Origin of the sequence: Streptomyces sp. NPDC002044 (assembly GCF_040296725.1) — a bacterium.
GTDB classification, from domain to species: domain Bacteria; phylum Actinomycetota; class Actinomycetes; order Streptomycetales; family Streptomycetaceae; genus Streptomyces; species Streptomyces antarcticus.
In genome coordinates this window covers 1-55,834 of record NZ_JBEOXU010000028.1, presented here as the reverse complement: position 1 = coordinate 55,834, position 55,834 = coordinate 1, and the positions used below count along the sequence as shown (strand labels likewise).

At 72.3% G+C, this 55,834-nt stretch carries 53 protein-coding genes, 4 tRNA genes and 3 pseudogenes (1 of these 60 cut by a window edge); 25 read left to right on the top strand and 35 right to left on the bottom strand.

All coding sequences use genetic code 11. The features are described 5' to 3' along the window. Positions 1–252 carry the 5' portion of a TOBE domain-containing protein gene (locus ABT106_RS10530; RefSeq protein WP_351275075.1) on the bottom strand. It extends 168 nt beyond the left edge of the window, so the window shows 252 of its 420 coding nt (coding positions 1–252); the start codon lies at positions 250–252; its stop codon lies beyond the left edge, outside the window. A gap of 225 nt (positions 253–477) precedes the next feature. Next, the gene (locus ABT106_RS10525) at positions 478–1,302 is read right to left on the bottom strand and encodes a VOC family protein (protein ID WP_351275073.1); all 825 of its coding nucleotides are present in this window, start codon (positions 1,300–1,302) and stop codon (positions 478–480) included. Between the two features lie 155 nt (positions 1,303–1,457). Between ABT106_RS10525 and ABT106_RS10520 the strand changes: the two genes are divergently transcribed. Together ABT106_RS10520 and ABT106_RS10515 are read left to right on the top strand one after the other, a co-directional pair. Continuing rightward, entirely contained in the window at positions 1,458–2,090 is a 633-nt protein-coding gene (locus ABT106_RS10520) for an HhH-GPD-type base excision DNA repair protein (protein WP_351275071.1), read from the top strand. A 90-nt stretch (positions 2,091–2,180) separates the two neighbouring features. Continuing rightward, a complete protein-coding gene (locus tag ABT106_RS10515; RefSeq protein WP_351275069.1) occupies positions 2,181–2,654 on the top strand; it encodes a cupin domain-containing protein in 474 nt (157 codons plus the stop codon). Here the strand turns inward: ABT106_RS10515 and opcA are convergent. Together opcA and ABT106_RS10505 are read right to left on the bottom strand one after the other, a co-directional pair. Further along, on the bottom strand, positions 2,603–3,535 hold the full coding sequence (gene opcA / locus ABT106_RS10510) for a glucose-6-phosphate dehydrogenase assembly protein OpcA (protein ID WP_351275067.1): 933 nt from the start codon (positions 3,533–3,535) through the stop codon (positions 2,603–2,605). The two genes, ABT106_RS10515 and opcA, sit on opposite strands and share 52 nt — an antisense overlap. A gap of 92 nt (positions 3,536–3,627) precedes the next feature. Continuing rightward, positions 3,628–5,244 carry a helicase HerA-like domain-containing protein gene (locus ABT106_RS10505; protein ID WP_351275065.1) on the bottom strand — a complete coding sequence of 539 codons (1,617 nt, stop codon included), beginning with the start codon at positions 5,242–5,244 and terminating at the stop codon, positions 3,628–3,630. 88 nt (positions 5,245–5,332) lie between these two features. On the opposite strand from ABT106_RS10505, the gene ABT106_RS10500 reads away from it, so the two are divergent. Beyond that, the gene (locus ABT106_RS10500) at positions 5,333–5,629 is read left to right on the top strand and encodes a type II toxin-antitoxin system VapB family antitoxin (protein ID WP_017240525.1); all 297 of its coding nucleotides are present in this window, start codon (positions 5,333–5,335) and stop codon (positions 5,627–5,629) included. Between the two features lie 199 nt (positions 5,630–5,828). Further along, positions 5,829–6,473 carry a LytR C-terminal domain-containing protein gene (locus ABT106_RS10495; RefSeq protein WP_351275087.1) on the top strand — a complete coding sequence of 215 codons (645 nt, stop codon included), beginning with the start codon at positions 5,829–5,831 and terminating at the stop codon, positions 6,471–6,473. A gap of 169 nt (positions 6,474–6,642) precedes the next feature. Here ABT106_RS10495 and upp read toward each other — a convergent pair whose 3' ends face one another. Continuing rightward, a complete protein-coding gene (gene upp / locus ABT106_RS10490) occupies positions 6,643–7,278 on the bottom strand; it encodes a uracil phosphoribosyltransferase (protein WP_031141526.1) in 636 nt (211 codons plus the stop codon). A gap of 179 nt (positions 7,279–7,457) precedes the next feature. On the opposite strand from upp, the gene ABT106_RS10485 reads away from it, so the two are divergent. The 10 genes from ABT106_RS10485 to ABT106_RS10440 all read left to right on the top strand — a co-directional run bounded on the left by ABT106_RS10485 (position 7,458) and on the right by ABT106_RS10440 (position 14,713). Beyond that, a complete protein-coding gene (locus tag ABT106_RS10485; RefSeq protein WP_351275062.1) occupies positions 7,458–8,423 on the top strand; it encodes a universal stress protein in 966 nt (321 codons plus the stop codon). 106 nt (positions 8,424–8,529) lie between these two features. Beyond that, a complete protein-coding gene (locus tag ABT106_RS10480) occupies positions 8,530–8,724 on the top strand; it encodes a hypothetical protein (protein ID WP_267721603.1) in 195 nt (64 codons plus the stop codon). 389 nt (positions 8,725–9,113) lie between these two features. Further along, the gene (locus ABT106_RS10475) at positions 9,114–9,662 is read left to right on the top strand and encodes a tRNA adenosine deaminase-associated protein (protein WP_351275060.1); all 549 of its coding nucleotides are present in this window, start codon (positions 9,114–9,116) and stop codon (positions 9,660–9,662) included. A 107-nt stretch (positions 9,663–9,769) separates the two neighbouring features. Next, positions 9,770–10,198: a tRNA adenosine(34) deaminase TadA gene (gene tadA / locus ABT106_RS10470; protein ID WP_351275085.1), complete on the top strand. Its 429-nt coding sequence runs from the start codon at positions 9,770–9,772 to the stop codon at positions 10,196–10,198. Between the two features lie 48 nt (positions 10,199–10,246). Next, a tRNA-Ser gene (locus ABT106_RS10465) sits at positions 10,247–10,333 on the top strand. Between the two features lie 268 nt (positions 10,334–10,601). Then, entirely contained in the window at positions 10,602–10,889 is a 288-nt protein-coding gene (locus ABT106_RS10460; RefSeq protein WP_351275058.1) for a hypothetical protein, read from the top strand. A gap of 393 nt (positions 10,890–11,282) precedes the next feature. Beyond that, entirely contained in the window at positions 11,283–11,444 is a 162-nt protein-coding gene (locus ABT106_RS10455; protein WP_351275056.1) for a hypothetical protein, read from the top strand. A 392-nt stretch (positions 11,445–11,836) separates the two neighbouring features. Continuing rightward, positions 11,837–12,757, top strand: a complete 921-nt coding sequence (locus tag ABT106_RS10450; protein WP_351275054.1) for an RNA polymerase sigma factor SigF — start codon at positions 11,837–11,839, stop codon at positions 12,755–12,757. 230 nt (positions 12,758–12,987) lie between these two features. Further along, a complete protein-coding gene (locus ABT106_RS10445; protein WP_351275052.1) occupies positions 12,988–13,827 on the top strand; it encodes an RNA polymerase sigma factor SigF in 840 nt (279 codons plus the stop codon). Between the two features lie 49 nt (positions 13,828–13,876). After that, entirely contained in the window at positions 13,877–14,713 is an 837-nt protein-coding gene (locus ABT106_RS10440) for a hypothetical protein (RefSeq protein ID WP_351275050.1), read from the top strand. Positions 14,714–14,822: 109 nt separating this feature from the next. Here ABT106_RS10440 and ABT106_RS10435 read toward each other — a convergent pair whose 3' ends face one another. Next, positions 14,823–15,059, bottom strand: coding sequence for a hypothetical protein (locus ABT106_RS10435; RefSeq protein WP_267721598.1), 237 nt, complete (start codon positions 15,057–15,059; stop codon positions 14,823–14,825). A 102-nt stretch (positions 15,060–15,161) separates the two neighbouring features. Here ABT106_RS10435 and ABT106_RS10430 point away from each other — a divergent pair, with 102 nt between their 5' ends. Together ABT106_RS10430 and ABT106_RS10425 are read left to right on the top strand one after the other, a co-directional pair. Beyond that, positions 15,162–15,614 carry a MarR family winged helix-turn-helix transcriptional regulator gene (locus tag ABT106_RS10430; protein ID WP_351275083.1) on the top strand — a complete coding sequence of 151 codons (453 nt, stop codon included), beginning with the start codon at positions 15,162–15,164 and terminating at the stop codon, positions 15,612–15,614. An 87-nt stretch (positions 15,615–15,701) separates the two neighbouring features. Continuing rightward, positions 15,702–17,270 (top strand): annotated as a pseudogene (locus ABT106_RS10425) (MDR family MFS transporter); the annotation flags it as partial. Between the two features lie 215 nt (positions 17,271–17,485). Here ABT106_RS10425 and ABT106_RS10420 read toward each other — a convergent pair. From ABT106_RS10420 to ABT106_RS10385, 8 genes are all read right to left on the bottom strand, one after another. After that, the gene (locus ABT106_RS10420; protein WP_351275045.1) at positions 17,486–19,786 is read right to left on the bottom strand and encodes an ArnT family glycosyltransferase; all 2,301 of its coding nucleotides are present in this window, start codon (positions 19,784–19,786) and stop codon (positions 17,486–17,488) included. Further along, positions 19,783–21,057 (bottom strand): bifunctional glycosyltransferase family 2/GtrA family protein, encoded by a 1,275-nt coding sequence (locus ABT106_RS10415; protein ID WP_351275043.1) that lies wholly within the window; start codon positions 21,055–21,057, stop codon positions 19,783–19,785. Before ABT106_RS10415 ends, ABT106_RS10420 begins: the two co-directional genes overlap by 4 nt. A 25-nt stretch (positions 21,058–21,082) precedes the next feature. Next, positions 21,083–22,552: a sensor histidine kinase gene (locus ABT106_RS10410; RefSeq protein WP_502979294.1), complete on the bottom strand. Its 1,470-nt coding sequence runs from the start codon at positions 22,550–22,552 to the stop codon at positions 21,083–21,085. A gap of 194 nt (positions 22,553–22,746) precedes the next feature. Next, positions 22,747–23,514: a response regulator transcription factor gene (locus tag ABT106_RS10405; RefSeq protein ID WP_269288374.1), complete on the bottom strand. Its 768-nt coding sequence runs from the start codon at positions 23,512–23,514 to the stop codon at positions 22,747–22,749. Between the two features lie 140 nt (positions 23,515–23,654). Next, positions 23,655–24,536: an amidohydrolase family protein gene (locus ABT106_RS10400; RefSeq protein WP_351275041.1), complete on the bottom strand. Its 882-nt coding sequence runs from the start codon at positions 24,534–24,536 to the stop codon at positions 23,655–23,657. Beyond that, complete coding sequence (locus tag ABT106_RS10395) at positions 24,520–24,858, bottom strand: antibiotic biosynthesis monooxygenase family protein (protein ID WP_351275039.1); 339 nt, start codon at positions 24,856–24,858, stop codon at positions 24,520–24,522. The genes ABT106_RS10400 and ABT106_RS10395 overlap by 17 nt, the downstream gene beginning before the upstream one ends. A gap of 136 nt (positions 24,859–24,994) precedes the next feature. Further along, a complete protein-coding gene (locus tag ABT106_RS10390; RefSeq protein ID WP_351275037.1) occupies positions 24,995–25,879 on the bottom strand; it encodes a DUF2797 domain-containing protein in 885 nt (294 codons plus the stop codon). Further along, positions 25,876–26,310: an Lrp/AsnC family transcriptional regulator gene (locus ABT106_RS10385; RefSeq protein WP_267721591.1), complete on the bottom strand. Its 435-nt coding sequence runs from the start codon at positions 26,308–26,310 to the stop codon at positions 25,876–25,878. Before ABT106_RS10385 ends, ABT106_RS10390 begins: the two co-directional genes overlap by 4 nt. Positions 26,311–26,417: 107 nt before the next feature. On the opposite strand from ABT106_RS10385, the pseudogene ABT106_RS10380 reads away from it, so the two are divergent. After that, a pseudogene (locus ABT106_RS10380) lies at positions 26,418–26,729 on the top strand (SMP-30/gluconolactonase/LRE family protein); the annotation flags it as partial. A gap of 152 nt (positions 26,730–26,881) precedes the next feature. On the opposite strand, the gene ABT106_RS10375 reads toward ABT106_RS10380, so the two are convergent. From ABT106_RS10375 to ABT106_RS10365, 3 genes are all read right to left on the bottom strand, one after another. Further along, positions 26,882–27,247, bottom strand: a complete 366-nt coding sequence (locus tag ABT106_RS10375; protein ID WP_351275034.1) for a PH domain-containing protein — start codon at positions 27,245–27,247, stop codon at positions 26,882–26,884. Between the two features lie 208 nt (positions 27,248–27,455). Next, positions 27,456–27,528, bottom strand: a tRNA-Arg gene (locus tag ABT106_RS10370). A gap of 226 nt (positions 27,529–27,754) precedes the next feature. Then, positions 27,755–27,845, bottom strand: a tRNA-Ser gene (locus ABT106_RS10365). Positions 27,846–28,033: 188 nt separating this feature from the next. Between ABT106_RS10365 and ABT106_RS10360 the strand changes: the two genes are divergently transcribed. The 3 genes from ABT106_RS10360 to ABT106_RS10350 all read left to right on the top strand — a co-directional run bounded on the left by ABT106_RS10360 (position 28,034) and on the right by ABT106_RS10350 (position 32,521). After that, a complete protein-coding gene (locus tag ABT106_RS10360) occupies positions 28,034–28,465 on the top strand; it encodes an SSI family serine proteinase inhibitor (RefSeq protein WP_351275032.1) in 432 nt (143 codons plus the stop codon). A 119-nt stretch (positions 28,466–28,584) separates the two neighbouring features. Further along, positions 28,585–31,932, top strand: a complete 3,348-nt coding sequence (locus ABT106_RS10355) for a PAS domain-containing protein (protein ID WP_351275030.1) — start codon at positions 28,585–28,587, stop codon at positions 31,930–31,932. Between the two features lie 13 nt (positions 31,933–31,945). Then, positions 31,946–32,521, top strand: a complete 576-nt coding sequence (locus tag ABT106_RS10350) for an antibiotic biosynthesis monooxygenase (protein ID WP_351275028.1) — start codon at positions 31,946–31,948, stop codon at positions 32,519–32,521. A gap of 48 nt (positions 32,522–32,569) precedes the next feature. Here ABT106_RS10350 and ABT106_RS10345 read toward each other — a convergent pair whose 3' ends face one another. The 16 genes from ABT106_RS10345 to ABT106_RS10270 all read right to left on the bottom strand — a co-directional run bounded on the left by ABT106_RS10345 (position 32,570) and on the right by ABT106_RS10270 (position 47,633). After that, the gene (locus tag ABT106_RS10345) at positions 32,570–34,219 is read right to left on the bottom strand and encodes a long-chain fatty acid--CoA ligase (RefSeq protein WP_351275026.1); all 1,650 of its coding nucleotides are present in this window, start codon (positions 34,217–34,219) and stop codon (positions 32,570–32,572) included. A gap of 215 nt (positions 34,220–34,434) precedes the next feature. Continuing rightward, on the bottom strand, positions 34,435–34,968 hold the full coding sequence (locus tag ABT106_RS10340; RefSeq protein ID WP_351275024.1) for a SigE family RNA polymerase sigma factor: 534 nt from the start codon (positions 34,966–34,968) through the stop codon (positions 34,435–34,437). A gap of 135 nt (positions 34,969–35,103) precedes the next feature. Then, complete coding sequence (locus ABT106_RS10335) at positions 35,104–36,270, bottom strand: lipid-transfer protein (RefSeq protein ID WP_351275022.1); 1,167 nt, start codon at positions 36,268–36,270, stop codon at positions 35,104–35,106. After that, positions 36,267–36,662, bottom strand: a complete 396-nt coding sequence (locus ABT106_RS10330) for a MaoC family dehydratase (RefSeq protein ID WP_351275079.1) — start codon at positions 36,660–36,662, stop codon at positions 36,267–36,269. The genes ABT106_RS10335 and ABT106_RS10330 overlap by 4 nt, the downstream gene beginning before the upstream one ends. A gap of 18 nt (positions 36,663–36,680) precedes the next feature. Further along, positions 36,681–37,706: an acyl-CoA dehydrogenase family protein gene (locus ABT106_RS10325; RefSeq protein WP_351275020.1), complete on the bottom strand. Its 1,026-nt coding sequence runs from the start codon at positions 37,704–37,706 to the stop codon at positions 36,681–36,683. Continuing rightward, positions 37,706–38,800, bottom strand: a complete 1,095-nt coding sequence (locus tag ABT106_RS10320; protein WP_351275018.1) for a bifunctional MaoC family dehydratase N-terminal/OB-fold nucleic acid binding domain-containing protein — start codon at positions 38,798–38,800, stop codon at positions 37,706–37,708. The genes ABT106_RS10325 and ABT106_RS10320 overlap by 1 nt, the downstream gene beginning before the upstream one ends. Then, positions 38,797–39,969, bottom strand: a complete 1,173-nt coding sequence (locus ABT106_RS10315) for an acyl-CoA dehydrogenase family protein (protein WP_351275016.1) — start codon at positions 39,967–39,969, stop codon at positions 38,797–38,799. Before ABT106_RS10315 ends, ABT106_RS10320 begins: the two co-directional genes overlap by 4 nt. Before the next feature lie 202 nt (positions 39,970–40,171). Then, positions 40,172–40,483 carry a hypothetical protein gene (locus tag ABT106_RS10310; protein ID WP_351275014.1) on the bottom strand — a complete coding sequence of 104 codons (312 nt, stop codon included), beginning with the start codon at positions 40,481–40,483 and terminating at the stop codon, positions 40,172–40,174. Between the two features lie 706 nt (positions 40,484–41,189). Next, on the bottom strand, positions 41,190–41,609 hold the full coding sequence (locus tag ABT106_RS10305; protein ID WP_351275012.1) for a DUF6344 domain-containing protein: 420 nt from the start codon (positions 41,607–41,609) through the stop codon (positions 41,190–41,192). 259 nt (positions 41,610–41,868) lie between these two features. After that, positions 41,869–42,024, bottom strand: a complete 156-nt coding sequence (locus tag ABT106_RS10300; RefSeq protein WP_351275010.1) for a hypothetical protein — start codon at positions 42,022–42,024, stop codon at positions 41,869–41,871. A 52-nt stretch (positions 42,025–42,076) separates the two neighbouring features. Next, a tRNA-Ser gene (locus ABT106_RS10295) sits at positions 42,077–42,166 on the bottom strand. 50 nt (positions 42,167–42,216) lie between these two features. Next, positions 42,217–43,197: a trypsin-like serine peptidase gene (locus ABT106_RS10290; protein WP_351275008.1), complete on the bottom strand. Its 981-nt coding sequence runs from the start codon at positions 43,195–43,197 to the stop codon at positions 42,217–42,219. Between the two features lie 194 nt (positions 43,198–43,391). Continuing rightward, positions 43,392–44,441, bottom strand: a complete 1,050-nt coding sequence (locus tag ABT106_RS10285) for a YeiH family protein (protein ID WP_351275006.1) — start codon at positions 44,439–44,441, stop codon at positions 43,392–43,394. Then, complete coding sequence (locus ABT106_RS10280; RefSeq protein ID WP_351275004.1) at positions 44,441–44,989, bottom strand: cysteine dioxygenase family protein; 549 nt, start codon at positions 44,987–44,989, stop codon at positions 44,441–44,443. Before ABT106_RS10280 ends, ABT106_RS10285 begins: the two co-directional genes overlap by 1 nt. 79 nt (positions 44,990–45,068) lie before the next feature. Next, the gene (locus ABT106_RS10275) at positions 45,069–45,974 is read right to left on the bottom strand and encodes a LysR family transcriptional regulator (RefSeq protein WP_351275002.1); all 906 of its coding nucleotides are present in this window, start codon (positions 45,972–45,974) and stop codon (positions 45,069–45,071) included. Between the two features lie 90 nt (positions 45,975–46,064). Then, the gene (locus ABT106_RS10270; RefSeq protein ID WP_351275000.1) at positions 46,065–47,633 is read right to left on the bottom strand and encodes a S1C family serine protease; all 1,569 of its coding nucleotides are present in this window, start codon (positions 47,631–47,633) and stop codon (positions 46,065–46,067) included. 225 nt (positions 47,634–47,858) lie between these two features. On the opposite strand from ABT106_RS10270, the gene ABT106_RS10265 reads away from it, so the two are divergent. The 3 genes and pseudogenes from ABT106_RS10265 to ABT106_RS10255 all read left to right on the top strand — a co-directional run bounded on the left by ABT106_RS10265 (position 47,859) and on the right by ABT106_RS10255 (position 50,545). Next, positions 47,859–48,659, top strand: a complete 801-nt coding sequence (locus tag ABT106_RS10265; RefSeq protein WP_351274998.1) for a glycerophosphodiester phosphodiesterase — start codon at positions 47,859–47,861, stop codon at positions 48,657–48,659. 85 nt (positions 48,660–48,744) lie between these two features. Beyond that, positions 48,745–49,346: pseudogene (locus tag ABT106_RS10260) on the top strand (ATP-binding protein). Positions 49,347–49,570: 224 nt separating this feature from the next. Continuing rightward, a complete protein-coding gene (locus ABT106_RS10255) occupies positions 49,571–50,545 on the top strand; it encodes a DUF5926 family protein (RefSeq protein ID WP_351274996.1) in 975 nt (324 codons plus the stop codon). Between the two features lie 179 nt (positions 50,546–50,724). Here ABT106_RS10255 and ABT106_RS10250 read toward each other — a convergent pair whose 3' ends face one another. Beyond that, complete coding sequence (locus ABT106_RS10250; protein ID WP_351274994.1) at positions 50,725–51,297, bottom strand: hypothetical protein; 573 nt, start codon at positions 51,295–51,297, stop codon at positions 50,725–50,727. A gap of 110 nt (positions 51,298–51,407) precedes the next feature. Next, on the bottom strand, positions 51,408–52,169 hold the full coding sequence (locus ABT106_RS10245; RefSeq protein WP_351274992.1) for a bifunctional DNA primase/polymerase: 762 nt from the start codon (positions 52,167–52,169) through the stop codon (positions 51,408–51,410). Positions 52,170–52,650: 481 nt separating this feature from the next. Here ABT106_RS10245 and ABT106_RS10240 point away from each other — a divergent pair, with 481 nt between their 5' ends. Together ABT106_RS10240 and ABT106_RS10235 are read left to right on the top strand one after the other, a co-directional pair. Continuing rightward, positions 52,651–54,180, top strand: coding sequence for a PP2C family protein-serine/threonine phosphatase (locus ABT106_RS10240; protein ID WP_351274990.1), 1,530 nt, complete (start codon positions 52,651–52,653; stop codon positions 54,178–54,180). Positions 54,181–54,272: 92 nt separating this feature from the next. Continuing rightward, positions 54,273–55,739, top strand: coding sequence for an aminopeptidase P family protein (locus ABT106_RS10235; protein ID WP_351274988.1), 1,467 nt, complete (start codon positions 54,273–54,275; stop codon positions 55,737–55,739). Positions 55,740–55,834: the final 95 nt, after the last annotated feature.

The window sequence follows — 55,834 nt, the reverse complement described above, 5'->3', positions numbered from 1 at the left end:
GACCGTGCCGGCGATCCGGTTGCGGATGGACAGGCCCTCGACCGGACCGGTGGCCAGGGCGACCTCGGTGGCCTTGACCAGTGCCTTGACGGACGAGCCGGCGACGATGCCGAGGTCCTTGACCGCGTCGGTGGTGATGGCGGCGGTGAGGTCCTGGCCACCCTCGAGGCGGACCTTGACCGTCGACATGGCCTCCCCGGAGGTGACGGAGGAGACGGTGCCGGGCAGCTGGTTGCGGATGCTCAGGGACATGGGTGGTTCGACCTCTTGCCAGTAGGGGTTCCGCTGCGTTTCGCCCGGTTCGGGAGAGCCGCGCGGAACCGACCGTAGGCCCCTTCGCCGTGCCGTGTGGTGAGCCCGTCGCACCCGCGCTCCCGAACCACCCGACCGGCTGGCGCCCGCGGCCGCGGCGGCCCGGAGCGGAACCGTGGGGGCCGCTCCGGGCGGGCGTCGGGCGCCGGGCGCCGTCACGCGCCGTCACGCGTCCGACAGTTCCGGCATCTCCCCGACGGTCGTCGTCACGTCGATGACGGCGAAGGCGGCCCCCTGCGGGTCCGTCACCGCGGCGAAGCGGCCGAACGGGCTGTCCATCGGCCCGAAGTGCAGCGTCCCGCCGTGCTTCCGGGTCTTCGCGACCGCCTCGTCGCAGTCCGGGACCGCGAAGTAGACCTGGACGTAGGAGGGGATCTCGGGCGGGAACTCCTCGCCCATGCTCATCCGGCCCAGTACCGCGTTCTCGTGGGCGGAGCCGCCCAGGGTGAACAGCTTGAAGTCCATGGCGTCCGCCTCCGGGTCCTTCCCCGGCTCGATGCGCCGGACCCCGTACGGGAAGACCTTCGGCAGGAACCCGTCCGCCTTGTCCGGCTCCCGGGTGAAGACCTCCGCCCAGGCGTAGGAGCCCGGCTCACCGGTCTTCTCGAAGCCCTTGTGCTCGCCCGGCTGCCAGACGCCGAACACCGCCCCGCTCGGCTCCTTCGCGATCAGCATCGTGCCGAAGGTGCCGACCTGCATCGGCTCCATCAGCAGCTCGCCTCCGGCCGCCGTCACCTTTTCGGCGGTGGCCGCGGCGTCGCGCGAGGCCAGGTACAGGCACCACTGCGACGGGGCGTCCGCCCCCGGCATCGGCGGGACGACGGCCGCGACGGCCTTTCCGTCGGAGTAGGCCTGCGTGTAGTTGCCGTACTCGCTGCTGGACTCGCCGAAGGTCCAGCCCAGCACGTCGGCGTAGAAGGTCTTGGCGGCCTCCACGTCGGTGAACATCGCGTCCGCCCAGCACGGGGCGCCTTCCGGGAACTCCGCCATGATCGATCGACTCCTGTGTCGTGTGCCCATGCCCGTCGCGCGTTCTCGCACGTTCCGTCGTTCCGTCGTCCGTACGTTTCGCACGTGCCGTTCTCACGCTAGGCGCGCGGTGCGGCGACCGCGCGGGGAGCGCCGCCCGGGGGCAGGCTGGAGCCATGGAGCACAAGGACACCCCCGTCATCCGGCTGGCCCAGCAGCCGGAGGCCGACGCACTGCTCGGGCGGAGCCCGCTCGCCGCCCTCGTCGGAATGCTGCTCGACCAGCAGGTGCCGATGGAGTGGGCGTTCTCCGGGCCCTGGACGATCGCCGGCCGGCTCGGCGCCGAGGACCTGGACGCGCACGCCATCGCCGCCTACGACCCGGATGCGTTCGCCGCCCTCCTCTCGGAGAAGCCGGCCGTGCACCGCTATCCGGGGTCGATGGCCACGCGCGTACAGCAGCTGTGCGCGTACCTGGTGGAGCACTACGACGGGGACGCCGCGGCGGTCTGGGCCGACGCCGGCACGGGCGCCGAGCTGCTGGAACGGCTCAAGGAGCTGCCCGGCTTCGGCGAGCAGAAGGCCCAGATCTTCCTCGCCCTGCTGGGCAAGCGGTTCGCGGTACGGCCGAAGGGCTGGCGGGAGGCCGCGGGCGGGTACGGGCCGGACGGCGTCTACCGCTCGGCGGCCGACATCACCGGCCCGGAGTCCCTGGCCAAGGTGCGCGCCCACAAGCAGGAGATGAAGGCCGCGGCGAAGGCGGAGAAGGCCGCGAAGGCACCAACGGCACCCAAGGCGGGGAAAGACTGATCAGGGGTTTCCGGGAGCGGTGATTGACCGGGCCGGCAGGCCCCTGATTGACCCCTGCGGCCGGTCTATCCGGTCACTAGGTTGGGGGACATGACAGAGACCGCGGTCCGCGCCGCCACCGCCGAAGCCATCCAGGACGCACCCGGCAGCCTCATCACGCTGCTCACGGACACCGCCGAGCTCACCTGCAACACGGCCACCTTCGACGAGGGCGCGGCCGGCGCCCCGGTGCACTTCCACACCAGGGCCACCGAGTTCTTCCACGTCACCGCCGGCCGCCTCGACGTGCTCGTCGGCGACGCGCTCCACACCCTCGGCGCCGGTGACTTCATCGCGGTCCCGCCCGGCGTCAAGCACGCCTTCGCGCCCGCCGCCGGCCACACCGCCTCCGTCTTCGTCGGCTTCACGCCCGGCATGGGCCGCTTCGACTACTACCGGCTCCTCGGCCGGGTCCACGCGGGCGAGGCCACCGTGCAGGACATCAAGGACAGTTCAGCGACGTACGACAACCACTACGCGCAGAGCCCGGTCTGGACCGGCCGCCGCCGCAGCGCCGCCCCGTAGACCTCGTCCGCGTCCAGGCGGCGCAGCTCCTCCGCCATCAGCTCGGCGCCGCTGCGGATCTTCAGGGCCACCTTGCGGTCGGGGCTCCCCGGCAGGGCCAGGGTCGCCAGTACGCCCCCGGGCCGGTCCACGCTGATCTCCCCGGCGGCGGTCTCCAGCACCACCCGGGTGATCACCGGGCCCTCGCTCGCCACCCGGGCGACGGTCACCCCGAGCCGGTCCTCCAGCCACCGCGCCAGCAGCTCGGAGCTGGGGTTGTCGGGCTCGCTCTCCACCCGCGCGCCGGTCACCGGCAGCGGCTTCTGGTCCAGCGCGGCGGCCAGCAGGGCCCGCCACGGCGTCAGCCGGGTCCAGGCCAGGTCGGTGTCCCCGGGCTGGTACCCCGCGGCGCGCACGTCCAGCGCGGCGACCGGGTCGGAGGCGGCCTGGGCGTCGGTGATCCGGCGCTGTGCGAGGGCGCCGAGGGAGTCGCGGGCGGGGTCGGCGGGTGCGTCGGCCGGCCACCACGCGACCACGGGCGCGTCCGGAAGCAGCAGCGGCAGCACCACCGAGCCGGCCTGCCCGGTCAGTTCGCCGTGCAGGCGCAGCATCACGATCTCGCCGGTCCCGGCGTCCGTTCCGACCTTCAGCTCGGCGTCCAGCCGGGTCGCGCGCAGCTTGTGCGGCCCCCGGGAGGTCCGCTTGATCACCGCGATGATGCGGCACGGGTGCTCGTGCGAAGCCTCCGAGGCCGCCCGTACGGCGTCGTAGGCGTTCTCCTCGTCGGTGACGACGAGGAGCGTCAGCACCAGCCCCATGGTGGGGCTGCCTATCGCCCTGCGGGCTTCGAGCAGCGCCCGGTTGACCTTGCTGGACGTGGTGTCGGTGAGTTCGGTCCGCATGGACCGAGTCTGTCAGCGACCGGTCCGGTCCCGGCACCAGGTTCGCTCGAATCCGCCCGGAGCGGGGCCGGGGCCGGAGCCGGCAGCCGGTGTCACCGGCGCTTGCGCGCCGTACCGAAGACCGACCGCGAGATCTCCCGGCCGAGCTGTGTCCCGATCGACCGGGCCAGCGAGCGGAACAGCCCGCTGCCCACCACCTGTTCGGCGAGCGAGGGGTCGGGCTTGGGGGCGCTGCGCGCCGCCTTCTCGGCCTCCTTGGCCTCCGCCTTGGCCTGTTTCTCGGCCTCCGCGGCGGCCACCGCGGCCTCCGCCGCCGCCTCGGCCGCGGCCTGCTCCGCGCTGATCTTCTCGTACGCGGACTCGCGGTCGACCGGCTCCGCGTAGCGCGAGTACAGCAGCGAGCCCTTCACCGCCGCGTCCAGGGCCGCCGCGTCGATCGGTCCCATGAGCGACCGCGGGGCGCGCAGCCGGGTCGCCGCGACGGGGGTGGGGGCGCCGTTCTCGCTCAGCACGGTGACGACCGCCTCGCCGGTGCCGAGCGCGGTGAGCAGCTCCTCCAGGTCGTACGGGGAGTGCGGGAAGGTCTTCACCGTCGCCTTGAGGGCCTTCGCGTCGTCGGGGGTGAAGGCGCGCAGGGCGTGCTGCACGCGGTTGCCGAGCTGGGCGAGCACGTCCGCCGGTACGTCCTTGGGGGTCTGCGTCACGAAGAAGACGCCGACGCCCTTGGAGCGGATGAGGCGCACGGTCTGGGTGATGGAGTCGAGGAAGGCCTTCGAGGCCCCGTTGAACAGCAGGTGGGCCTCGTCGAAGAAGAAGACGAGCTTGGGCTGCTCCAGGTCGCCGACCTCCGGCAGGTCGTTGAACAGGTCGGCCAGCAGCCACATCAGGAAGGTGGAGAAGAGCTGCGGCTTGTCCTGAACGGCCGGGAGCTCCAGTACGGAGACCACCCCGCGCCCGTCCGCGGCCGTGCGGAGGAACTCGCCGGTGTCGAACTCGGGCTCGCCGAAGAACTCCGAGGCGCCCTGCTGCTCGAAGGCGGTCAGCGCCCGCAGGATCACCCCGGCGGTCACCGTGGACAGTCCGCCGATGCCCTTGAGCTCCGGCTTGCCCTGGTCGGAGACGAGGAAGGCGGCGACCGCGCGCAGGTCCTTGAGGTCGACGAGCTCCAGGCCCTTGGCGTCCGCGTAGTGGAAGATCAGGCCGAGGGACTGCTCCTGCGTCTGGTTGAGCTGGAGCACCTTGGACATCAGCACCGGTCCGAAGCTGGTCACGGTGGAGCGGACCGGGATCCCGGGGCCGATGCCGCCGAGCGAGTAGAACTCGCTCGGGAAGCCGGTGGCGTGCCACTCCTGGGCGACGTCCGCGGCGCGTTGCACGACCTTCTCGCTGGAGGTGCCGGGCGCCGAGATGCCGGAGACGTCGCCCTTGACGTCCGCGAGGAAGACCGGGACGCCGTTGGCGGAGAGCTGTTCCGCGATGAGCTGGAGGGTCTTGGTCTTGCCGGTGCCCGTGGCGCCCGCGACCAGTCCGTGCCGGTTGAGCATCGACAGGGGGATGCGGATCTGCCGGTCCGGCAGGCACGCGCCGTCCCAGAGCAGGGCTCCCAGGTCGAGTGCGGGGCCGGTGAAGGCGTACCCGGCGGCGATCTCCGCGGCCGGACCGGCCTCGTCGGCGGGCGTCGCGGCGTCTGGGTCGGTGCTTTCGCTCATGCATCACTCCCGAGTTGGTGCCGTTTGCCACTTTTGCACCAACCTCGCAAGGCTGCGCCCGCAGGCACCGGCCCGGTAGGCTTTCCGTGTGATCTTCAAGCGCATCGGTAACGGAAAGCCGTACCCCGACCACGGCCGGGAAAGCACCCGGCAGTGGGCGGACGTCGCGCCGCGCCCGGTCCGGCTCGACCAGCTGGTGACGACCAAGGGGCAGCTCGACCTGGAGACGTTGCTCGCCGAGGACTCCACCTTCTACGGCGACCTCTTCGCGCACGTCGTCAAGTGGCGGGGCGACCTCTACCTGGAGGACGGACTGCACCGCGCCGTGCGCGCCGCCCTGCAGCAGCGCCAGGTGTTGCACGCCCGCGTCCTCGAAATGGACTGACGACCCCCGCACGACCCGCCACACGGGCCGCCGCACGGGCCCGCCGACGACCCGGCGGCCGGTGCCCGGCACGGGGGCCTGGCGTTTCGTACCGGATTGCGCCTTTCGGGTCGCCCTTGGCGTATCAGCACATCATCGAGTGGGCATCGCCGACGGGCGGCACTACGCTGCGCTCATGAGCATGCTCACTCCCCCCGGCATGGGCGGAAAGTACCGCGTCACGGGAGCGGCTTACCCCCGCATGAGCCGTAAGCGGAGCCTCCGCCGGATCGTCCTCACCGCACTCGGCGCGGTCCTTGCCCTCGCTGTGATCAGCTACGGGGCACTGCAGCTCATCGACGTGTTCCGGGGCGACAGCCCCAAACGGAACACGGCCGCGGGAGCCGGGGACTGTCCGACCGCGAAACCGGCCACCGCCGTGAAGGGCGGCCCCGCAGCCGCCGCTTCGACCGCGGCCAAACCGGCCGTCGTGCTGCCGCAGCCCGGCCAGATCACGGTCAACGTCTACAACGCGACCCCGCGCGCCGGACTGGCCAAGGCCGTCGGCGACGAGCTGAAGAAACGCGGCTTCGTCATCGGCAGCGTCGGCAACGCCCCGGCCACCTTCGACAAGAAGGTCCCCGGCACCGGGATACTGGTGGGCGCCCCGGCCACCGACAAGGCGGCCTTCGCCGTGCTCGGCACCCAGCTGGCCGGCACCACCCAGCAGAACGACACCCGCGAGGGCGCCGACATCGACCTGATCCTCGGCGACGCCTTCAAGGAGCTGAGCACGAAGGAGGACGCGGACAAGGCGCTGGCCCTGCTGGCCAACCCCGCTCCCGCGCCCGCCAAGAACTGCTGACGGCGAGGGGCCCCGGAGCCTGGTGGCTCCGGGGCCCCTCCTGCCGTTCCGGCGTCCGTCCGGCTTCTGTTTCCGGCGTCCGTCCCGGCTTCTGCTTCGGCGTCCGTCCCGGTGTCGTCCGTCCTCTGTCCGGCCTCCGCGCGCGCTTGCGTGCCCGGGCTCCGTACGCCTACTCGGCGGAGCCGTACATCCGGTCGCCCGCGTCGCCCAGCCCCGGCACGATGTAGCCGTGCTCGTTGAGCCGCTCGTCCACCGCGGCGGTGACCACGGTCACCGGCGTGCCCGCCAGCTCGCGCTCCATGATCTCGACACCCTCCGGGGCGGCCAGCAGCACCACGGCGGTGACGTCGTCGGCCCCGCGCTTGATCAGCTCGCGGATCGCCGCGACCAGCGTGCCGCCGGTGGCGAGCATCGGGTCGACAACGTAGACCTGCCGGCCGGAGAGGTCCTCGGGCATGCGCGTCGCGTACGTGGACGCCTCCAGGGTCTCCTCGTTGCGGACCATGCCCAGGAAGCCCACCTCGGCGGTCGGCAGCAGCCGCACCATGCCGTCGAGCATGCCGAGCCCGGCACGCAGGATCGGCACGACCAGCGGGCGCGGGTGCGAGAGCTTCACGCCGGTGGTGGGGCCGACCGGGGTCTCGATGTCGGCCTGCTCGGTGCGCACGTCCCGGGTGGCCTCGTACGCGAGCAGGGTGACCAGCTCGTCGGCGAGGCGGCGGAAGGTGGGGGAGTCGGTGCGCTTGTCGCGCAGCGTGGTGAGTTTGTGCGCCACCAAGGGGTGATCGACGACCTGCAAACGCACAACATCCTCCAAGACTCGACATTCGGGGTTCTCGACCTGCGACCTGCGAAAACGGCCGCAAGAAGCGACCCGCACCCAAAAGGCTACGCGCTGCCGGGGGCGCTACGTGTCTCAAGGCGCGGACGCCGCCGCCACCTCCCGGAGATGCGGCCCGGGCGCACGCCCAGCACGCTGGACGGATGAGCAGCGCACCGGTGATCGCGGCCGTCGACGGATCCGAACACAGCCTGGGGGCCCTGGAGTGGGCCCGCGCCGCGGCCCTGCGGCACCGCACCGGCTTGCTCATCGCCCATGTGCTGCCCGACCACGCCCAGTTGTACGCCGGCCGCCGGGCGGCCCTCCACTACGGCTCGCAGTCGGAGGAGTTCGCCGACCCCGTCCGCGACCGCATCCGGGCCCTGCTCGACAGCGGCCCCGAACTGCCCGCCGAGGTGCGCTACGAGGCGCTGGAGGGCTCCGTGCCCGAGGCACTGCGGGTGATCGGGGCGCGGGGCCTGATGCTGGTGATGGGCTCCCGGGGCCGCGGCGGCTTCGCCACCCTGCTGCTCGGCTCCAACAGCCGCGCGGTGTCCACCACGGCGCCCTGCCCGGTGGTGGTGGTCCCGCACGAGGAGCGCCGCGCCGGCGCCGCTCCGGAGGCGTCCGCCGGGCGGGTGGTCCTCGGACTGCACGCCGCCGAGACGCCCGAGGACGTACTGGCCTTCGCGTTCGCGGAAGCGGCCGCACGGGGGACCACCGTCCAGGTGGTCTCCGCGTACGTGATCCCGCCCTCGCCCGCCTTGGTGGTGGACAGTCCCTTCGCGGTGATCCCGCCGGAGGGGCTCGCCGACGGCGGCGACGCGGTGCCGGCCGAGCGGGAGATGCTGCGCTCCCAGACGGAACGGCTGGTCCCCTTCCGGGCCCGCTACCCGGACGTCCCCGTCGAGCAGGCCGCCGTGCCCGGGGACCCGGCGGGCCGCCTGGTCGACACCTCCCGCTCGGCGGCCCTGGTCGTGGTGGGCCGCCACCACCCCCGCCGCGGCCCGATGTCGCTCCTCATGGGCTCCGTCGCCAACGCGGTGCTCCAGCACGCGCACGGCCCGGTGGCCGTCGTACCGACCCTCACGGACGACCAGGACGTCTCCGGGTCCGGCGACCCGGTCTGACCTGCGCCGGGGTGGCATCAATCGGGCCGACCGGGGGAAGGTGGTTGCGGGGGGTCTGCTTCGCGCCGGCGGAGGAGGACGACCGGATCAGCCGGGGTGGTGGCCGATGCCCGACACGCAGTCGAGCGACGAGACCGACGACTACGGGACGCCGGAGACGGCGGCGCAGCGCCGAGCGCGGCGCGCGCAGTTCCTGCGCGACCTGAACGAGGCGCGCGAGCTGCGCGATCGCGTCCAGCCCCGGCGCGCCCGCGCGGCTCGGATGCGGCAGCAGATGCGCATGCGCACGTTCCGCTGGTAGCCGGGCCCGCTCCGCCGGCGGGCGCGCCCGCAGCGCCGGTGGCCGTGGCCGCAGCGCCGGTGGCCGCGCCCGCACCGCCGGTGGGCCTTCCCCGCCCCACCCGCCTAGCCCACCGACACGGCCGGGCCGCGCCGGGCCGCGGGACCGTCGGCCGGGGTCCCGCCGGAGCCCCCGGACCCGTACGGCACCACCGCCCCGGGGCCCCCGTACGCACCGCACGGCGCACGGCACGGCGCGACGCAAGCGCGGAAGACCTCTCGCAAAGCCGCCGTTTCTGCCACGATGCCGATTGGGCGGGGCACGGGCGGCGAGCAGAACGGCCGTTCCACCCCATCCTCCGGCCGGGGGGACCTCCAACCGGCACGCCTATGACCAGTGGGAGAGTCACGGTGTACTTCGCCGCACTGCTCGCGCGCACCGAAGACGGGTGGGAAGCGAGCGACATGGAACTCGACGATGTCGAGTCCCTCAGTGATCTGATCGATCTCGCCCGTTCCGCCGCTGTCGACGACGACACGGTGGTCGCCCTCATCGAGCAGGAGGACGCCTGGTTCGGCGTCGTCCGCGTGGACGGCGAGGAGGACCCGCGGTACTTCGTATCGAACGCCGCGGCGGCCGCCCGCAGCTCCTACGGCTCGATGCTGACCAAAGAGCTGCTGGGCAGCGACGAGGAGGACGACGAACTCGACGAGCTGGACCTGGACGGCACCGAGGACGGCGAGGAGGAGGCCGTCACCGCGTTCGCGGACGCGGACGACGAAGCCGACGAGCCGGGCGGGACCGGCGCGGAGCCGGTGACGGCCGGTCCGCTCGGCGACCCCGCCCTGCTGGACGACCTCGGCGTGACCAACAAGCAGCTGATGAACCTGGACGGGGACGCCCTCTCGGAGATCGCCGACTCGCTCGGCGCCACCGAGGTCCTGGAGGCCGTCCGCTAGTGACCGGCACGCACGACGGACACCCCGGGCCCGGCCCGTACGGCGGGCACGACGCGTACGGCCCCGGGACCGGCCCCGATCCCGTACGGGACCCCTGGCGGGACTCCATGCGCCTCGCGCTCCTGGAGGCCGCCAGGGCGGTGCCGGCCGGCGACGTGCCGGTCGGCGCCGTCGTGCTCGGCCCGGACGGCGGGCTCCTCGCCACCGGGCACAACGAGCGCGAGGCGACCGGCGACCCCACCGCACACGCCGAGGTGGTGGCGTTGCGCCGGGCGGCCGCGAAGCTCGGGGAATGGCGGCTCCCGGGGTGCACCCTGGTGGTGACCCTGGAGCCGTGCGTGATGTGCGCCGGCGCCCTCGTACAGTCGCGCGTGGCCCGGATCGTCTTCGGCGCCGCGGACGAGAAGGCGGGCGCGGCCGGGTCGCTCTGGGATCTCGTGCGGGACCGCAGGCTCAACCACCGGCCCGAAGTCGTCGGCGGCGTTCTGGCCGCGGAGTGCGCCCGGCAGCTCACGGACTTCTTCCGGAACCTGTGACGGATACGGATTTCAGAGCACGGCTCACCTTGGGCTAAGCTCTCTCTCGGTAGCGTGTCCGAGCGGCCGAAGGAGCACGCCTCGAAAGCGTGTGATGGTGCAAGCTATCCGTGGGTTCAAATCCCACCGCTACCGCTCTGATCGAGAGCCCCGCCCCGCAAGGGTCGGGGCTCTCGGCGTTCCACGGCGTCCGGGACGCGTCCGCGGGCCGTCCGCGGGCCGTCCGTGCCGGTGCTGCGCCCGGTCCGCTTCCCGGCCGCGACCGACCCGGGACGGCCGTGCTTCTCCGGCGCCGTCCGTGCCCGTCCGCGCTCATCCGTGCTCGGTCGTGCCCTTCCGCGCCCGTCCGTGGCGTCCGGAGGGCATCCGCGTGACCGCCCGCCGCCTCGGCCGTTGTCACGGCATGACCAAGACCCAGCGCATCCTCGCCGCCTTCGCCCTCGCGGGGGCCGCCGCGGGCCTCGCCGCACCCGCCGCCTCGGCCGCCCCGATCGCCCCCCTGACCCTGCCGGACCTCCCGACGGCGGCCCCGGGCATGCCGGCGGGGGCCACGCCCGGCTCCGTCCAGGAGATCGGCGCCAAGCTCAACGAGCTGAACGAGCTCAACCAGCTGATGGAGGTGCCGAACCACCTGGCGCCCGTGATCGCCCCCGTCCAGCCCGTCACGGACCTCCTCGGCGCCGTCCAGTAGGCACGCACCCGGGACCCCACCGGCCCGCCCGGCCCCGCGGAAACGCGAAGAAGGCCCCGGCCTGAACCGGGACCTTCGACGCTCGGGACGGGGGAAGTGGCATCGGGGGGACAAGCCACTCCCCCCGATGAGGACGGAACCTGCCAGTCCGGGCCGCAGTCAGGGGGGAAGCTTGCGGCTCGGACCCCGCAGTGAGGTCCTGTCCCTCACCCACCGATTTCCTGCCAGAACCGGTGGGCTCACATCAATCCTGCGCCCACCGTGACCGCCACCCCGACGGCAAAGGGCCCGGACCGCCGGGTCATTGGTCCTTAAAGGGCTGGTGAGTGTCGAAACCCGACCGGTTAGACTCACCCGACTTTGCAGGACCGGTTGGGGAGGCCGTCACCGCACATGGACACCAAGAAGCTCATCACGGGCGTCCTCGCCGTGTTCGTCCTCTTCGTGATCATCACTCAGCCCAAACGGGCCGCCGAGATGGTCGGAATAGGATTCCAGGGCATATCGGATGCCGCGTCCGGTATCGGCGAGTTCATGACCGAACTGGTGCGCTGAACCCGTACGCTGAAGCGGTTTCCGGACTTCCCGGCCCCCCACTCCGACGGGTGGGGGGTTTTTGCATACCCAACATTTGGCATATTGCACCTATTTGACCAACTTGCCCTCAACACGGCGTTATGCGGTGCTTGCACACAGTGCACATCTCTTGTGATGCTATGACCGCTTTTAACGGATGAGTTGACTGAAGGGGTGGCGTGACCGTGCCGGCCAGTACTGCGCCTCAGGTGCCACCCCAGCAGGACCCCCAACAGGACCTCTCGCAGGTGTCCGCGCAGACGCCCGCACAGGCGTCGCCCCAGCCGTGGCGGCAGACGCCGCCGCAGACGCCGCCGCAGACGTCGCCCCACGAGCCGCACCAACCGCACGAGTCGCACCAGGAATCCCAGGTGCCCCTCCAGCAAGAGCCCCGCCAGGAGCCGTCGCAGGCGCCGCAGGGCCCACAAGGCCCACAAGAGCCGCAGACGCCACAGGAGCACCAGGGACCGCAGGAGGAAGCTCCGGCCGCTCCGCCCGCCCCCGCCCCCATCCCCGCGAGGCCGCCGAGCCGGGGCGCCGACACCCGGGCGCTCACCCAGGTGCTCTTCGGGCAGCTGAAGGACCTGGAGCGGGGCACCGGGGAGCACACCCGGGTGCGCGGGGCCCTCATCGAGGCCAACCTCCCGCTCGTCCGCTACGCGGCCGCCCGCTTCCGCAGTCGCAACGAGCCGATGGAGGACGTGGTCCAGGTCGGCACCATCGGGCTGATCAACGCCATCGACCGCTTCGACCCGGAGCGCGGCGTGCAGTTCCCGACCTTCGCGATGCCGACGGTCGTGGGCGAGATCAAGCGGTACTTCCGCGACAACGTCCGCACCGTCCACGTGCCGCGCCGCCTCCACGAGCTGTGGGTGCAGGTGAACGCCGCCACCGAGGACCTCACCACCCTCCACGGGCGCACCCCGACCACCCCCGAGATCGCCGAACGGCTGCGCATCGGCGAGGACGAGGTGCTGTCCTGCATCGAGGCCGGCCGCAGCTACCACGCGACCTCGCTGGAGGCCGCCCAGGAGGGCGACGGCATGCCCGGGCTGCTGGACCGCCTCGGCTACGAGGACCCCGAGCTGGCCGGGGTCGAGCACCGTGACCTCGTCCGCCACCTCCTCGTACAGCTGCCCGAACGCGAGCAGCGCATCCTGCTCCTGCGGTACTACAACAACCTGACGCAGTCGCAGATCAGCGCCGAGCTCGGCGTCTCCCAGATGCACGTCTCCCGGCTGCTCGCACGGAGCTTCGCCCGCCTGAGATCCGCAAACAGGATCGAGGCGTAACCAGAACGAGTGGAGACCATTCCCTCGATTCCCGGCAGAACGGTCTTATCCCCTTCTGACCTGGTCTGTCGCTGGAGATATATGTCGACTTGGCGCTACAGCGTGTTGCCGACATGTGACATTCTGCTGGAACCGCGTTTGCCGCAGCCCCGCCTCCGGTATTCAGGTGGAGGCTGCGTTCCTCTGACGGGCGCGCCGCACGCGACCGTCCGCGACCTCAAGGGGGTGGCATGTCCGTAGACCAGGGCAGCTCCAAGGTGCTCACGCTCGTCAAGAGCCCCACACCGGCAGTGTCCGACCGCTCGGAAGCCATCGACACCCGCACCCTGTCCCGCTCCCTCTTCCAGCGACTCGCCTCCCTGGACGCGGACAGCCCCGACCGGGTGTACGTACGCGACACCCTGATCGAGCTGAACCTGCCCCTGGTGCGCTACGCCGCCGCCCGCTTCCGCAGCCGCAACGAGCCGATGGAGGACATCGTCCAAGTCGGCACGATCGGCCTGATCAAGGCGATCGACCGGTTCGACTGCGAACGCGGCGTCGAGTTCCCGACGTTCGCGATGCCGACCGTCGTGGGCGAGATCAAACGATTCTTTAGGGACACCTCCTGGTCCGTCCGCGTACCGCGGCGGCTCCAGGAGCTGCGCCTGGCGCTGACGAAGGCCAGCGACGAGCTCGCCCAGAAGCTGGACCGCTCGCCGACCGTGCCGGAGCTCGCCGCCGTGCTCGGGGTCTCGGAGGAGGACGTCGTCGACGGCCTCGCCGTGGGCAACGCCTACACCGCTTCCTCGCTCGACTCGCCCTCCCCCGAGGACGAGGGCGGCGAGGGCTCGCTCGCGGACCGCCTCGGCTACGAGGACACCGCGCTCGAGGGCGTCGAGTACCGCGAGTCGCTGAAGCCGCTGCTCGCCAAACTCCCGCCCAGGGAACGGCAGATCATCATGCTGCGGTTCTTCGCGAACATGACGCAGTCGCAGATCGGCGAGGAGGTCGGCATCTCCCAGATGCACGTCTCCCGGCTGCTCACCCGCACCCTCGCGCAACTGCGCGTCGGCCTGATCGGCGAGTAACCCGTACCGCACGGTTCCCAATTGACGAGGCGTCAGCAAAACTGGCGCGATGCGAAAGGGATCCCGCGCGGCCGCTCTGCTCGCCCTGTGCTGCACGGCCGCCGTCGGCCTCACCGGCTGCGGCGGCCCGCCGCCGGACGGCTACCTCGCCGTGGGAGCCGCGGCCCCGGGCCCCGAACGGGGCGCGGGGCAGAACGTCGCGCCGCAGGGCGCGGTGGAGTTCCAGCAGCTCGGCGGCCCGGCCGCGGCGGGCGGCTCCGCCGGGTCGTCCAGTACGGCCACCGGCACCGCGGAGGGCCAGGCACAGGGCGGCTCCGCCCGGGGCGCAGCCGCGTCCGGCGCACCCGGCGGCCCGGCATCCGGTCCGGGAGCACCGCCGGGACCCGGGCACACCGCCACCGCCCCCGGCACCTCCGCCCCACGGAACACCCCGGGCGGCTCCACCGCGCCCGGCTCCGTCCCACCCGGGGGCTCCGGCGGCCCCGGGACACCGCCGTCCACCGGGCCGGCCACCCCCAGCACCCCGCCGGGCGGCACCAAGCCCGGCACGCCGCCGCCTGTGCCGCCGCCCCCGGCCACTGCGGCGCGGCTGTCGCTGTCCGCCCCGGTCAGGGCGGCCGCGGCCGACCGCTGGTGCGAGCGGGTCACCGTCACGTTCACCAACGCCGGCACGACCGCGGCCCGTTCCGGCACGGTCAGCTTCGCGACGCACATCATCGGCGCCCTCGGCGTCGACTGGGCCACGATCACGACCGCCCAGCCGCTGCCGGCGCCGATCGCGGGCGGCGCCGCGCGGACGCAGACCTACACCGTGTGCGTGGAGTCCTGGCGGGTCCCGCTGGGCATGCGCGTGGAGACCCGGAAGGTCACGGCGGCCTGGAACTGAACCGCGCCGCCGCACCCGCGGGGGCGCGGCGGCGGGCTCGGGGAAGCCCTACCGGCTCCCGGACGGGAAGCCGCCCCGGCTCCCGTCAGGCCGGCCCTGCCGGCTCCCGTCAGTGCAGGACGACCCACACGGCGGCGCCGATGGCGAGCGCCAGCCCGAGGGCCACGCCCAGCCACTGGCCCTTCTTCCAGCCGGCCCGCTGCTGCTCGGCGCGGCGCTGCTGCCGGGCGCCGGGGCCCGCCTGCCGGGCCGGAGCGGCCTCGTCGACGAACGCGCGGAACATCTGAGTGCTGCCCGCGGGGTCGTAGTTGCCCTCGGGGCCCTGTGAGTTGTGGTTCGCAGCCATGGATCAGGACCCTAGCCGGTTTTCCGATTCCTTTACCGGCCGGACCCCCGATTCATTTGCCTGTAGCAACCATCCGCTTCTATGGTTGCTCTAAGCAACAAGATGAGGGGCTGCCCGGTGACCACTCCTACCGTTCCGAGCACATCCACCCGGTACCAGGAGCTGGCCCGCCAGCTGACGGGAATCGGCGCGGTCAAGCGCGATCTCGCCCGCACCCTGCCCCCGGACTGTCCGGCCGGCGCCGCCGCCGTCCTCACCGTGCTCGACCGGCACGGCGAGATGCGGCTGAGCCGGCTGGCCGCGTTCATGGCGATCGACGTCTCGGTGACGAGCCGGCACGTGGCCCACGTGGCCGACCGCGGCTGGATCGCGCGCGAGCCCGACCCGGGAGACGGCCGCTGCCGGATCCTGCGGCTGACCCCGGCCGGACGGGCGCTGCTCACCGAGCTCGGCACCCGCTACACGGCCGCGCTGGAAAGAGCCCTGGCCGACTGGTCCGCCCGGGACATCGACGAACTCAACACCCTGCTGGCCCGACTCCGATCGAGCTTCTAGTACGTAAGGAAACACATGGCTACGACCACACCCACCGGTGTGCGGGGAGGCGGCGGCCAGTCGGGGACCACGTCCGACGGCACGTCCATGACCCACCCCCAGATCATGAAGGCGCTGTCCGGGCTGATGCTCGGCATGTTCGTCGCGATCCTGTCCTCCACGATCGTCTCCAACGCCCTGCCCGAGATCATCAGCGACCTCGGCGGCACCCAGTCCTCGTACACCTGGGTCGTCACCGCGGCCCTGCTCTCCATGACGGCGGCGACGCCGCTCTGGGGCAAGCTGTCCGACCTCTTCAGCAAGAAGCTGCTGGTCCAGATATCCCTGGTGATCTACGTCCTCGGTTCCGTGGTCGCGGGCCTGTCGCAGAACACCGAGATGCTCATCGCCTGCCGCGTGGTCCAGGGCATCGGCGTCGGCGGTCTGTCCGCCCTCGCCCAGATCGTGATGGCCGCGATGATCTCCCCGCGCGAGCGCGGCCGGTACAGCGGCTACCTCGGCGCGGTCTTCGCCGTCGCCACCGTCGGCGGCCCGCTGCTGGGCGGCGTCATCACCGACACCCCGTGGCTCGGCTGGCGCTGGTGCTTCTACGTCGGCGTCCCCTTCGCGATCATCGCGCTGGTCGTGCTCCAGAAGACCCTGAAGCTTCCGGTGGTGCGCCGTGACGTCAAGGTCGACTGGCTCGGCGCCCTGCTGATCAGCGGCTCCGTCTCGCTGCTGCTGATCTGGGTCACCCAGGCCGGTACCTCGTACGACTGGATCTCCTGGCAGACCTGGACGATGACCGGCGGCGCCGTCGCGCTCGGCCTGCTCTTCGTCCTCGTCGAGTCCCGCGCGAGCGACCCGATCATCCCGCTGCGGCTGTTCCGCAACAAGACCATCACCCTCGCCTCGGCAGCCTCCCTGTTCGTGGGCATCGCGATGTTCTCGGGGACCGTCTTTTTCAGCCAGTTCTTCCAGTTGGCCCGCGGCGAGTCCCCCACCATGTCCGGAGTCCTCACGATTCCGATGATCGCCGGGCTCTTCGTCTCCTCCACTCTTTCCGGTCAGGTGATCACCAAGACCGGCAAGTGGAAGGCATGGCTCGTCGGCGGCGGCGTGCTCCTGACGGCCGGACTCGGCCTCCTGGGCACCCTGCGGTACGACACCCCCTACTGGCACATCGCGATCTACATGGCGCTGACCGGCCTCGGCCTCGGCATGATGATGCAGAACCTGGTCCTCGCCACGCAGAACCAGGTGGCTCCCGAGGACCTGGGCGCGGCCAGCTCCGTCGTCACCTTCTTCCGCTCGCTCGGCGGCGCCATGGGCGTCTCCGCGCTGGGCGCGGTCATGGCCAACCGGGTCACCCACTACGTCCAGGACGGCCTCACCGCGCTCGGCCCGAAGGCCGCGGCCATGGGCCACGGCGGCACCGCCGGGGGCGGGATCCCCGACCTCGACAAGCTGCCGGCGCCGTTCCGCGAGGTCGTGGAAGCCGCGTACGGTCACGGCGTCGGCGACGTCTTCCTGTACGCCGCCCCGTTCGCGCTCCTCGGACTGGTCCTGGTGCTGTTCATCAAGGAGGTCGCGCTGCGGTCCAAGCCGGCCGCCCACGCCCCGGCCGCCGGCTCCGGCACCGCGGCGGGCGCCGAGGCTCCGGCCCCCGCCCAGGCCGCGGTCTGACGCCGGGCCACCCCGCGACACCCCGCGACACCCCGCTCCACCTGCGAAGGCCACCCCCCGATCCCGTACATCCGGGTTCGGGCGGTGGCCTTTCGCCATGGTGCCGGCGATCAGAACGACGAGCACGCGGTCGAGCGCCGCCGGGCGGGTACCGGGCGGGCACAGCGCCGTGTCGCCGCGCGGGGCCCGCCGAGGGTGACCGGGGGTCAGGACGTGGTGGAGAGGGGGGCCGTCAGGTCGTAGAAGGTGGCTCCGCCGATGGTGGACGGCTTGAACGTGGCCTTGACCCAGTTCTCGATGGCCGTACCGGTGGCGCCGGACGGGCCACCTCCGCCAGCGCCTCGGGTGCGGCCCGCGGCACCGTCATCGGCACCGTCCTCGGCGCCGCCCTGCGCGCCGCCTTCCGCGCTGCCCTGGCCGATGAACCAGTGGATCTTGCCGGCCTTCACGTACTCCTTGAACCGCTCCAGGGTCGGTGAGGGGTCGCTGCCGTTGAATCCGCCGATCGGCATCACGGGCTCCCCGGAGGCCAGCTGGTAGCTCGCCGCGTTCTGCGAGCCGATGGCGGCCGCCGCCCAGGTGTACTCGCCCGCGTCGGAGCGCAGGGCGGCCGTGGCCTCCGCCGCGACCCTGGTCCCGCCCAGCAGCCCACCGGGACCGCCCTGACCACCGCCACCGGGTCCGCCCTGACCACCCGGTGCCCGCTGACCGCCCTGACCACCGGGTACGCCTTGGCCGCCGGGTACGCCCTGGCCGCCCGGGCCCTGGGCGCGCTGGCCGCGCCGGCCGTCCTGGCCGTCCTGGCCGCCTGGGCCGCCCTGCGGGGCCCCGCCGGGTGCGACCCCGCCGGCCCCGCCGCCCGCTCCGCCCCCGCCGGCCCCGCCGGGCGCCTGCTCCCCGCCGGGCGCGAACCGCATCGCGCCGCCCGGGCCGCCGCGGCCTCCCGCCACCGCCGGTCCGGCGGTCACGATGGAGCCCGTGTGCGCGGTCGTCACGGTGGTCAGGCAGTAGGCGAGCGGTCCGGCCAGCGCCGCCGCCAGCCCCAGCGCCGCCACCGCCGCAAGCACCCGGCGCCCGGCCCGGGCGGCCAACGGCAGCGCCACCGCGGCGAGCAGCCCCGCCACCAGTACCGTCCAGCGCAGCCACGGCAGGTACCCGGTGGCCCGGCCGAGCAGCACGTACGACCACACCGCCGTCAAGGCCAGGACCCCGGAGAGCGTGAGCGCGGCGGCCAGGCTGCCGCGCTCCTCCCACAGCACGGCGACGCCCATGCCGACCAGCGCGGCCACGAACGGCGCCAGCGCCACCGTGTAGTACTCGTGGAAGATGCCCTGCATGTAGCTGAAGACGAGCACGGTGATCAGCAGCGCACCGCCCCAGGCCAGGAAGGCAGCCCGGGCCGTGCTCTCCAGCGAGTCGGTGGCCCGGCGGGCCCGCCAGGTCATCACCAGGCCGACCACGAGCAGGACCAGGGCGGCCGGCAGCAGCCAGGAGATCTGCCCGCCGATGTTGCCCGAGAACAGGCGGTCGATGCCGGTCTCTCCCCAGCCGCCGCCCCCTCCTCCGCCGGGCCGGCCGCCACCGCCCACGCTGCCCGTCTCGTTGCCGTTGATCCGGCCGAGCCCGTTGTAGCCGAGGGTCAGTTCCAGGAAGGAGTTGGTCTGCGAGCCTCCGATGTACGGGCGCGAGCCCGCCGGCCACAGCTCGACGGCCGCCACCCACCAGCCGCCCGCCACCACCATGGCGGCTCCGGCGAGCAGCAGCTGCCCCAGGCGCCTGCGCAGCCGGGTGGGCGCGCAGACGGCGTACAGGAGGGCGAGCGGCGGCAGGATGACGAGGGCCTGCAGGGTCTTGGTGAGGAAGGCGAAGCCGACCGCGACACCGGCCCAGACCAGCCAGCGGGTGCGCGCCCCGTCGAGGGCCCGCAGGACGCAGTACACGGTGACCGTCAGCAGCAGGGTCAGCAGCGCGTCGGGGTTGTTGAACCGGAACATCAGCGCCGCGACGGGGGTGAGCGCGAAGGCGGCGCCGCTCAGCAGCGCGGCCCCCGGTCCGAACGAACGGCGGACGGCCGCGTACAGCACCGCGGTCGTCCCGACGCCCATCAGGGCCTGCGGGACGAGGATCTGCCACGCGCCGAGCCCGAACAGCCGGACCGACAGCATCATCGGCCACAGGGCGGCCGGGGGCTTGTCGACGGTGATGGAGTTCCCGGCGTCGGAGGAGCCGAAGAAGAGGGCCTTCCAGCTCTCGCTGCCCGCCTGGACGGCGGCGGAATAGAAGGAGTTGGCGTAGCCGGAGGATCCCAGGTCCCACAGCAGCAGGACGGCGGTGGCGATCAGCAGCCCGGCGAGCGCGGGGCGCTCCCAGCGGGGCCGGCCGACGCGCGCCCGCACCGCGGTGGCCGTCGCGGGAGCGTCGGGGGCGCCGGGGGCGCCGGGCGAACCGGGGGCGCCGGGCACACCGGGCCCCTCGGGCGGGAGGAGCGGGAAAGCGGCCGTGGTCATCGGCTGTCCTTGGGCGTAGGGATCGCGGAGCCGCGCCGCTCGGGGAACACCCAGGCACGGAAGAGCAGGAACCGCAGCACGGTGGCGGCGAGGTTGGCGGTGATCAGGACGGCCAGCTCGGTGCCGTGCGCCGGCCGGTCGGTGGCCGCCGTGAGAGCGGCGAGGGAGCCGCTGGTCAGGGTCAGCCCGATGGCGAACACCACGAGCCCCTGGGCCTGGTGGCGCACGGCCCGGTCGCGGCCGCGGACCCCGAAGGTCAGCCGGCGGTTCGCGGCGGTGTTGGCGACGGCGGAGAGGAGCAGGGCGACGGCGTTGGCGGCCTGCGGGCCGGTCCCGGTACGGATCGCGGAGTACAGGAGCAGGTAGAGCAGGGTGGACAGCACACCGACGGCGCAGAAACCGAGGAGCTGTCGGGCCAGCCCGCCGTCCACGCCGGGCAGGGCGCCCCGGTCACGCGGGTCGTCCCCGAAGGGGCGGGCGAGCCGGTCCAGCGGCAGCGCCCCGACGGCGAGCGCGCGGCCCACCCGCCAGACGCCCTTGAGGTCCTCGGCGGCGGTCCGGGCGATGTGGACGGTGGAGTCGGGGTCGTCGACCCAGTCCACCGGCACCTCGTGGATGCGCAGCCCGGCCCGCTCGGCGAGCACGAGGAGTTCGGTGTCGAAGAACCAGCCCGAGTCCTCCACCAGCGGCAGCAGCCGCTCGGCGACGTCCCGGCGGATGGCTTTGAACCCGCACTGGGCGTCGCTGAACCCGGCGGCGAGGGAGGAGCGCAGGAGGAGGTTGTAGGCGCGCGACACGAACTCCCGCTTCGCCCCCCGCACCACCCGCGAGGAGCGGGCGAGGCGGGTCCCGATGGCGAGGTCGGAGTGACCGGAGATCAGCGGGGCGACCAGCGGCAGCAGGGCGTTCAGGTCGGTGGAGAGGTCCACGTCCATGTACGCGAGGACCGGCGCGTCCGAGCCGGACCAGACGGTGCGCAGGGCCCTGCCCCGGCCCTTCGCCTCCAGCCGGGTGCTGCGGACGCCCTCCAGGGCGGTGACGAGCCCGGCCGCGACCTCGGGGGTCCGGTCGGTGCTGGCGTTGTCGGCGACCGTGATCCGGAACGGGTACGGGAAGGTTCGGGTGAGGTGCTCGTGCAGTCGGCGCACGCACCGGTCGAGGTCTTTCTCCTCGTTGAAGACCGGTACCACCACGTCGAGGACGGGCTCGCCGGGCAGGGGCGCGAGGTGGGCCCGTGCCGGAAGGGCCCCGGGAGAGGCGTCGGTTGACATGCGACGAGCCTCGTGGGGCGCCCTGTCACCGCTGTGTGGTGAGCCTGTGCCCCGTCTGTGAGTCCCCGGCCGTACCCGTCGGGGCCGGGGGCAGCAGGACCTCGAAGCAGGTCCGTCCGGGCTCGCTCCGTACGCCGACCTGCCCGCCGTGCGCCGCGACCACGGCCTGGACGATGGCGAGGCCGAGCCCGGTGGATCCCGCGCCCCGGGAGCGGGAGGCGTCACCGCGGGCGAAGCGCTCGAAGACGTGGGGGAGCAGCTCGGGCGCGATCCCGGGGCCGTCGTCCTCGATCAGGAGCCGGACGGCGGATGTTTCACGTGAAACGCGCGCCGTGACGGTGGTGCCGGGCGGGGTGTGGGTGCGGGCGTTGGCGAGCAGGTTGACCAGAACCTGCTGGATCCGGGCCGGGTCGGCGAGGATCGTCGCGGGCTCCTCCGGCAGGTGCAGGCGCCAGTGGTGTCCGGGCCCGGCGACCCGCGCGTCGCTGACCGCGTCGATGACGAGGGGGGCCAGATCGGTTTCGGTGTCGCCGGTGGAGAGCGGACGGCCGGCGTCGAGCCGGGCCAGCAGCAGCAGGTCCTCGACCAGCCCGGTCATCCGGGTGGCTTCGGACTCGATACGGCCCAGGGCGTGCCGGGTGTCGGGGCCGGGCTCCTCCCGTCCCCGGCGGGTCAGCTCCGCGTAGCCGCGGATCGACGCGAGCGGGGTGCGCAGCTCGTGGCTGGCGTCGGCGACGAACTGCCGGACCCGGGTCTCGCTCTGCTGGCGGGCGGTGAGGGCGGAGGAGACGTGGCCCAGCATCCGGTTGAGGGCCGCGCCGACCTGTCCCACCTCCGTACGGGGGTCGGCCTCGGTGTCCGGCACCCGTTCGTCGAGTGCGGGTTCGCCGCTGTGGAGCGGCAGTTCGGAGACCCGGGTGGCGGTGGCGGCGACCCGCCGCAGCGGACGCAGGGCGACGCCGACGAGGGCCTGCCCGGCGAGGGAGGCGGCGATCAGCCCGGCCAGGGTGACACAGACCTCGACGCCGATCAGGGTCTCGACGGTGGAGTCGAGTTCGTGCAGGGGGAAGCCCAGGACGAGGCTCCCGTCGGGGGCGGAGAGCACCCGGTACGCGCCGAGCCCCGGCAGGCGCAGGTCCACCGGGTCGGCGCGGCCCGGGCCGGCGGTGCGGGCGACCGCCACGAGGGCGGCGGTCTGGGCGGGGGTGAGGAGCTCGCGGTTTCCGAGCTCGGGGTCCTCGACGCGGACGCTGCGCGCGGTGCCGGCCACCGTGCCGTTGGAGTCGAGCCGCACTCCGGTGGCGCCCAGGGGGGTGCCGGGGCCGAGGACGGAGCCGAGGCCCCCTTCCCGGACGGCCTTTGCGCCGCCGGGGCCACGGGTGCCCATGTCGACGGAGATCCGCAGCTGCTTGTCGAGCTGGTCGACCAGGTACGAACGCAGGGCGAGGGTGGTGACGGTGCCGATGGCGGCGCCCACCACGGCGATCAGCAGCACCGCCGAGACGACGAGCCGGGTCCGCAGCGACCAGGGCCGCCGCCGCGACCGGGCCGGGAGGCGCCACCACGGCGCGCGCCGCGACCGCGGGACACGCTCCGAACGCGGGACACGCTCCGAACACCGGGGGCGCCCCGGCTTCGGCGGGCGGCCGGACCGTGGCGGAGATCCCGGCCGGGTGGCGCGCGGGACCACTACTCGGCCGGCTTGATCAGGTAGCCGGCGCCGCGCCGGGTGTGGATCATCGGCGCCAGACCGGGGCCGCTCTCCAACTTCCGCCGCAGGTAGGAGATGTACAGCTCGACCACGTTGGCCTGGCCGCCGAAGTCGTACGACCACACCCGGTCCAGGATCTGCGCCTTGCTCAGCACCCGGCGCGGGTTGCGCATCAGGTAGCGCAGCAGCTCGAACTCGGTCGCGGTCAGGTGGATCTCCAGGCCGCCGCGGACCACCTCGTGGCTGTCCTCGTCGAGGCTCAGGTCCCCGACGGCCAGGACGGAGCCCCCGCGCGCGGCCTGCGCCGCTCCCGAACGCCGGACCAGACCCCGCAGCCGCGCCACGACCTCCTCCAGGCTGAACGGCTTGGTGACGTAGTCGTCCCCGCCCGCGGTGAGGCCCGCGATCCGGTCCTCGACGGAGTCCTTGGCGGTCAGGAACAGCACCGGGACCTGCGGGATCTCCCGGCGGAGCCGCCCGAGGACGGCGAGCCCGTCCATGTCGGGGAGCATGACGTCGAGGACCACCACGTCCGGCCGGAACTCCCGCGCCGCGCGCACCGCCGCGGCGCCGTCCCCGGCGCTGCGGACCTCGCAGCCCTCGTAGCGCAGGGCCATGGACAGCAGCTCGGAGAGCGAGGCTTCGTCGTCGACGACGAGCACCCGGCAGGGCCCGCCGTCGGGCCGCACCAGGGCCGTGGGGTTATGGGTGGACGTGGACGCGTGGGAGGTGGTCGTCGCAGTCATGCGACCACGCTGGACGGCGCCTCTGAGAGCGTTCTTGCGCCTACCTGTGAATTTCCTGAGAAACGACCGCGCCGGCCGGGAGGGCGCAACGTACCGGCCCGGATCCGCCCTGGAGGGGCTCGGGAACGGTCGGCCGCGGGTCACCCGGGGAGGCCGAACAGCCTGGCCCCGTTGTCGTGGCAGACCGCGCGCAGCCAGGCGTCCCCCAGGCCGAGCCGTTCGAGGGCGAGGAGCTGCCCGTCGTAGGGGTACGGGATGTTCGGGAAGTCGGTGCCGAGCAGGATGCGGTCGCCGAGGTCCGCGAGACGCCCCAGTTCCGCGCGCGGGAAGCCGCTGAACTGCTCGGAGAAGTCGGTGAAGGCCATCGTGGTGTCCAGGCGGACCTCGGGGTGGCGGTCGGCGAGGTCGAGGAAGTCGGCGTACTCGGGCATGCCCATGTGCGCGATGACCAGCGGCAGCCGCGGGTGGCGGGCCAGCAGCCGGGCGACCGGCTCGGGCCCGGTGTGCTTCCCGGGGACGGGCCCGGAGCCGCAGTGGATCACGGTGGGTGTGCCGGCCTCGGCGAGGAGTCCCCAGACGGCGTCGAGCCGGTCGTCGTTCGGGTCGTAGCCGCCCACCTGGAGGTGCGCCTTGAAGACGCGGGCCCCCGCCTCCAGGGCCTGGCGGACGTACCCGGCCGCGCCCTCCTCCGGGAAGAGGGTCGCGGTGTGCAGGCAGTCGGGGGTCCGGGCGGCGAAGTCGGCGGACCAGGCGTTGAGCCAGGCAGCCATCGCCGGCTTGTGGGGATAGAGCATGGCGGTGAAGGCCCGCACCCCGAACTCCCGCAGGAGCGCGACCCGCTGCTCCTCCTCGCAGCGGTAGGTGATGGGCCACTCGACGCCGGTCAGTGGGCCGACCGCGTCGAAGTACTCCCACACCTTCGCCAGCACCCGCTCGGGCATGAAGTGCGTGTGGACGTCCACCAGCCCAGGCAGGCCGAGCCGGGTGCGGAAGGCGAGGACCGCCTCAGCCGTTGCGGACAAAGCCGTGGCTCCGCTCTACGGTCGCGACGTGCAGGGTGTAGCTCTCGTACCAGTGGGCGCGGCCCTGCTGCATGGCCGCCTGGTGCTCCGCGTCCTGCCGCCACCGGGTGAGGGAGGCGTGGTCGCGGAAGTAGGCGACGGTGATGCCGAGTTCTCCGGGGGCGCCCGCGGATTCCTGTCCGAGGAAGCCGGGGTTCTCGGCGACGATCTCGTTCATCCGGTCGAGGGTCTCGGCGTAGCCGCTCTCCCCGGCGCCGCGGACACTGCTGAATACGGCCATCAGGTACGGCGGTTCGAAGGCCGGCAGGGGCTGAAGGGTCATGGTCACCACCCTCGGCGGAGCCCTCCCGCATGTCCACCGGAATCGGCCCCGGGCGGCCAAAGGGATCCAAGTCTTGACCATGGCCGCCGTCCGCGCGCCGCGGGCCGGAGCCCCTCGGGACGCCCTCGGGACGCCCTCAGAACAGCCCGTCCTGCTCGGCCGCCGGACACACGGTGAACGGGACCTCCGCCGAGGACGCCACCGTCACCACCCCGCCCGACGGGACCGCCAGCTCCCACCCGGCCAGCAGCCGGGCGTCCACGACGAGCCCGTCCGCGAGGTGCAGATCGGGACCGGCCACGCCCGCCAGTACTCCGGCCACCGCTCCGCCGGCCACCATGGCGGTGACCACCCGGGCGGGTACGGGCAGCCCGGCCAGCCCGAACGCCACGGAGTGGTCGACGACCTCGCACCCGACCCGCTCCAGCGAGTCGGGCCATCCCGGCAGGGCGGCCGCCCGCGCGTGCAGCTCGGCGACCTCCAGGGCCCGTTCGGACGTGGGCGGCAGCTGGGCCCGTACGGCGCGCTTGCGGGCGTACGCGATCCGGTCGGGCACCCCGAGGGCGGCGCGCAGCAGTTCCTCGGTACGCCGTGCGGCCATCAGCGGCCCGCGCCCCAGCCAGGCCCAGGCCACGGCGCCCTGCTCCAGCAGCCGGGCGGAGCCGCGCTCCTCGGCGGTGATGCCGACCTTGACCAGACCGGGCCCGAACCAGGCCAGGTAGACCCGATAGGTCCGCGGATCGGCGGCATTGGTGTCGGCGGCCACGGAGAACGACCGGTCCAGGCGTGCGCACTCGGGGCACTGGGCGTTCCCCGTACGGCCGGGCACACCGGCGCCCGTGCGGCAGGGACTCCGCTTCCCGGCCCGCCATACGCCCAGGCAGCGCCGCTCCCCGCACGCGACGAAGGCCAGCCGCTGCCCGTACGCGAGCACGCTCTCCCGCGTCCCGCGCCCCTCCCCGTACCAGCCGACGGCGGGCCGGCCCGCGCTCCACCGGATGCCGGTACACCACCAGGTCACAGCGGCAGGGGCCGCTCGAAGAAGGTGTCGAGGACGACGGTGGCGTGGGTGCCGATGACCCCGTCGATGGCGTACAGGCGGCGCAGCACGTCCTGCAACTGCCCGGTCGTGGCGGTGCGCACCTTGACCATGACCGAGGCGCTGCCCGCGATGATGTGCGCCTCCTGGATCTCGGGGATCGCGGCGAAGGCTTCACCGGACTCCCCCATCCAGGCGTTGGAGTCGACCATCACGTAGGCCAGCACCCCGCTGCCGACGGCGGCCGGGTCGACGTCGACGGTGGTACGCCGGATCACCCCGCGCTCGCGCAGTTTCCGTACGCGCTCGTGGGTGGCTCCGGCCGACAGTCCGACGGCCGCGCCGAGAGCCGCGTACGACTGGCCCGCGTCCTGCTGGAGGCGCAGGACGAGCGCCCGGTCGATGTCGTCCACGCGATCTTCCTCCCATGGGCCCGTCGGCCCTTGCGAAGACAGTACCTGATCCTGCAATCTCACCATCAGGCAGAATTTCATTCGGTATTTCGAACTCAGTGAGAACTGTGTCTGCCATAGCCGACCTAGCCTTGTACGAGATTCTGGATGAACGCTTCCGGACCGGCCGCTGCACCGGCGGCGACCTGCGACTGGAGCGGCTCTACGACGACTGCCGCCGAGCGGAAGGGCCGCTCTACCTGCCCGCCTGGCGCCAACTGGTGTGGAGCGACATCCCCGACGACCGGATGCTGCGCTGGGACGAGCCGACCGGCGCGGTCTCCGTCTTCCGCTCCCCGGCCGGCCACCCCCACGGCAACACCCTGGACCGCGAAGGCCACCTGACCACCTGCGAACAGGGCAACCGCCGCGTCACCCGTCCCCGAGCCGGTCTCGAACATCACCTTCGGCGGCCCCCGGAACAACCGCCTCTTCATCACCGCGACCACCTCCCTCTACTCCCTGGTGATGTCGGTGACGGGCCTCCCCCGCGTCCTGTGACCGCCGGGCCGCCCCCAGCAGGCGGATGCGGCTACCTGGCGACGAACTGCGTCAGGACCGCCTGCACCTCATAGATGTCGACACCCTTGGTGAAGGTCTTCTCGATCGGCGCCGGGGTCCCGGATATCCAGATCTTGAGCTCGGCGTCGAGATCGAAGTGCCCCGCGGTCTCCACCGAGAAGTGGGTGATGCTCCGGTACGGGACGGAGTGGTACTCCACCTTCTTCCCGGTGAGCCCCTGCTTGTCGATGAGCACCAGCCGCCGGTCCGTGAACAGGATCGTGTCCCGGATCAGCAGGTAGGCGGCGTGCACCTGCTCCCCCTGCCCCAGCAGGCGCGCGTAGTCCCGCTGCGCGGACACGGGATCGACGGTGTGCGCATTCCCGAACAGTCCCATGGAAGCCCCCTTGTTCCGATTTCGAACGATCTTCAAAACCGTACCGAGGCCGCGGGGTAACCGGCATCCCCCGCCAGAGCCATCCCGCCCCCCACATCCTCCGGGGTACCCCTCCCCATCAAGGAGGAGGCCGACCCCGCCCGGAGACCCGCCCGCGCCCCGGGCAACGCAAGAGGCCCCCCGGCGAACCGGGGGGCCTCTCAGGCTGTGCACTCGGCAGGATTCGAACCTGCAACCTTCTGATCCGTAGTCAGATGCTCTATCCGTTAAGCTACGAGTGCTTGGCTTGCTGGGGTTTTGCGCCCCGTTGGCCTTGCGAGAACAACAATACATGGACCTCGCCGGGACGCGAAATCCATTAGCCAAACCATGCTTGACCTGCGAAAACGCCCCGATTGAAGATCATCCAGCTGGGCGCGGGCGGATCGCACAGAGGTCGGATCGGATCCGGTCCGCGCCGGGAAACACCGAAGCCCCGGTCCATCAGGACCGGGGCTTCGTCAGGTGCGGAGGCGGAGGGATTTGAACCCTCGATGGGGGGTAAGCCCCAAACCGCATTAGCAGTGCGGCGCCATAGACCGGACTAGGCGACGCCTCCAGCACACCCCCGCGTACGAAGGTGCGTGCAGATGATGACACAGGCGCGGGGCCGGTCACCAATCCGCTCCCACGGTACTAGGACGCACGGCCGGAGGGCAAAGCCTTAGAGGCCCGCCGCGCGCAACGTCCGCGCGGCCCCGTCGTTGGTCAGGCCGTACGACGTACGGACGACCTGGAGTGCCCCCAATGCTGCGTCTCGCCGCTTTCGCCGTCACCTCCGCCCTGGCCACCGCGGTGGCCGGGCCACTGCCCCCGCTGCCCCTGGGCGGGCTGCTGACGAAGGCCACCCCCGACCGTCTCGCCATCACGATGGCCGACACCGGAAACCGTCGGCTGGACCGCGAGTACCGGCTCGAATGCGATCCCGTCGGCGGCGACCACCCCCAGAGGGAAGGCGCCTGCGCGCGGCTGGACCAGCTCGCCTCGGAGGGCAGGGACCCCTTCGCGCCCGTCTCCAAGCGGCAGATCTGCACCATGCAGCACGGGGGCCCGGCCACCGCCCGCATCACCGGTACCTGGCGGGGGCACAAGGTCGACGCGACCTTCCGGCGGACCGACGGATGTGAAATCAGCCGGTGGGACGAGTTGGAACCTCTGCTTCCGAGTGGGCGTTCCTGACCTGGGAGGATGCGCGGAATGGGCGCTATACACCGCACTTCGGCCACCCCACCGCGGGGCTGTGGCCTTAGACTCCTCCCGTGACTTGCCGGTAGTTGTGGTCAGGGAGGAAGCTCGTCGTGAGCAGCAGGCCATCCCGAGGCGCTGCTCGCCTCGCAGCAATACTCGACGCTCTTCCGGACGCGCTGTTGCTCGTCAACGCCAACGGCACGGTCGTCAACGCCAATTCGATCGCCCTCGAGGTGATGGAGAGCCCGGGGACCGGGCTCGTCGGACGCGGCCTGCTCGACCTCCTGCCCGATTTCGACTCCAAGCTGATCCCCGGCTCCATGCGCCGGCCCGGCGAGGACGAGGGCGGGCGCACCAAGCCCACCCGGATGACCGCGCGCCGCACCGACGGCAGCGAGTTCCCCGTCGAGGTCACCAGCGCCCACCTCGACGGCCGGGACGCCTACCGCGAGCCGCAACCCGCCTACACCGGCGACGAACTGCTGATGCTCGTCGTACGGGACCTCTCGCAGACCGTGGACACCGAGGCCGAGCTCGCCCGCTCCCAGCGGCAGACCGAAATGATCCTGCGGGCCGCCGCCGAGGGCGTCGTGGGCACGGACACCGACGGCCGGGTGGTGCTCGTCAACCCGGCCGCCGCCCAGATCCTCGGCTACCGCGCCACCGACCTGGGAAACCGTGAACTGCACGGTCTGGTCCAGCACTCCCGCGCCGACGGCTCGCCGTTCCCGTTCGAGGAGTCCCCGCTCGCCGACACTCTGCGCAGCGGACGCAAGCACCGGGTGCGCGGGCAGGTCCTGTGGAACAAGGCCGGACAGCCCGTCGCCGTGGACCTGACCACCTCTCCCGTACGGGACGGGGAGCAGCTCGTCGGCGCCGTGATGACCTTCACCGACCGCCGGCCCTACGACGCGCTGGCCGCGCGCCACGCCCAGCTGCTGGCCGTGCTGGGCGACTCCCTGCGCGGGCCGCTGGACGAGCTGCGCGGGGAACTGGCGACGCTGGCCGCCGACGACGCGGGACAGCTGTGGCCCGAGGCCAACCAATTGCTGCACCACCTGGCCGCCGGGTACTCGCGGATGACCACGCTCGTGGACAACGTGCTCGGCTTCCAGCGGCTGGACTCCGGCGGCGACCGGCTCCGGAAGAAGAAGGTCCTGATCAACGGTGTGGTCGCGGCCGGTGTGGACGGCGCGGTCGAGCTGATCGGGCCGGGGCGCGCCCAGTTCGCCGTCCACGCGCCGACCATCGAGGCCGAGGTGGACGCCGAGCGCATCGCGTCCGCCCTCGCGCACCTGGTCGCGGACGTCGCCGGGGTGGACGCCACCGGCAAGACCGCCCAGGGCAGCGGGTACGGCGACTCGACGATCGTGGTGGCCGCCGCACAGCGCGGTGATGTCGTACGGATCGAGGTGCGCGGGCCGTACGCGGGCGGGAGTCCGGTGCACGAGCCGATCGTGCGGGGCATCGTGGCCGCGCACGGGGGCGTGCTGCAGACGGTGGAGGTGCCGGGCGCGCCCGGCGGGGCCTACGTGCTGGAGCTGCCGCTCGGCTCGGGAGCCGGGACGGTGACCCTGCCGGAGCCGGAGGAGGAGCCCCCGGCCGACGAGAGCGCGCCGGCCGGGACCACCGGCGGAGCCGGTGGACGGCGGGCCCGGCGCGGAGTCGACGCGTTCCTGGACGACGGCGCCGAGCCTGCCGGCGCCCCGAAGCCCGCCGGCGGTGCCGCCTTGGCGCTCCCGTCCGGGCGGCGCCGGGCGGGCGAGACCGACGGCGACAGCGGTCCGGAGCTCGCGCAGTCCCCGGTGAACCCGGCGGGGCTTGGCACCGGGCGCCGCCGCGGGCGCGACGGCGACGGCAGCGGCGAAGGCGGTGAGGGCGGCCCCGGCCGGCCCGTGCCCCCGCGCGGCAACGCCATGCCCGCGCTGCCCCCCGTACCCGCGATGGCGCCCGTGCCACCCGTGCCGGTGATGCCTGCGGCGCCCCAGGTGCCGCCCGTTCCGGTGACCGAGCATCCCGCGGGACGGCGCCGGGCGCTGGGTGCGGCCGGTCCGGCACAGCCCGGCGGGCCCGTGCCGGCGACCGGGCTCCGGCCGGCGGCCGGTCCCGGGCAGGCCCCCGTACGGCCGATCGCCCCCGAGGGCGGTTTCGCGCTGCCGGCGGGGCCCACCCCGGCTCCCACCGCCCCGCAGACCCCGGCCGCGGCCGGTCCCGCCCCCTCGTCCCCTTCCGCGGAGGCGGACCCCGACGGGCCCGGCGGACGGCGCGGACGCCGGGTGCTGGGCGCTCCCGTACCCGCGTCCGAAGCTCCCGCCCCGGAGCCCGCCGAGGCCGCGGAGGAACCCGTACAGCCGACCGGGCGGCGGCGCGCTCTCCAGACCGCCCCGGCCTGGCCGGTGCCGGCGGCCCGGACGGCCCACGAGGACGGCGGGGCCTCCGGTCCGGCCGCGGTCCCCGGGGCCCGGCAGTCGCAGGAGGCCCCCGCAGAGGGCCAGGCCGCGCAGCCGATCAGCGTGCGCGCGCTCGGCACGCTGGGCCAGGGAATCTCCGTGGACCCGACCGGTACCGGTTCCGGGCGACGGCGCCGTCTCGCCGAGCCGGCGCCCCAGGGACGGGCGTTCGCCATAGGAGCCCCCGAGGCGGGCTCCGACGAGGGCCCCGAACCGCTGGACGGTCCGGGCGGCGCGGTCGAGGTGGTCAACCGGCCCGTACCGCGCCCCGTGGACGACGAGCTGCCGCCGGAGCCGCTGGACAACCCGCGCCGCCTCCTGGTGTGGCCCGCGCCCGACGTGCAGACGCAGCAGGCACTCAGCGACCGCGGCTACCGCCCGGTCGTCGTGCACTCCCGCGAGGAGGTGGACGCGCAGATCGCCGCGTTCCCCGCCGCGCTGTTCGTGGATCCGCTGACCGGGCCCATCACCCGCACCGCCCTCCAGTCGCTGCGCCAGGCCGCGGTCGCCGCCGAGGTGCCCGTCCTGGTCACGGCCGGGCTGGGGCACGCCACGCGGGAGGCCGCCTACGGCGCCGATCCCGCGGTCCTGCTCAAGGCGCTGGCGCCGCGAGACAGCGAGCAGCACCCGTCACGGGTGCTGCTGATCGAGGAGCACGACGAGATCGCGACCGCCCTGACCACCGCCCTGGAACGGCGCGGCCTCCAGGTCGCCCGGGCGGGCGCCGACACGGACGCCGTGGAGCTGGCCGCGCGGATGCGGCCCAACCTGGTGGTGATGGACCTGATGCAGGTGCGCCGCAGGCGGGCCGGGATCGTGGACTGGCTGCGCGCGAACGGGCAGCTGAACCGCACGCCGCTGGTCGTCTACACGGCCACCGGCATCAACCCGTCCGAACTGCCGCGGCTGGCCTCGGGGGAGAGTGTGCTCTTCCTCGCCGAACGGGCGACGACCGGCGATGTGCAGGGTCGCATCGTGGACCTGCTGGCCAAGATCGGGACCAACTAGTCATCCTGGCCCGATGGCCATCATCAACACGAGCGAGCAGACCGTCCCCGCCGACAGCGGGGAGGTGAACCTGCTGATCGCGCGACAGGTGGATCCGGGGCACGAGGAGACGTTCGAGGCCTGGGCCCACGGGATCCTGGAGACGGCCGCCGGTTTCCCCGACCACCTCGGGTACGGGCTGTTCCGTCCCTCGGTGGAGGGCGGGCCGTGGTTCCTGGTCCACCGATTCCGCAACCAGGCGGCGTTCCGGCGCTGGCAGGACTCCGCCGAGCGGGCCGAGTGGTTCTCGAACTGCCTGGGCCACCACCACACGGAGATAGCCCGGCGGGAACTGCACGGCATGGAGACCTGGTTCGCCAAGCCGGGTACGACCCGGCCCGCGCCGCCGCGGTGGAAGATGGCGATCAGCTCGGGGCTCGCCATCTTCCCGATCTCGCTGGTCGGCAACGCGGTGCTCGGGCCGTACCTGGTGGATCTGCACTTCGTGCTGCGGACGGCCGCCTTCGCCGTGGTCTTCAGCACCCTGATGACCTACGTGGCCATGCCCGCCGTCAGCAGGATGCTGCGGCCGTGGCTCACCAGGGGCTGAATCCGCCCGGTCCGGGCGCCGCGAGGCCCCCGACGGGCCCGCCGGCTCTCAGTCCAGCTTCGTCACGTCCAGCTCGCCATCGGCGTACTGCTTGCGGATCACCTTCTTGTCGAACTTGCCGACGCTGGTCTTGGGCACGGCCGCGATGACCGTCCAGCGTTCCGGCAGCTGCCACTTGGCGATCGACTGGCCGAGGAAGGCGCGCAGGGTCGCGTAGTCCGCGGTCGCGCCCTCCTTGAGGACGACGGTAGCCAGTGGACGTTCGCCCCACTTGTCGTCGGGGACGGCGACGACGGCCGCCTCGGCGACCTCGGGATGCGCCATCAGCGCGTTCTCCAGCTCCACGCTGGAGATCCACTCACCGCCGGACTTGATGACGTCCTTGGCCCGGTCGGTGAGGGTGAGGAAGCCGTCCGGGCTGATCACACCGACATCGCCGGTCTTGAGCCAGCCGTCGGCGCTGAACTTGTCCTCGGGGCGGACCGGTTCGCCGGAGGCACCGCCGTAGTAGGCGCCCGCGATCCAGGCACCGCGCACCTCCAGCTCGCCCGCCGACTCGCCGTCCCAGGGCAGCCGGTCGCCACCGGGGCCGACCAGGCGGGCCTCGACGCCTGCCGGGAAACGGCCCTGGGTGATCCGGTAGGGCCACTCCTCCTCGGCGCTCAGGCCGGCCGGCGGGTGGGCCATCGTGCCCAGCGGGGAGGTCTCGGTCATGCCCCAGGCGTGGCAGAGGCGGACTCCGAGCTTGTCGTATGCCTCCATCAGCGAAGGCGGACACGCCGCGCCGCCGATCGTGACCTGCTTCATCGAGGTCAGGTCGCGCGGGTTGGCGGTGACCTCGGCCAGCAGTCCCTGCCAGATGGTGGGGACGGCCGCGGCGTGGGTGGGCTTCTCCCGCTCGATCATCTCGGCGAGGGGAGCGGGCTGGAGGAAGCGGTCCGGCATCAGCATGTTGATGCCGGTCATGAAGGTGGCGTGCGGCAGGCCCCAGGCGTTCACGTGGAACTGCGGGACCACGACCAGGGTGGTGTCCTTGTCGTTCAGCCCCATCGACTCGGCCATGTTGACCTGCATGGAGTGCAGGTAGATCGAGCGGTGGGAGTAGATGACGCCCTTGGGGTCTCCGGTGGTGCCGGAGGTGTAGCACATGGCAGCGGCCTGGCGCTCGTCCAGTTCGGGCCAGTCGTAGGTGTCCGGGCGGCCCGCGAGGAGGTCCTCGTACTCGTGGACGCGCACGTCCAGGCCCTCGAGCGCGGAGCGGTCGCCGATGCCCGCCACCACGACGTGCTCGATGGTCGGCAGGTGCGGAAGCAGTGGCACGAGCAGCGGCAGCAGCGTGCCGTTGACCAGCACCACCCGGTCGGCTGCGTGGTTGACGATGAATACGAGCTGCTCGGGAGGGAGGCGGAGGTTCAGGGTGTGCAGGACCGCGCCCATCGAGGGGATCGCGAAATAGGCCTCGACGTGCTCACTGTTGTTCCACATCAAGGTCGCGATCCGGTCGTCCTGCCGGACTCCGAGTTCGTCGCGCAGGGCATTGGCGAGGCGGGTGGCGCGGGCACCGATCTCGGCGAAGCTGCGGCGGTGCGGCTCGGCCTCCCCGGTCCAGGTCGTGACCTGGGACTTCCCGTGGATCGTCATCCCGTGCTGGAGTATGCGGGTGACGAGGAGCGGTACGTCCTGCATGGTGCTCAGCAAAGCGTCCTCCCAGTGAGCGCTGCGGCGCTGCGGCGGCTACGGATGCTGCCGATTCTGCGCACGTACCGGTCGGCATGTCACTACCCGAGAGTAGAAATCGACCCGGCTGTTTCACGTGAAACAGCCGGGCGGATCGCGCCGCGGGTCCGTCCGGCCTCCGGTGTTTCACGTGAAACACCCGGTCGGAGGGCGTTCCGCCGGCCTTCACGGCCTCGTCAGCGCACCGGGGTGAGCTCGGGGTCCTCGCGGAGCTTGACCAGCGCACGCGATACGGCGCTCTTGACCGTGCCGACCGAGACCCCCAGCAGTTCGGCCGTCTGCACCTCGCTGAGGTCCTCGTAGTACCTCAGGACGACCATGGCCCGCTGCCGGTCGGGAAGCCGGGTCACCGCACGCCACATCGCGTCGCGCAGCGCCTGCGCCTCGGCGGGATCGGCGGCCGGCGCCGTCTCGGTCTCGGGCAGCTCGTCGCACGCGAACTCGTCGACCTTGCGCTTGCGCCACTGGGAGGTGCGGGTGTTGACCAGGGCCCGGCGGACGTAGCCGTCCAGTGCGCGGTGGTCCTCGATCCGGTCCCAGGCCACGTACGTCTTCGCGAGAGCCGTCTGGAGCAGGTCCTCGGCATCGCACGGGTTCGCGGTGAGGGAGCGCGCGGTGCGCATCAGGACCGTGCCACGGGTCCGGACGTACGCCGAGAACGACGGGTACGACGTCGGATTCGAGGCGAGCGTGCACACTGGCGTGGTCATGTCTCCACGCTAGGAGCGCGCGCGCCCCCTGCAATCGGCCGCAGGTGCCGAAGGGGGGTCCACCTCAGGTTGTAGGGGCAGAGCGCCCTCCACCTCCTGAAGGTGGAGGCCACCGAGGCCCGTGGCTCCGGGATCTCACCCGTCGGCTCCGAGGATCAGTCCGGAGGTCGGCACCCCCGTACCGGCCGTGACCAGCACGTGCTCCGTCCCCGTGACCTGGTTGACCGAAGTGCCCCGCAGCTGGCGGACGGCCTCGGCGATGCCGTTCATGCCGTGCAGGTACGCCTCCCCGAGCTGGCCCCCGTGGGTGTTGAGGGGCAGCGCGTCGGCAGCGACGAAATCGGCGGCCTCACCCGGCTTGCAGAACCCGAACTCCTCCAGCTGCATGAGCACGAAGGGGGTGAAGTGGTCGTAGAGGATCCCGACGTCGATGTCCGACGGCCGCAGTCCGCTGGTGCGCCACAGCTGGCGCGCGACGACGTCCATCTCGGGTAGTCCGGTGAGGTCGTCTCGGTAGAAGGAGGTCATGGCCTCCTGCCTGCGGCCCGCGCCCTGCGCGGCGGCGGTGATCACGGCGGGTACCTGCTTCAGGTCCCGTGCCCGCTCGGCGGTGGTGACGACGAGGGCCTGCCCCCCATCGGTCTCCTGGCAGCAGTCGAGCAGCCGCAGCGGCTCCACGATCCAGCGCGAGGCGGCGTGGTCGGCGAGGGTGATGGGCTTGCCGTGGAAATAGGCGGCGGGGTTGTTCGCGGCGTGCCGGCGGTCGGTGACCGCGACGTGCCCGAAGGTCTCCGGGCTGAGGTTGTAGGTGTGCAGGTAGCGCTGCGCGGTCATCGCCACCCAGGAGGCGGGGGTCAGGAGCCCCCACGGCAGCGCCCAGCCGAGGGCAGCACCCTCCGCCGAGGGCTCACGCTGCTGTACGCCGGAGCCGAAACGGCGACCGGAGCGCTCGTTGAAGGCGCGGTAGCAGACCACGACCTCCGCGACCCCGGTGGCGACGGCGAGGGCGGCCTGCTGGACGGTGGCGCAGGCCGCACCACCGCCGTAGTGGATGCGGGAGAAGAAGGACAGGTCTCCGATGCCGGCCGCCTGGGCGACGGTGATCTCGGGGCTGGTGTCCATGGTGAAGGTGACCATGCCGTCGACATCGGCGGGGGAGAGCCCGGCGTCCGCGAGGGCCGCGTGCACGGCCTCGACCGCGAGGGTGAGCTCGCTGCGGCCGGAGTCCTTCGAGAACTCGGTCGCCCCGATGCCGGCGATGGCGGCTCGGCCGCCGAGCTCGTCGCGGGTGCGGACGCTCATGCCGCACCCCCGGCGGCCAGGGTCACGGTGACGGTTCCGGTGACATGGTGGCCGATGCCGTTGGCGCCGAGGACCCGGATCTCGGCCGTGTCCCCGTCGAGGGCGGTGACGGTACCGGTGAGGGTCATGGTGTCGCCCGGATAGTTGGGGGCGCCAAGCCTGATGGCCACCTTGCGCAGGACGGCCCGCGGACCGAGGTGGTCGGTGATGTAGCGGCCGACCAGGCCGTTCGTCGTCAGGATGTTCATGAAGATGTCCGGGGAACCCTTCTCCCGGGCGAGTTCCGCGTCGTGGTGCACGTCCTGGTAGTCGCGGGAGGCGATGGCGCCCGAGACGATCAAGGTCCGGGTGACGGGGACCTCCAGGGGCGGCAACTGCTCGCCGACCCGTATCGCGCCGACTCTCATGTCTCAGCCCTCCTGCGCCAGTACGGCGCCCAGTTCGGCCAGCAGCTCGCTGCCGCAGCCCAGGTACGCGTCCAGCTGGCGTCCCCACAGGAAGTGCCGGTGGACGGGGTGCTCCAGGTCGGCGCCCATTCCGCCGTGCAGGTGCTGGCCCGCGTGCACGACCCGCTTGCCCGCCTCCGAGGCCCACCAGGCCGCGGTCAGCGCGTGCTCACGGGCGGGCAGGCCCTGGTCGATGCGCCAGGCCGCCTCGTAGGCGGTGACCCGGATCGCCTCGGTGTCCATGTACGCGTCGGCGGCGCGCAGCATGACGCCCTGGTTGGTGGAGAGGGGCCTGCCGAACTGCTCGCGGGTGCCGGTGTACTCCACGGCACGGGCGAGCGAGCCCGCGCAGACGCCGGCCTGGAGTCCGGCGAAGGCGGTACGGGCCCCCGCGAGTACGTCCTCGTAGGCGCCTGCGGAGCCCATCCGCTCGGCCTCGGCTCCGATCAGCGTCAGCCGGCCCGCCGACCAGGGGGCGGTGGTCTCCACCGGGGAGGTCCGTACGCCCGGCGCGTCGGTCCGTACGAGCCACAGGTCCCGGTCCGCGTCCGGGACCAGTACGTGCGTGGCCTCGCGCAGCCAGGGCACGGCGGGGGCGGTGCCGGACAGCCGTCCGCCCTCCGCGGTGATCCGGCCGCGGGCCGGGAAGGCCCCTGTGGCGACGAACTCGCCGGTGGCCAGAGCGGGCAGCAGGCGGGCCCGCTGTCCGGCGCTCCCGTGCGCGGCGACCGGGAGCACGCCGTACGCGCAGGTGGCGGCGTACGGAACCTGCGCGGTGGTGCGGCCCTGCTCCTCCAGCAGCAGGACCAGGCCCAGAAGTCCGACGTCCTCGACGGCCGCGATCAGCCCGGCCGTGGTGAGGGCCTTCCACAGCTCGGCGTCGCTGCCGCTGCCCGCGGCCGCGAGGCGTTCGTGGGTGGCGAGGTCGCCGAAGATCCGGGCGGCGAGTCCGGCCGCCGCGGCCTGCTCCTCGGTGGGGTGGAAGTCCATCAGCCCTCGCTTCCGCGGAAGACGGGGAGTTCCAGGTCGTCGTCGACGCGCAGGAACTCCAGGTGGACCGGCAGGCCGATGCGGACCTTGTCGTACGGGACGCCGGTGATGTTGGTGATCATGCGGACTCCCTCGGCGAGCTCGACGAGGGCGACCGCGTACGGTCCGCCCGCGGCCGCGGACTGCTCGTGCGCCGTGAAGGCCGGGAAGGGCGGGTGGTGCATGACGACGTAGCTGAAGACGGTGGCGGCGCCGGAGGCCTCGACGGTGTCCCAGTCGAGCGAGGCGCAGGAGTTGCAGCCCGGGAGCCAGGGGAAACGCGGGGTGGCGCAGGCGGTGCAGCGCTGGATCAGCAGCCGGTGCTCCCGGACACCGTCCCAGAAGCCCTGGTTGTCGCGGTTGACCACGGGGCGCGGGCGCCGCGGCTCGGGCTGCGGCTTGAGCTGTGCCTTGGGCTGCGGCTTGGGCTGCGCGGACTCGGCGGGCTGCACGGGGGCGGGCGCGAGGGCGGGGGCTGCTGCCGGTGCGTACTTCAGGATGCGGAAGCGGTGCGTTCCGGCGAGCTCGCCGTCCGCCCGGACGTCCGTGCGCGTGGTCACGAAGTGACCGGTTCCCAGTGTGGTCGTCTTGCGCGGCGATACGGACTCGATGACGGCGTCGAAGGTGACCGCCTGACCCGGCCGAAGGGGACGCAGGTACTCCTGCTCGCAGTCGGTGGCCACCACCGAGGTGAAACCGGCGCCCTCCAGGAGCGCGAAGAGCTCGTCGTAGGCGGAGGAGCGGTCGGTGTGGCCGGAGAGCCCGCCCATCGTCCAGGCCTGGAGCATGGTCGGGGGGGCGATGGCGTCCGGTCCGCCGTAGGCGGGATTGGCATCGCCCATCGCCTCGCACCAGTGGCGGATCATCGGTTCGTTCACGGTGTCCTTGCCGCGGCCCGCGGTGGCGGCCGGTCGCCCCTCGAAGTCCACCAGCAGCGCGTGGAACCCGGCTGCCGCCTCGGCCTCGGCCGGTGCACCGGCTCCGGAACTCCCGGCCCGGGACTTTCCGGCTCCGGCTCTCCCGGCCGCAGCCCTCCCGGCCGCGTCTGCCGTCATCGCTTCCTCCCCTTCATCCCGAGCCGCATCATGGCGACGATCTCCCGCTGTACCTCGCTGACCCCGCCGCCGAAGGTGTTGATCTGCGCGGCCCGGTTCATCCGCTCCAGCTCGCCGCCCTCGAAGGACTCGCTCCCCGGTCCCCGGATCAGGCCCTCCTCGCCCACCACCTCCTGGCACATCCGGTACACCTCGACGGTGGACTCGGTGCCGAGGAACTTCACGCCGCTCGCGTCCCCGGGCGCGAGGTCGCCGCCGCCGACGTCCTGGACGAGCCGCCAGTTGAGGAGGCGTACGGCGGCCAGCCGCGCGTGCGCCTCCGCGAGCCGGGACCGCACCCACGGCAGGTCGGCGGGGCGCTCCCCGGTGACCGGATCGGGGGTGCGGGCGTGGGCGAGGGCGGCCCCGTAGAAGTCCTCGGCCTGCATGCCGATGGCGGCGAGGGCCACGCGTTCGTGGTTGAGCTGGTTGGTGATCAGCCCCCAGCCCCCGTGCTCGGGTCCGACGAGGTTGTCGGCCGGCACCCGGACGGAGTCGTAGTACGTGGCAGTGGTGGTGAGCCCGCCGACGGTCTCGATGGGGGTCCAGGCGAACCCGGGTGCCTGCGTGGGCACCAGGATGATCGAAATGCCCTTGTGCTTGGGGGCCTGCGGGTCGGTGCGGCAGGCCAGCCAGATCCAGTCCGCGTTCTGGGCGTTCGAGGTGAAGATCTTCTGCCCGTCGATCACCCATTCCCCGGTCCCGTCGGCGTCTTCGTCGCGGACGGCACGGGTGCGCAGCGAGGCGAGGTCGGTGCCCGCCTCGGGCTCCGAGTAACCGATGGCGAAGACGATCTCCCCCGCGAGGATGCGGGGGAGGAAGAAGTCCTTCTGCTCCCGCGTCCCGTACTTCATGAGGGTCGGCCCGACGGTGTTGAGCGTGACCATGGAGACGGGGGCGCCGGCCCGGTACGCCTCGTCGAAGAACACGAACTGCTCGGCTGAGCCACGGTCCTGACCGCCGTACTCGGCAGGCCAGCCGAGACCCAGCAGTCCGTCGGCGCCGATGCGGCGCAGCAGTTCGCGCTGGTCGGCGGCGTCGTGGGGCACGCCGTCCGGCAACAGGTCCTTGAAGTACTTCCGCAGTTCGCTACGGAGCCGCAACTGGCCTTCGGTCGGGGCGAGGTGCACGGCGCTGGCCTCCCGGCATCACATCATCGAGTAGACCTGACTGTCCGTCAGATTTACCGGTGGTGTCAAGGTCGCAAGCGCGGCGACGATGCGGGCGGGACGCTCGGGGCGGGCGGGTACGCGCGAGGGCGCCCGCGCTGCCGGACCCCAGCCGGTCCGGTCGCACGGGCGCCCTCAACAGTCGGAGCGGCTCAGGCCGTGCTCACCACCAGGGATGGAAGTTGACCGCGATGTTCGAGTTGGCCTGATGGATCGCGGTGAAGGCCGATCCGTTGACCTGCGCGGTGTTGTTCTGGTTGGACGCGCCGGAGCCGGTCGCCACCTGCTGCGAGGTGGAGGAGTTGCCGAGGTTGTTGCCGCCCACGCCGCTGCCGATGATGCCCGCGGCGCTCGCATTAGATCCGTCGTTCGCGAGGGAGCCGTTGTCCGCCGAGGCCACGCCGCCGAAGAGGGCGATGGTGAGGGGGAGAGCGGCGGCAGCGGCGATGACGCGGGCGGTACGGATGCTTGCCATGTCTGAATCCTCCAGGAAACCGAAGTGGGACTTGCACCGGGACAGTTGGCCGACCGCCCCGGTCGTTCCGTGTGGGACGACGTCGCGACACCAGAGTTGCCCACCGAATCCCCGGCGAACCACCCCGGAGTCCCCGATTCCCCCGCAAGTATGACCAACATCGGATAAACCCTCTTCACGCCCTCGATGCCCCTGGTCAACGCCCCGGACTCGGGTAAAGCCCTTGCTGTACAAGGGATGAAGCGTTCCTTCAGATCAGCGTGTCCCGGACATGCCGAAAAGGGCCGCGCCGTCCGGGAACCCCACCGTCTCCCGGGCATGCGGCCCTGCGATACCAAGCTTCGCGCCCCCTGCACGCCCCCGGCGTCCGCCGGGGTGATCCATCCGTGCCCCAGTTCTGGGGCACCACTCGGCGCGATCCACGGTCACGAGCGACCGGGCTCCAGCGCCTGCTACCAGTCGCGCTTCCCACTCCTACGGCTGCCTACGACTCCTACTGCTCACGCCGTTCCTGCTCACGCACGCCCTCGCGCGCCGGATTCGGCGCGTGCTCCTGCTGCTTACTGCTTACTGCTTACTGCCTGCTGCCTGCTGCCTGCTGCCTGCCGGTACTCGTACTGGAGCTGGTACTACGGCTCCTGCTCGGTGGCGGCGGGTACGCCCGCGACACCGGATCGGATCTGCGACCACTGCGGGCCACGGGGACCTACGCGGCGAGCGCCAGCGCTTCCCGGGCGGCGCCGGCGCGGGATCCGAACGACGCGGTCAGCACTCCGGCAGGGGATCCGACCGGGCTCTGCACCGCGGCGGACGATCCCGATCCGGCACCCATGGCGGCGGCGGTGGTGGAGCGGCGGACGGACGGGGTCTTGCCGTGCGCCTCGGCGCGGATCCGCTGCTTGATGGTCGGCGGGAGCGAACCACCCCGCATCATGGCCCTCCACGTCCGCCGGGCCGCAACGGCCGCCCGGCGCGTGGTGGCGGCCGCGGGGGCCGGAACGGCGGGGGCGGAGACGCCGGCGACCGCCGGGGCGGCCTTTGCGCCGAAGCCGAGGGAGGCGAGGAGCGCCACGAGTGCGGCGAGGACGGCGGTCCAGATCGAGGTGACGGTGCTGCGGTGAGCCATGACGAGGTGCCTCATTTCGCGATGTTCTGACGGGCGGATCTGAATACATTCGTCATGATGTGGGCGCAACCGCACGACCCCGACGACGCGCGCCGATCGTCCGACAAACACCACTCAAAAGGCCCAAAGGCGCTCTTACGGACCTGCGGCCGGCGGCCCGGGACCATCCCCTGCGAGGCGCGGCTCTTCCCGACGCACCGCCTCGGGCCCCGCCTCCAAGGGCCCCGGTGCCGACTTGCGTACGGAGCGGAGCGGGGCTCTACTGCGACCCGACGGACACCGGAGCGGGCCAGAGATGGTCGGGGGTGACGGCGTTCCCGGTGATCGAAGACAGGTTCTTGCCCCGGTACTCCGCGTCGGAGCTGACGCGTACGACGAGTGTGGCCTCGGCGGCGGGGAGCCTGGCGGCGCGCAAAGGGCGCGACCCCTACCGGGATCGCGCCCTTTGACCTGCTGCTTCACTCACCTGGCGGTGGGTGTGGGATTTGAACCCACGGTGACATCGCTGCCACGACGGTTTTCAAGACCGTTCCCTTAGGCCGCTCGGGCAACCCACCTGGCCGGTACAGAGTACCGGGCTGTGGCGGGCGCCGGGGCGGGTGCGAAGTCAGGCCGTCTGGGCCTTGTCATAGGCCGCCTTGGCCTCGTTGCCGAAGTACGGGCCGTACATGCGGTTCGGCAGGAAGGTGTAGCCGAAGCTGTTCACCGAGACCTGGGTACCCAGGCCCGTGGCCTCGTTGAAGTCCTGGAACCAGGGGCCGCCACTGGAGCCGCCCGTCATGTTGCAGGCCAGGCTGTGGTCCTTCGTCAGGAGGAAGTCCTTGCCGCTGTTGCCACTGCAGTAGACGAGCTTGGAGCCGTCGTACGGTGCTGCCGCGGGGAAGCCGAAGGAGTACATCCTCTTGTTGTAGCCGCCATTGAAGAGGATGCCCTGGGCTCCGACGGCCTGAGTGAGGGTCTGTCCGTTCAGCGGGGCCACGACGGCCAGGCCGACGTCCATGTTCATGTCCTCGCTCGCGGCCCACTGGTCGGTGGCGAAGGTCTTGGTCGCCGACCACTGGCCGTAGGGCGCGGTGCCGTTGCTGTAGGCGGGTACGAAGACCCAGTTCGTGTGCCAGGCCCCCTGGTACTTCACGCAGTGGCCGGCCGTGACGACCGTGCCGCCGTTGGCACTGGTGATCGAGTCGCCGGAGCAGGACGCGGTCCGGCCTCCCATCGTGAAGAAGACCCGGCCCGAGGTCTTCACGACCGCGCCGCCGCCCGTCCAGGCGCCTCCCGCCTGTGGGAACGCCGTGGGGGAGGCCGCACGGGACTCCGGGGACGGGGCCGTCGGCGCGATGGCCGTGGGGCGGACCGACGCGGCGGCCGAGACGACCGGGCCGCGGGACGGCCCGGGGACCGCGGTGATGTCGAGCGCGGTAGCGCCGCGCATGCGCTCCGCGGTCCAGAAGCCCGGCGCGTGCTGCTGCCGGAAGGACGCGGGGGTGGAGCTGTCCGCGGCGGCTACGGGAGCCGCGGCGGTCAGGACGCCCGCGATCAGGGCGCCGGCCGATAAGACGACGGACAAGACGGTGCGATGACGATTCACGCAGGACTCCTTCGGCCGTGCCCGGACCGGGGCAGGGTGGGGGTGAAGAGCGGTCGGTGCGGATCGGCTCTGCGCAGTGCATTGCGGTGCGGCTTGCCGGGGCAGAGTGGCACGGCCGCGCGTCGATGTCATGAGGCAGTTGGAACGTTCGGTCGGTTCTGGCCAGCAATTGGCCAACTCCCCCCGTTCACGGTTCATACGGTGAGCAGCACGCCCACGTACGCGGCCCCGGCCACCACCACCCAGGCTCCGAGCCCCAGTGCCGCGGCCCGCCCGCCCGTACGGGCCAGTGTCGGCAGGTGCACCGCGCTTCCCAGCCCGAACAGGGCCGCCGCCAGCAGCACCTCCTGCGCGGTGTGCGCCCATTCCAGGGCCGCGGCGGGCAGTACGCCCGTGGCACGCAGCGCGGCCGCTGCCAGGAACCCGGCCACGAACAGCGGTACCGGGGCGGGCCGGCGCCCCGAGGGGGTGCGCACCCCGCGCCGCCGGGCCCGGACGGAGAAGGCCACGGCGGCCACCAGCGGCGCGAGCAACGCCACCCGCATCAGCTTGATCAGGACCGCCTCGCCCAGCGCGCCCGGGCCGGCGGTCTGCGCGGTGGCCACCACCTGGCCGACGTCGTGGACGCTCGCCCCGACCCACCGCCCGAAGGCCGGGTCGGAGAGCCCGAGCGGGCTTTGAAGCAGCGGCAGGACGGCGATGGCCAACGTGCCGCACAGGGTCACCAGCGCCACCGAGGCGGCCACGTCCTCCTCCTCGCTGCCCGACACCTCGCTGACCGCGCCGATCGCGGAGGCCCCGCAGATCGAGTAGCCGGTGGCGATCAGCAAAGGCTGGTCTCCCGGGAGTCCGAGCCTTCGGCCCAGCCAGAGCGTGCCGAAGAAGGTGGCCGCGACCACCCCGGCGACCATGGCCACCGTGGCCCAGCCCAGCCGCAGCACCTGGTCCAGCCCCAGTCCCAGGCCCAGCAGGACGATTCCGATCCGCATGAGCCGACGTCCGGCCAGGGAGAGCCCCGGGCGCGCGGGTCCCCGTACGAAGCTCCGCAGGCCGGGCAGGTGCGCCGCGGCGATGCCCAGCACCACCGCGGCAGTGAGCATCGGCACCACGGGCAGTGCCCGGTGGACGAGCCAGGCTGCCAGAGCCCCGCCGGCGGCGGCCGCCACACCGGTCCAGGTGGCCGGTGTTTCACGTGAAACAGAGCGGGCCGCCGCCGCTCCCTGAGGGCGGTGAAGCAGCGCCATCAGTCGACGGGAAGCGTGTAGGAGCGGCGGATGCTGGTGCCCAGGCGGGATACGTCGGCGCCGTACACGTGCAGGGATATGGCCTTGGTGGAGCAGGAGTTACGAACCTTGTGGATGTCACCGGGCGGGGCGAATCCGCAGACCTCGCCCTGGCCGTTGACCACGTCCTCCGTGGCCACCAGCCGGGCCGTTCCGGCGCCGGGTGCCAGCCGGTAGCGCCGTTCGCTCTCCTCGCCCATGTGCACTCCTGCCACGCACCACGACACGTGGTCGTGGATGCAGGTCTCCTGGCCGGGCAGCCACACCAGGGCCACGACAGAGAAGCCGCCGTCGGACTCGGCGTGCAGGATGTGCTGCCGGTACCGGTCGGGGGAGCCTTCGCTCTGAGCCGGCGTCAGCAGGTCGGGCGCGCCCAGGTGCGGTGCGAGGCGTTCGCCGACCAGGTACGCGGTCAGGTCGGGAGCCAGGCCCCGGTCCACGACCGTACGGATCTCACTGACGAGGGCGGCCATCCTCGTGGTGGGAGGGGCCGGCATGGTGGTGGTCATGTCGGCAGCGTCCTGCGGACGTCCCATCACGTCCAACGACAGTTATGACCCGAAATCCCAAGCACCGCTTATGGATCGGTCAGCAGCCCACCCGGTTCGCGGCCACCTGCTTCAACGCGTCGAGCACCACGGCCGTCGCCGGGATGCGCAGGTGGTCCCGGTAGACGTAGGCGGCGATGTGGCGGCGCGCGGCGGGCTGGAGCGCCCGCCCGCAGACCCGGCTGAGGGACAGGGAGGGCAGTACCAGCGCGGGCATCATCGCCACGCCCAGGCCCTGTGCGACCAGGCTCTGCACCACCAGATTGTCGTCGGTGGCGAAGCGGATGTCGGGTACGAATCCCAGCTCGGCGCATTCGTGCAGCAGGTTCGCCCGGCAGCGCGGACAGCCCGCGATCCACCGCTCCTCGGCCAGGTCGGCCAGGTGCACGGCCCGTCGCCGCGCCAGCGCGTGCCCGGCCGGGAGCAGCACCGTGAGCTGGTCCTCCAGCAGCCTGACCTCGGCGACCTCCTCCGGGATCTCCTCGTGCAGCCGCGGGTAGGTAAAGGCCAGCGTGATGTCGCACTCTCCCCGTTCCAGCCTGCGCAGGGAATCCGGGGGCTCGCACTCCAGCAGCTCCACCTGGATGCCGGGGTGGTCCTTGGCCAGGCCGCTCAGCGCCTCGGGGACCAGGGTGGCGTTGGCGCTGGGGAATCCGCACAGCCGGACCCGCCCCGTGCGCAGGCGGGCGTACGCCTTCAGCTGTGCCTCGGCCGCGGAGAGGCTGCCGAGGATGGTCTCGGCGTGCCGGGACAGGGACTCCCCCGCCTCGGTGAGCCGCATCCCGCGGCCCACCCGGGTGAACAGCGGTGTGCCGACGGCACGTTCGAGCGCCTTCATCTGCTGAGTGATGGCGGGCTGGGTGTAGCCCAGGACGCGGGCCGCCGCCGAGTAGGACCCGGAGGCCACGACCGCGTGGAACGTTCGTATGTGCCGGGAATCGAACACGAGCGAAGCATAAGCGGACGTTGGGAGGGGCCGTAGGCAGAATCCCGCCTACGGCCCCTCGTCAACGAGCCACCGCGCCGTCCGATTCGGCTACTTGTCGCCGACCCGCGAACCGAGGGTGATGTCGACCGTGTTCGGCTTGCCGCCGCGCTGGTAGGTCAGCTTCACCGTGTCGCCGGGCTTGTACGTCCAGATCATGCTGATGAGCGTCGGCCCACTGTCGACCGGCTTGCCGCCGAACTCGGTGATCAGGTCGCCGGGCTTGAGGCCCGCCTTGCCGGCCGGGCCGTTCGGGTCGACCAGCTCGTTGACGGGCGCTCCCTGCTCGGAGATCTTGGCGCCGGCGACCTTGGCCTGGAGGTCGACGGAAACCAGGATCACCGGGTACACCGGCTGGCCCGTCTTGATCAGCGATTCGGCGACGTTCTTCGCCTGGTTGATCGGGATGGCGAAGCCGAGGCCGATCGAGCCGGCCTGACCGCCGCCGAAGCCGCCGTTGCCGGCCGACTGGATGGCGGAGTTGATGCCGATGACCGCGCCGCGGCCGTCGAGGAGCGGGCCGCCGGAGTTGCCCGGGTTGATTGAGGCGTCCGTCTGGAGGGCGCTCATGTACGAGTTCTTGCCGCTGGAACCGTCGCCCGAGGCGACCGGGCGGTTCTTGGCGCTCACGATGCCGGTGGTGACCGTGTTGGACAGGCCGAAGGGCGCGCCGATCGCGATGGTGGAGTCGCCGACAGCCACTTTCTCGGAGTCGCCGAGGGGCAGCGGCTTGAGGCCGGCCGGCGGGTTCTTCAGCTTGAGCACGGCGACGTCGTAGCCCTGGGCGCGGCCCACGACCTCGGCTTCGTACTTCTTGCCGTCGGAGAACGTCGCGGAGAGCTTGCCGCCGTTGGCGGCCGAGGCCACGACGTGGTTGTTGGTGAGGATGTGGCCCTGCTGGTCGTAGACGAAGCCGGTTCCGGTGCCGCCGTCGCCGTCGCCGGCTGAGGCCTCGATGGTGACCACGCTGGGCAGCGCGCCTGACGCCAGCCCCGCGATGGAGCCCGCCTCGCGCTTGAGGTCCTTGGGGGTGTTGCCCGCGCTGATCGTGGTCGACCCGGTGCCGTTGTTGCTGCGGTCGGCCGCCCAGTAGCCGACGGCGCCGCCGATACCGCCCGCGAGGAGGGCCGCGACGAGGATGCCCGCGATGAGGCCGCCCTTGCCCTTCGGCTTGGGCGGCGGAGTCCCGTCGGCGCCCAGCGGGGCTCCCCAGCCGCCGTGGCCGCCACCACTGTAGGCCGGGACGGTGGGGGGCGGGGGCGGCCAGCCGTCGGCGCCGTGCGCGGACCCGGGGCCCTGGCCGTACGCGGAACCCTGGGCCGGCCCCTGGCCGTAGTGGCCCTGCCCCTGGTTCTGGCCGTAGTCCGCGCCCTGCGGAGCCTGGTCGTACGCGGGATTCGGCGCCTGGCCGTACCCCGGGGCGGGGTGCGCCGGGACGGGCGGGATCTGCTGCGTCGGCTCGGTCCCCGGCGGAACCGGCGCGGAGGCGGGCTGCTGAACCGGCGCGGAAGCGGGCTGCGGCTGCGGAGCCCCAGCCTGCGTCTCGGAGGCCGGAGCAGGTGGTACGGACGGGGCCGCGGGATGCTGGGGGGCCGCGGTGCCCTCGTTCTCGTTGCTCACAGCGCTCTCTCCTCGTCACACACGGCTTCGGCAATCTCTGGCGATATAGGTCCGGCAGAACGTTCGACGTGCCGTACAAGTTCCTGGGCAAAGCCTTTCCCATGACCCGTCGGAGCACTGTAAGCCGGACCTGTGAGTCTCCCCGCATTCTTTATATCTGACATTTCGGGCTCCCGGCAGTACTGGGCCCGACGCCCCGCGCCCGCTCGATGGCACCATGACACGGTGACCCACGCAACGCCGCGCCCCATCCAGGTCGTCGCCCACCGCGGCGCCTCGGAGGATGCCCCCGAGCACACCCTGGCTGCCTACCGCAAGGCCATCGAGGACGGCGCCGACGCCCTCGAATGCGACGTCCGGCTCACCGCCGACGGCCACCTGGTCCTGGTCCACGACCGCCGGGTGAACCGCACGTCCAACGGCCGCGGCGCCGTCTCCGCCCTGGAGCTGGCCGATCTCGCCGCACTCGACTTCGGCTCCTGGAAGGACCGCGAGGAGTCCCCGGACTGGGACGCCGACCCCGATCGCACCTCGGTGCTCACCCTGGAGCGCCTCCTCGAGCTGGTCTCCGACGCCGGGCGGCCGGTCCAGCTGGCGATCGAGACGAAGCACCCGACCCGCTGGGCCGGACAGGTGGAGGAGCGCCTCCTCTTCCTCCTCAAGCGCTTCGGCCTGGACGCCCCGCCCGCCGCCGGCCCGCACCCGGTCCGGGTCATGAGCTTCTCCGCCCGCTCCCTGCACCGGGTCCGGGCAGCCGCACCGACCGTGCCGACCGTCTATCTGATGCAGTTCATCTCGCCCCGGATGCGGGACGGGCGGCTGCCCGAGGGCGTGCAGATCGCCGGCCCCGGGATGCGGATCGTGCGCAACCACCCCGCCTTCGTCCGCAAGCTTCAAGCCGCGGGGCACTCCGTGCATGTGTGGACGGTGAACGATCCGGAAGACGTTCGGCTGTGCGCTGATCTGGGTGTGGAAGCGATCATCACGAACAGACCCCGTCAGGTTCTGTCACAGCTGGGACGCTGACGTCCCGTTTTGCGCTCCTGCCGCCTTCACCCCTCCGGTCACAGGTTGTGCCCCGGCGCATCCGCTCCGCATTCGATCGCCGCGAATGCGTCAGAGGGCCCCGCTACGGCGGTTTCCGGTCCAGGCCAATGGGGCATCCAGACCATGCGTGGGGCTAAGGAGGTTCCGGGGGTGGCGTTGGTGGTGGCACAAGAAGTGCCCACGTCGTCGTGCATGGTCGTATGCCATGGCCCTGCCGGCGTGGGCGAGGCGAGACACCGGATGCGTGAGGAATTGCGCCTCGGCGGGGTGTCCGAATCGATCGTGGACGATGCCGTACTGGTCCTTTCCGAACTGCTCAGCAACGCCTGTCGACACGGCAGGCCGCTGGGCTCACGGGAGATCGGCGACGGCGAGATACGCGCCGCTTGGCGCGTCGACAAAACGGGGCGGCTGACGGTCGAGGTCACGGACGGGGGCGGGCCCACTCGCCCTGTCTCAGCCAAGCCCTCGGTCACCGCGCGTGGCGGCCGGGGGCTGAACATCATCAGCGCCCTGGCACAGAACTGGGGTGTCCGGGACGGAGCGGCGGGCGAGGTCACCGTCTGGGTGATCATCTCCTGCGGGGCCCGGCACGACGATTTCGCTACGCGCGTTGCGCCCCCGGCGATCGACTTCGGCACGGCCATCGGACGGTACGACTCCTGACCGCGTAATCGACCTGCGGCCGGTCAGAACCGACAACAACCGACCGCAACTGACAACAACCCGCGACCAACGGAGCGGAGAGCAGTCCGGCCATCGGCAGAAGCGGCCGTCCGGGAGCGCACGCCGACCGTGCTCCCGGCCGCACCCACCGGTTGCGGCGGTACGAACGGCTAGGCTCGCGCCCAGACACGACGCCGTACCGCCGCAACCGGGAGACACCCACGATGGCCAAGAAGCGCCCCGCAGCCAAGACTGCAAAGCCGCAGCTCAACAACGGTGAGATCCCGGTGGTGGGCGCTCGCGAGCCCTGCCCCTGCGGATCCGGGCGCCGCTACAAGGCGTGTCACGGCGCGGCCGCCGCGCACGCCGTCACCGAGCACGTGCAGCGCCCCTTCGAGGGCCTGCCGGGCGAGTGCGACTGGGTCGCGCTGCGCGAGCTCGTCCCCGCGGCCACCGTGCCGCTCACCCTCAAGGCCGGTCTGCCCGAGGGCGTTCCGTCCGTCACGCTGGTGACCGTACTGCCCCTGGCCTGGCCGGCACTGCGCCGCGAGGACGGGTCCGTCCTGCTGGGCCTGCAGAACGAGTCCTCCACCGGGGATCTCGGCCGCGACATGGCCGACACCCTGGAGCGCGCCCTCGCCGCGGAACCGGGCACTCCCGTTCCGGCCCGTCGAGTTCCCGCCGAGGGCCCGCGACTTCAGGACCTCCTGGACGCCGACGGCGGTTTCGAGCCGGTTGTCCACACCGGATTCGAATTCTGGATTCCGGAATCGGAGAACGCGCAGAGCGCCTCCCCGGAGATCGCCGCCTCCCTCGAACGCGCGAACGCGGCAGCCATTCCCACCGTCAAGCTGGCCGGCGTGGACGCGGCCTACTGGTGCGAGACCCCGGACAAGAACCACCTGCGCTGGGTCATGCCGCACCCCGAGGAAAAGCTGCTCGACGCGCTCGCGCGACTGCACGCGGCCGGCACGTCCTCGCTGGGCGAAGGCACCCGACTCGTCGGTTCCTTCCGTGCGCACGGACTGATGGTCCCCGTCTGGGACCTGCCCACCGGGGTCACGGCCGACGACGTCGAGAAGCCCGCCGCCGAGCTCGCGGAGCGGCTCGCCGCGGCTCTGGCCACGGACGCGCCGCTGACCACGGAGGAGCGCCGGGCGCGCGGCGGGCTCACCAACCGACAGGTGACCCTCAGCTGATCCCGGCGCCGCACGGGACCGGTGACTGGAGTCACAACTCCCGCTAATCGTCTGCAAATCGCTGTCTGAATATCAGAGATCGAATTTGCGAACAGGCGATCTCTTGTTACCGTTCTTGTAGCCCGGTCGCTGGTGCATCCCCCGTCGCCAGCGACCGGGCGCTTGATTTTCCGCGGTACTCAACCGTCGGATGGTGCCGGTGAGTTGCTCCCGGACCGCAGCAGCAAGTCGCCTTCATCATCCGGAACTGCAAACTCCGCTACGGCCGAGTAGCTTTCCGGAGTCCCGGCAGAGGACTCCCTCGGCGTCTCGCACAGCCCCGGCTCGTCGCCCACCCCGACCGCGCACCGGATCTGCACCGTGCGGCCGGCCGGCCCCATCACCGTGAGCACGGCATCCAGGGCCCGGCCACTCGTGTTCCGGTAGTAACTACGGCCCCACGTAAGCCCTTCACCGACGAGCACGCAGGTCTGGGCCTCCACACCGTGGGGCGAGGACACCTCGGGTCCGCAACGGGAATCCGTACGGGGCTGCTCGGCCGGCCCGGGCCGCTCGCGGCCGGAGGCGGCCGCCGGGTCCGAGGGCGGCGCGGAACCGGTCCGCGGAGCGTCCGAGAGCCCGAGCGTCGAGAGCAGCCCGCCGCCTTTCCCGTCCTCCTGACCGGCGAGATCCGGGCCGGCGATCGCACCGGCGAGCGGAAGCGACAGGATGATCAACACACCGGCGCCGATACCGATCAGGCGGAGATTCATTCGCCGAACATAGCGATCCGGGAATGGGGCGCGGAGGGCCCCGCGCCCAATTCCCTTGCAAACTCGTTCTGCTGGCACCCGTACGAGTGATCCGCCCGATCCAGGACGGATCAGTACGTGAGGCGGCTGCCGCCTCCCGGGGCACCGCTGCTCGCCTCGACCAACGCGTCCACGACGACCTCGACCTCGGGCAGCCAGAGGGTCCGCGCCGCGGCCGCGGCGGGCGGGACCGCCGCGCGCGTGAGCCGGGGCAGGGTGCGGGGCCGCGGTGTCGGACGCGGTTCCCGCTCCCAGCGCACCTGACCGCCGCCGGACGCGGCGGAGGGCGGCAGCAGCACGTAGCCCCCCTCACCGTGGAAACGCAGCGAGGACGGCACGTGGTCCTTGGCGTAGAGGAGCTCACCGAGTCGCTCAAGCGAGTACGGCGCCACCAGCAGCGACCACCGGGTGGGCGTGGCCACGACCGGCCCGAGGCGCATGCCCTGCGCGTCCAGCCGTACAAGGGCCTGCGCGGCGGCGCCCGCCGGCAGGCTCACGGCGCACGGGGCGGCGCCGCCCGTGGCCAGGAGGACGGGTGCGGTGGGCCGGTTGGTCCACCACCAGGTCACCATCCTGGGGTCGGTGGTGGCGGCGAGGAGCCCCGGGTCGAAGGGGTGTGCGCCGGGGACGACGCAGTCGGATTCGGGGCAGGCGCACCGCGATCCGTCCGCGGCCGACCGGCCGATGCCGGGCAGTACGGGCCACTGCCACGCGGTGGCGCAGGTCAGCGCGGCCTTGAGGAGAGCCGGCGTACCGCTCTCTCCCGGGGCCGGGCGCAGGGAGGGGAGCCGATCGCGGAGCCGCTGGAGACGCCTTCCGAGGATCTCGCGCATGAGCGCTCGTTCCTTTCCGTTGAACGCCGAGGGCCACATCACACCATGTAACCGATGTCTCACCACACGTACATGTTTCCGCGTCACTGTCGGCACTGTTCGCGCTGTTCGCCAGAGGCGGGGTCGCGCTGTTCGCGCAGGTTTCCTCGCGGTCCGCCGAACGTCCGGCGGGGACGGAACGCGCCCCACACCGGCACCGAGACCGGCTGCCGCCGTTAAGGACGACGGCCCGCGCCGGGCGGTTCCCGACGCCCGCCGGGCCGTCGCCGCGGAGGTGCCGCGGCGCTGCCCGATGACCGACGGATGGCCGTCGGGAGGCGTCAACTGGCCCCGAGCGCTGCCCAATACGTACCCGGACCCCTGGTGGAGCTCGCCCAGTCGATCGCAAAAACCGTCGGGTTCCAGCTTTTTCCGGCCAAGTTCTAGCCTTGGCTCGACCGTGAGTTGCCGTTCCGCGAACACCAGAATTGGCACCTGGGCAATGCTGGACATGCATCCACGTGTGCGTGTAGATGTGGATTCCTTGATGGCGGCGCAGCACGATCTGGGGGTTTGCGATGCTATATGGCGAATCGCACCAGCTGGAAAGGCGGACGCCATGAGCGCCCCGCATCTGCCGAAAGTGGCTGGAATCGATCCGGCAGTTACCGCGTCACCGCACACTGCGGCGCCCGCACCCGCCCGGAGCGCGCCCGCGGCTGTGCCCGCGCCCGCCCCGGGCAGCATCATCCAGGACCGGCTCGCGGGCATGGTCTCGGACCTCACCACCCTCCACGAGCTCACCGAGCGCCTGGCCCGGGCCCATGACCTCGACTCTTCCCTCCGCGAGTTCCTGCGCGCCGGGGCCGCACTCGTGGGTGCCCGCCGCGGTCTGATCGTCCTGGAACCCTCCGACGGGCTGGGCCCCACCACGACGATCGGCCTCGGCCTCGGCCATGCCGACCTCGGCCACATCGAGACCGTGCCGCGCAGCGCGACCTCGTACGGCCGCATCCTCGACGGACTCCCGGATGCCGAAGGGGGCTCCGAGGTGCTTCCCGAACCGGGTGCGCCCGCGGGCACGGGTGGCTTCGCCGCCCCCATCGACCCCCGTCACCGCGAGGTCGCAGCCCGCCTCGGGTACGCCGCCAGCTACGCGCTGCCGCTCACCGCCGAGGCCACCGGCCGGCTCGGCGCGGCCGTGTGGCTGTACGACGAGCAGGCCGAGCCGAGCGACCGACAGCGCGACCTCGCCGGACTGTACGTACGGCACGCCGCCGAGCACCTGGCCCGGATGCTGGAGGTGGAGCGCTCCCGCGCCCGCCTGGCCACGGTCGCCGAGGAACTGCTGCCCAGCCGGCTCCCCCGGATCCCCGGGGTCCAGCTCGCCGCCCGCCACCACACGGGGCCGCGCGGCGGCGGGGACTGGTACGACGCCCTGCCACTGCCCGAGGGCGCCCTGGGCCTGGCCGTGGGCTCCGTCACCGGGTCCGGGCCCAGCGCCGTCGCCGCGATGGGCCGGCTGCGCGCCTCACTGCGCGCCTACGCCGTCATGGAGGGCGAGGACCCCGTCGCCGTTCTGTCCGACCTGGAGCTGCTGCTGCGCCTGACCGAGCCCGCACGCTCGGCCACCGCGCTGTTCGCCTACTGCGAGCCCGCCCAGCGGAAGATCGTTCTGGCCGGGGCGGGGCACACCCCGCCGCTGCTCATCGGGGAACGGCGCACCGAGTACGTGGAGACCTCGCTCTCCGCGCCGCTCGGAATGCTGTCCTGCTGGGAGGCGCCGAGCGTGGAGATCGAGCCCGCTCCCGGAGAAACGGTGCTGCTCTACACGGACGGGCTGCTGCGCCGAACCGGCGACCCGATGGACCGGGCGTACGCCCGGCTGCACGCGGCGGCCGCAGGGGTTCCCCGCGCCGTACGGGATGATCCGGCGGCCCTGTGCGACCACATCCTGCGGACCGTGCTGCCTGAACGGGAGCCGGCCGACCTTCCCGAGGACATCGTGCTGCTCGCCGCCCGATTTGAGTGATATGGCACATGCCCGTCGGGTGTCTTCCGCTCACACATACGATGGATGAGGTCCACACCCAGGTCCGTGTCTGTCGTAGCTGAGGAGAAGACGTGGCTGACGAGCTCACCCCGGAGACCCCGGAAGAAGAGCAGCCCAAGAAGAAGCACAAGCAGCGCAAGAACGGTCTGTACCCGGGCGTCAGCGACGAACTTGCCGAGAGCATGCGCACCGGCTGGGCCGACACCGAGCTGCACGGGCTGGAGCCGATCCCCCAGGCCGCGCACACCGCGGCGCGCCGGGCCGCGCTGTCCGCACGTTTCCCGGGCGAGCGCCTCGTCGTACCCGCGGGCCGTCTCAAGACGCGCTCGAACGACACCGAGTACCCCTTCCGCGCCTCCACCGAGTACGCGTACCTCACCGGCGACCAGACCGAGAACGGCGTCCTGGTCCTGGAGCCCACGGGGGAGACCGGCCACAGCACAGCCGTCTACCTGCTGCCCCGCTCCAACCGGGAGAACGGCGAGTTCTGGCTGTCCGGACAGGGTGAGCTGTGGGTCGGCCGCCGCCACTCCCTCACCGAGGCCGAACAGCTGCTGGGGATTCCCGCGCGGGACGTCCGCGAGCTCGCCGAGGCACTCACCGAAGCCGAAGGCCCGGTCCGCACCGTGCGCGGCCACGACTCCGTGATCGAGTCTGCCCTCACCGACAAGGTGACCAAGGAGCGCGACGAGGAGCTGCGCGTCTACCTCTCCGAGGCCCGCGCGGTGAAGGACGACTTCGAGATCGGCGAGCTGCAGAAGGCGGTCGACTCCACCGTCCGCGGGTTCGAGGACGTCGTGAAGGTCCTCGACAAGGCCGAGGCCACGTCCGAGCGCTACATCGAGGGCACCTTCTTCCTCCGCGCCCGCGTGGAGGGCAACGACGTCGGCTACGGCTCCATCTGCGCCGCCGGTCCGCACGCCTGCACCCTGCACTGGGTCCGCAACGACGGCGATGTCCGTTCCGGAGACCTGCTGCTGCTCGACGCCGGTGTGGAGACGCACTCCCTCTACACCGCCGACGTCACGCGCACGCTGCCGGTCAACGGCGCGTTCACCGACATCCAGCGGCAGATCTACGACGCGGTCCACGCGTCCCAGGAAGCCGGCATCGCCGCCGTGAAGCCGGGTGCGAAGTTCCGCGACTTCCACGACGCCTCCCAGCACGTGCTGGCCGAGAAGCTCGTCGAGTGGGGCCTGCTGGAGGGCCCGGTCGAGCGCGTCCTGGAACTCGGTCTGCAGCGCCGCTGGACCCTGCACGGCACCGGCCACATGCTCGGCATGGACGTCCACGACTGCGCCGCCGCGCGCACCGAGGCGTACGTCGACGGCACGCTGGAGCCGGGCATGTGCCTGACGGTCGAGCCCGGTCTGTACTTCCAGGCCGACGACCTGACCGTGCCCAAGGAGTACCGCGGCATCGGCGTCAGGATCGAGGACGACATCCTCGTCACCGAGGACGGCAACCGGAACCTGTCGGCCGGGCTGCCCCGGTCCTCGGTCGACGTCGAGGCCTGGATGGCGCGCCTCAAGGGCTGACCGAGCCGGCCGGGCCGGCCGCGGCCGGCTCCACCGCCGTGCGGAAGCTGAGGATCGTCTCCGAGCCGGTCCCCTTACTGACCGACAGCACCAAG

Excerpts from the sequence above, each read along its gene's own strand:
- ABT106_RS10445 (WP_351275052.1), top strand. The coding sequence starts at position 12,988 with ATGTCCGTAGACCAGGGCAGCTCCAAGGTGCTCACGCTCGTCAAGAGC.
- ABT106_RS10285 (WP_351275006.1), bottom strand. The coding sequence starts at position 44,441 with ATGGCGCTGCTTCACCGCCCTCAGGGAGCGGCGGCGGCCCGCTCTGTT.
- ABT106_RS10375 (WP_351275034.1), bottom strand. The coding sequence starts at position 27,247 with ATGGGACTGTTCGGGAATGCGCACACCGTCGATCCCGTGTCCGCGCAG.
- ABT106_RS10245 (WP_351274992.1), bottom strand. The coding sequence starts at position 52,169 with ATGCGCGAGATCCTCGGAAGGCGTCTCCAGCGGCTCCGCGATCGGCTC.
- ABT106_RS10360 (WP_351275032.1), top strand. The coding sequence starts at position 28,034 with ATGCTGCGTCTCGCCGCTTTCGCCGTCACCTCCGCCCTGGCCACCGCG.
- ABT106_RS10325 (WP_351275020.1), bottom strand. The coding sequence starts at position 37,706 with ATGGACTTCCACCCCACCGAGGAGCAGGCCGCGGCGGCCGGACTCGCC.
- ABT106_RS10255 (WP_351274996.1), top strand. The coding sequence starts at position 49,571 with ATGGCCAAGAAGCGCCCCGCAGCCAAGACTGCAAAGCCGCAGCTCAAC.
- ABT106_RS10525 (WP_351275073.1), bottom strand. The coding sequence starts at position 1,302 with ATGGCGGAGTTCCCGGAAGGCGCCCCGTGCTGGGCGGACGCGATGTTC.
- ABT106_RS10305 (WP_351275012.1), bottom strand. The coding sequence starts at position 41,609 with ATGGCTCACCGCAGCACCGTCACCTCGATCTGGACCGCCGTCCTCGCC.
- ABT106_RS10480 (WP_267721603.1), top strand. The coding sequence starts at position 8,530 with ATGCCCGACACGCAGTCGAGCGACGAGACCGACGACTACGGGACGCCG.
- ABT106_RS10415 (WP_351275043.1), bottom strand. The coding sequence starts at position 21,057 with ATGTCAACCGACGCCTCTCCCGGGGCCCTTCCGGCACGGGCCCACCTC.
- ABT106_RS10320 (WP_351275018.1), bottom strand. The coding sequence starts at position 38,800 with ATGACGGCAGACGCGGCCGGGAGGGCTGCGGCCGGGAGAGCCGGAGCC.
- ABT106_RS10505 (WP_351275065.1), bottom strand. The coding sequence starts at position 5,244 with ATGAGCGAAAGCACCGACCCAGACGCCGCGACGCCCGCCGACGAGGCC.
- ABT106_RS10485 (WP_351275062.1), top strand. The coding sequence starts at position 7,458 with ATGAGCAGCGCACCGGTGATCGCGGCCGTCGACGGATCCGAACACAGC.
- ABT106_RS10340 (WP_351275024.1), bottom strand. The coding sequence starts at position 34,968 with ATGACCACGCCAGTGTGCACGCTCGCCTCGAATCCGACGTCGTACCCG.
- opcA (WP_351275067.1), bottom strand. The coding sequence starts at position 3,535 with ATGCGGACCGAACTCACCGACACCACGTCCAGCAAGGTCAACCGGGCG.
- ABT106_RS10420 (WP_351275045.1), bottom strand. The coding sequence starts at position 19,786 with ATGACCACGGCCGCTTTCCCGCTCCTCCCGCCCGAGGGGCCCGGTGTG.
- ABT106_RS10435 (WP_267721598.1), bottom strand. The coding sequence starts at position 15,059 with ATGGCTGCGAACCACAACTCACAGGGCCCCGAGGGCAACTACGACCCC.
- ABT106_RS10495 (WP_351275087.1), top strand. The coding sequence starts at position 5,829 with ATGGGCGGAAAGTACCGCGTCACGGGAGCGGCTTACCCCCGCATGAGC.
- ABT106_RS10440 (WP_351275050.1), top strand. The coding sequence starts at position 13,877 with ATGCGAAAGGGATCCCGCGCGGCCGCTCTGCTCGCCCTGTGCTGCACG.
- tadA (WP_351275085.1), top strand. The coding sequence starts at position 9,770 with ATGCGCCTCGCGCTCCTGGAGGCCGCCAGGGCGGTGCCGGCCGGCGAC.
- ABT106_RS10240 (WP_351274990.1), top strand. The coding sequence starts at position 52,651 with ATGCTGGACATGCATCCACGTGTGCGTGTAGATGTGGATTCCTTGATG.
- ABT106_RS10405 (WP_269288374.1), bottom strand. The coding sequence starts at position 23,514 with ATGACTGCGACGACCACCTCCCACGCGTCCACGTCCACCCATAACCCC.
- ABT106_RS10515 (WP_351275069.1), top strand. The coding sequence starts at position 2,181 with ATGACAGAGACCGCGGTCCGCGCCGCCACCGCCGAAGCCATCCAGGAC.
- ABT106_RS10460 (WP_351275058.1), top strand. The coding sequence starts at position 10,602 with ATGACCAAGACCCAGCGCATCCTCGCCGCCTTCGCCCTCGCGGGGGCC.
- ABT106_RS10430 (WP_351275083.1), top strand. The coding sequence starts at position 15,162 with ATGAGGGGCTGCCCGGTGACCACTCCTACCGTTCCGAGCACATCCACC.
- ABT106_RS10310 (WP_351275014.1), bottom strand. The coding sequence starts at position 40,483 with ATGGCAAGCATCCGTACCGCCCGCGTCATCGCCGCTGCCGCCGCTCTC.
- ABT106_RS10350 (WP_351275028.1), top strand. The coding sequence starts at position 31,946 with ATGGCCATCATCAACACGAGCGAGCAGACCGTCCCCGCCGACAGCGGG.
- ABT106_RS10280 (WP_351275004.1), bottom strand. The coding sequence starts at position 44,989 with ATGACCACCACCATGCCGGCCCCTCCCACCACGAGGATGGCCGCCCTC.
- ABT106_RS10520 (WP_351275071.1), top strand. The coding sequence starts at position 1,458 with ATGGAGCACAAGGACACCCCCGTCATCCGGCTGGCCCAGCAGCCGGAG.
- ABT106_RS10335 (WP_351275022.1), bottom strand. The coding sequence starts at position 36,270 with ATGAGCGTCCGCACCCGCGACGAGCTCGGCGGCCGAGCCGCCATCGCC.
- ABT106_RS10250 (WP_351274994.1), bottom strand. The coding sequence starts at position 51,297 with ATGAATCTCCGCCTGATCGGTATCGGCGCCGGTGTGTTGATCATCCTG.
- ABT106_RS10455 (WP_351275056.1), top strand. The coding sequence starts at position 11,283 with ATGGACACCAAGAAGCTCATCACGGGCGTCCTCGCCGTGTTCGTCCTC.
- ABT106_RS10395 (WP_351275039.1), bottom strand. The coding sequence starts at position 24,858 with ATGACCCTTCAGCCCCTGCCGGCCTTCGAACCGCCGTACCTGATGGCC.